This window comes from Enterobacter sp. BRE11 (assembly GCF_031844285.1).
Taxonomy (GTDB): Bacteria; Pseudomonadota; Gammaproteobacteria; order Enterobacterales; family Enterobacteriaceae; genus Pantoea.
The window spans coordinates 1-56,133 of the sequence record NZ_JAUZUX010000010.1 but is presented as its reverse complement, the minus strand read 5'-3'; the positions used below and the strand labels follow the sequence as shown (position 1 = coordinate 56,133).

Below are 56,133 nucleotides of genomic sequence, written 5' to 3'. Positions count from 1 at the left end.
CGCGCCAGCGAACAGATCCAGCTGCTGAGCCAGCTGCTGGAAGAGCAGAAAAAACAGAACGCCCTGCTGCGTCGCCTGGTGGAGAGCCAGAGCGTGGAGCAGGCAAAGCCAGAGGCGGAAGAAGCGCGCGATTTTATCCGCATGATCCCGGAACGCTAAGGTTCCTGAGCCCGGCAAGGAGACGACATGCCCCGGCAAAACCCCTGGTACGACGCCAGCAAAACGCACCATACCCCTGAAGGTTTCCGTAATCCCGAGCCGGATCTGCGTCAGCCCGGCGATCTCCAGCGCTGGCGCAAAGCGCGCAAGGCGGCGGGGCTGCCCTTACCGCCGCAGGCGGGCTATGAGCCGTTCAAAGCGCGCTGGTGGCAGCCCGCCGATCTCGCTGGCGCGGACGATCGCATCTGGTGGTTGGGTCATGCGGCGGTGCTGCTGCGCCTTAATCAGCGCTATCTGCTGATCGATCCTGCGCTCTCAACGCGCGCCTCGCCGCTGCCCTTTGTCGGACCGAAACGCAAAACCCCGCCGCCGCTGCGCATCCAGGATCTGCCGCGCCTCGACTATGTGCTGATTTCTCACAATCACTACGACCATCTCGACGCCGCCACCGTCAAACGCATTCTCCGCCGCTTCCCCGAGGTTACCTTTCTGGTGCCGCTGGGGCTGGAAGGCTGGTTCAAACGGCGCGGCGCGCGCCATGTGCGCCAGCTTGACTGGTGGCAGAGCCAGCAGGAGGCGGATCTCACCCTGACCGCCGTGCCGGCGCGTCACTGGAGCATGCGCTCGCCCTGGGATCGCAACCGCTCGCTGTGGTGCGGCTGGGTCGTACGCAGCAAGAGGCTGAATTTCTGGTTTTCCGGCGACAGCGGTTTTTCTGACAATCTGGCGGAGATCCCGCGCGAGCTCGGCCCTTTTAATCTGGCCGCGTTGCCTGTCGGCGCCTATGCACCGAAATGGTTCATGCAGAGCAGCCATATGGATCCGGATCAGGCGGTTTCATTATGGCGGCTAGCGGGCGAGCCGCTCACCCTGCCGATCCACTGGGGCGTATTTGAACTCGCTGACGAATCGCTGGATGAGCCTCCAGCGGAATTAATGCGCGCTATTCAGCGCAGCGGAGAGGATAATGGCCGTTTCGCGCCGTGGAGAATAGGGGAGGGGCGCAGCCTGGAAAATAGTAACCAGGAAAATTCCTAAATATTGACGCTTATCCTCAGGCGGGTATTGGGTTTCAACAGAACAATTATTCAGGATCAAAGAATAAAAATTAATGATTGATGAGTGATGCTCTGCTTTTAATTGGGGCAACGCACTTTTTATTTTCATGATTTTGGTGCAAAGGTATTTATTATCTGCGCCAGTAAAAATGAGAGCCCGCTAGCGATTAAACGTTAACAACGGCGGCGCATTTTACTTTTGCGGTTTCGCTTAAGAAAAACGAATGCCATAATACTGCAATAATTTAGCTGTAAATTAACTTGTTACGGTGAACAAGGTTGGACGATGACGCGGTCATCCGCTAAAGTTATTTGCCTCTTCGCCAGATTGATGGATAGCGCTTTTTCGACTACTGCTGGATAAGTTATGTACCGAAATGAACAAAGGGCGCTGCTGCTTTGCAAAATTTGTGCGGCGCGTCCATGGTCGATTAAAAATGCCTTGCCATTAATTTGCGGATATGTGATAACAATTCGTGGGTCAAACGAGGTACAGTTCTGTTTATGTATGGCATCTTCAGTAAAGAAGTTACGAGTAAAAACGTTGACGTTGAATACCGCTTCCTTGCCGAACCTTATTAGTGCCTCATTCAGTAACGTCTCTGGTTTCTCTGTAGGTCTGCTTTCGGGCAAAATAAACACTCTAAGGAATTTGCAAAATGGCAAAGATTAAAGGTCAGGTTAAGTGGTTCAACGAGTCTAAAGGTTTTGGTTTTATTACTCCTGCTGACGGTAGCAAAGATGTGTTCGTACACTTCTCCGCTATCCAGGGCAACGGTTTCAAAACCTTGGCTGAAGGCCAAAGCGTTGAGTTCGAAATTCAGGACGGCCAGAAAGGCCCGGCTGCAGTCAACGTAACCGCTATCTGATTTCGTGCCAGCTCGGTGCCATGCACCACTGAAAACGAATCCTGTAAAGCCCTGGTCATCTGACCGGGGCTTTTTCTTTGCGCTTTCGATACGGTGGTGAACGGAGTACACTGCGGCGCTCATGTTAATGGAGTTCGTATGTTACTGATTTGCCCCCTCTGTCATCTCCCTTTACAGCCTGAAAATCGCAGCTGGCGCTGTGGAAACCGTCATCAGTTCGACCAGGCGAAAGAGGGCTACCTCAATTTGCTGCCCGTTCAGCATAAAGGCTCGCGCGAGCCTGGCGACAGCCCGGAGATGATGCAGGCGCGGCGCGAGTTTTTACAGGCGGGCTACTATCAGCCGCTGCGCGAGGGGGTAGTGGCGCTGCTGCGTGAAAAGCTGCAAGACCCGGACGCATTGCTCGATATCGGCTGCGGCGAAGGCTATTACACCTCGGCGCTCGGCGCGCTGGGCGGCGAAGTCTACGGGCTGGATATCGCTAAAAACGCCATTCGCCTGGCGGCGAAGCGCTATCCTGACGTACAGTTTTGCGTCGCTTCCAGCCAGCGACTGCCCTTTGCCGACGCTTCTCTGGATGGCGTTGTGCGTATCTACGCCCCCTGCAACGAAGCGGAGCTGACGCGCGTTATCAGGCCTGGCGGCGTGCTGCTGACCGTCACGCCCGGGGCGCACCATCTGCAACAGTTCAAGGCGCTGATCTATCGCGAGGTGCAGCTTCATGCGCCAGAAGAGAAGTGTTACAGCGGCTTTAGCGAAGAGAGCCAGCAGTCGCTGCGCTACACGATGCACCTGAGCGGCGACGCGGCGGCCACGCTGCTGCAGATGACCCCTTTCGCCTGGCGCGCGAAGCCGTCGGTGTGGGGTGAACTGCAGGCGTCGAAAACCTTCGAATGCGACGCCGACTTCCGTCTGACGCTCTGGCGGCGCGATTAGCGCGCCTCCATCAGCGTATGGTAGATGCGTTCAAGATCGTCGAGCTGCTGCACGGCGATCAGCAGGCGTCGCTGCTCCAGCTGCATCACCAGAATGCCGTCTTCAGAGAGATTGAGGCTCTGAATGCGCGCATAGTCTATCCAGACGCCGCCATAAAACAGCCCGTCGCGCTTCATCAGCAGAACTGGGCGGCGCAGCCAGAAGAGCCAGAAGGCGAGAAAGAGCAGCACCATCAGCAGGGTAGTGGTGAGCTGCGGCCCCTGATGCGTCACATTATTCCAGAGTAAAATCGCCAGCAGCCCGATAAATATCAGGCTGTCGATCTTGTGCCTGCGCCGCAGCGCCACGCTTAAACGCGTCGGGCCTTTGCGGCGCGGCAGAATAACGTCGTGGTAGAGAGAAAAAAGCAGCAGCGCGGCGATGCAGAGCGCGATGAGGCCGTCCGTTAGTGTCATCACATTCTCCTGAGGCGATACGGCGGAAAAGCGGGGAAGAGGCCGGGCGCGGCGCGCCCGGCGAAAGGACTACAGGCCAAGCAGGCCGATCCAGTAGCCGAAAATCCCGATAACGAAGAAGCCGACGATAATCCACAGCGCGTTGACCTTGCGGCGCAGCAGCCACATACAGGCGAAGGTCAGCAGCAGCGGCACAATGCCTGGCATCAGCTGATCGAGGATGGTCTGAACCGTGGTAACGGTGGTCTTCCCGGTCTGATCGGTAATGCGCGACACCACCAGTGGAATATTAACGTGCGTCCACTTGTTCACCAGCGCGCCCATGACAAACAGGCCGAGAATCGACGCCCCCTCCGTCAGCTTCTGCAGGAAACCGCCGCCCATGTCGCTGACGATATCGATCCCTTTGCGGTAGCCGTACGCCACGCCGTAATAGCGGGTCAGCAGGCGCGCCAGGTTGAACAGCACAAAAAAGAGCAGCGGGCCCAGCAGGCTGCCGCTCATGGCGATGCCTGCGCCAAGCGCGGCGAAGACCGGACGCACGGTGCCCCAGAAAATCGGGTCACCGACGCCCGCCAGCGGGCCCATCAGGCCGACCTTGATGCCGTTGATGGCGGCGTCGTCGATCTCGGCGCCGTTTGCGCGCTGCTCTTCCATCGCCATGGTCACGCCTAATACCGGTGCGGCGACGTAGGGATGGGTGTTGAAAAACTCGAGATGGCGTTTAATCGCCTGACGGCGCGCCTCGTTATTTTCCGGATAGAGGCGGCGGATCACCGGCACCATTGAGAAGCAGAAGCCCAGCGCCTGCATACGCTCGAAGTTCCACGACCCCTGGAACAGGTTCGACCGCAAAAACACGCCGCGGATATCGCCTGGGGTGAGTTTCTTTTGCGTTGTAGTGGTATCTACCATGTTGTCACCTGTTCCTTAGTCAAGTTCGTTATCGAGATCGTTATTTGCTGGACCCGCTGCAGGCGCGCCCGCCACGCGGTTATATTTCGGCGCCAGCTGGATATAGAGCACTGCCATGACCACGCCGATGACGCCCAGCGCCACCAGGTTGAAGCTGGTGAAGGCCGCAGTGACGAAGCCGAGGTAGAAGAAAGGCATCAGATAGCCTGCGCGCATCATATTGATGACCATGGCGTAACCGACCACCACGATCATGCCGCCGGCGATGTTCAGGCCGTTGGTGACCACTTCAGGAATAGAGCTGAGCAGGGAGTGAACCGCGCTGGTGCCGACGGAAATCGCCACGATCAGCGCTGGAATGGCGATTCGCATCGCCTGCAGCACCAGCGCCGAAACGTGGATCCACGAAATCGCCGTCAGGTTGCCTTTCTCCGCCGCTTTATCAGCTGCATGCTGGAAGGCCACGGTGATGGTGCGCACGATAATCGTCAGCACCTGGCCTGCCGCCGCCAGCGGAATCGCCAGCGCAATGCCCGCGCCGACGCTCTGACCGCCAGCGATAACCAGAATGGTAGAGATAATGGAGGCGAGAGCCGCATCGGGTGCCACGGCAGCGCCGATGTTCATCCAGCCCAGCGCGATCATCTCCAGCGTGCCGCCGATGATGATGCCGGTTTTCATATCGCCGAGCACCGCCCCAATCAGGGTACAGGCCACCAGCGGACGGTGAAACTGAAACTCATCCAGAATCGAGCCCATACCCGCAATACAGGCCACGATAAATATCAGGATGATTTGTAGCGAGGTTATTTCCATCATATCCCTTCTCCTCAGCAGGATAGCGTTAACTGGCCCGCAGGCGCAGCTGGCGGCGTTTTACGCATTGACCTTCGCAATCAGGTCCATCATTTTTAGTTTTTGATCGCTGGAGACTTTACGAACTTCCAGCTCGATATGGCGTTCGTTGAGCTTGCGGAACGCGGCGATATCTTTGTCATCGACCGAGACGGCGTTATTGACCTGGGTTTTGCCCTGACGAAACGCCATGCCGCCGATATTGACCGACTTAATCTCCACGCCTTGCTCGACCACGCGCAGCACGTCGGTGGGATTGGTAAACAGCAGCATCACGCGATCGCGGCCATATTTCGGGTTATTCCAGACGCGCACCATCTTGTCGACGTCTACCACGTGCGCGGTCACGCCGGGCGGCGCCACCTGCGTCAGCAAGGTTTTGCGCACGTGATCTTTGGCGACTTCGTCGCTCACCACGATGATGCGCGAGACGTTGGTCTCTTTGGTCCAGCGCGTCGCCACCTGACCGTGGATCAGGCGGTCGTCGATGCGCGCCAGCCCAATCTTCATATGTTCGCCCGGCGCCAGCGGCTGCGCAGGGGCAGGCGGCGCTTTGGCGGCAGGGGCGGCGGCTGGGGCAGGCGGCGCGGCAAGCGCGGTTTTCTGCGCCTTAACGCCTTCGCGACCTGTTTCCACCGCGATGCCAACCAGTTCGGTAAAGCTGGGATCGTCGTCGCGCGCCATCAGCGTTTCTACCAGCATCGGAATATTGACCCCGGCGATCACATCGTAATTTTCTTTATCCAGCACCACGCGGCTGGCGGCGTTGAACGGACTTCCGCCCCAGGTATCGACTAAAAACAGCGCCCCTTTCGAGGTATCCAGCTTTGCCAGCTGCGCCTGATATTTTTCAATAAGCGTTTCTGCATTTTCGCCGGGCACAAAGTCGATCCATCCGACGTTCTCCTGCTCGCCCAACAGCATCTCTGCGGTTTTCAGCAGTTGCTCGGCTGCCCAGCCGTGTGTACCAATCACTATCGCAATGGTCACTTGCTACCTCCGTTCGCTAAAGAAATTCGTCTGGAGTCGACGAATCGTTATGAGTTATCGCTACGGTTATCTGGCGACAAACGTAGTCAAAACATCTGAATTAAAGAATCATTCTCCGGGCGTCTTGAATGATCGATAAATCGCGATTTATTTTAGTGCGCGAAAAAATAATTTATGTGACGGTTGTCAGTAATCAGACGGCCGAACCTGCCTTAAACAGGGTTTATTAGCGAATCGGCGCTGAATCATTTGTAAATGAAAGAAAATTTTTTGACGTACATTACTGGCCTGTTACATTAACGATCTGTTTATTACTCAGGAGTAACGGGTTTCAGCCCACCTTTATGGATCGTCACCGACGTCGCTTAACCACTTTGATGCGCGCATCCGCGCTTTCCCTCACGCCTGACGGCGTACCTGCAGTTTATCCGATTGTCTTTCTGTCACGTCACCACAGGACGCTGGCACGATATCGTTCAGTCTGTCTCTCGTTCAGGAGTCAATGATGGAATTTCTCTTCGACCCCTCAATCTGGGCCGGTTTGCTCACGCTTGTCGTACTGGAAATCGTGCTTGGCATCGACAACCTGGTGTTTATCGCCATCCTGGCTGACAAGCTGCCGCCGAAGCAGCGCGATAAGGCGCGTTTGATCGGCCTGTCGCTGGCGCTGGTGATGCGTCTGGGCCTGCTGTCGCTCATCTCCTGGATGGTCACGCTGACGCGCCCGTTATTTAGCGTTGGCGAGTTTAGCTTTGCAGGACGTGATTTGATTCTGCTGGTGGGCGGGGTGTTCCTCTTGTTCAAGGCGACGATGGAGCTGCATGAGCGGCTGGAGAACCGTCAGCTCGAGCATCAGGGAAACCGCAGCTATGCCAGCTTCTGGGCGGTGGTGACGCAGATTGTGGTGCTGGACGCGGTCTTCTCGCTGGATGCGGTGATCACGGCGGTCGGCATGGTAAACCATCTGCCGATTATGATGACGGCGGTCGTGATCGCCATGGGCGTTATGCTGCTGGCCTCGAAGCCGCTGACCAACTTCGTCAACGCGCATCCTACCGTGGTGGTGCTCTGCCTGAGCTTCCTGCTGATGATCGGCCTGTCGCTGGTGGCGGAAGGTTTCGGCTTCCATATCCCGAAAGGCTATCTCTACGCGGCGATCGGCTTCTCTATTCTGATCGAACTGTTTAACCAGATTGCGCGCCGCAATTTTATGCGCCATCAGGCGCATCGCCCCATGCGCGAGCGCACTGCCGAGGCGATTTTGCGCCTGATGGGCGGTCGTCAGCGTCCGGCCCAGCCTGCGGTAAACGAGGAGTCCCCTCTGACGCAGGCGATGCCGCAGGAGGCCTTTAAGGATGAAGAGCGCTATATGATCAACGGCGTGCTGACGCTGGCGTCGCGCTCAATCCGCAGCATTATGACGCCGCGCGGCGAAATCTCCTGGGTTGACGCCCAGCGTCCAATGGATGAGATCCGTATTCAGCTGCTCGACACGCCGCACAGCCTCTTCCCGGTGTGCCGCGGCGAGCTGGATGAAATTATCGGCGTGGTGCGCGCTAAAGAACTGCTGGTGGCGATCGAACACGGAATGGATGTGGCAACCTTTGCCGCCGCGTCACCCGCTATCGTGGTGCCGGAAACGCTGGATCCGATTAACCTGCTGGGCGTGCTGCGCCGCGCCAAAGGCAGTTTCGTTATCGTCACCAACGAGTTTGGCGTGGTGCAGGGGCTGATTACGCCGCTGGACGTGCTGGAAGCGATCGCTGGCGAGTTCCCGGACGAGGATGAAACGCCGGATATTGTCGCCGACGGCGACGGCTGGATTGTTAAGGGCGGCACCGACCTCCATTCACTCCAGCAGCTGTTCGACGTCAACGACCTGGTCAACCCGGATGAAGATCACGCCTCCCTGGCGGGCCTGCTGATTGGTCAAAAAGGCCAGCTGCCGCTGCCGGGCGAGGTAATCGACTTGCCGCCGCTGCACTTCACTATCCTGCAGGCGACCGACTATCGTGTCGACCTGGTGCGCGTTACCAAAGATAAGCCGCACGAGGATGAGGAAGAGGAGCAGTAATCAGTCTAAATCTGTAGCGGGTTTATCGAACAGACGATGATGCTGTTCAACGCGTGGGTGAGAGGGGCCGAAGAGCAAAGCGTCCCGCAACAGGGACAAAAACGCCGGGAGCGTTTTTGAACAACGCGGTGCGTTGGCCCGGTTACGGGCGCACCTCAGGGAAGAGGTGCGTATCTGCGGGCCGAGCGAGCAAGGATGCGTAAAGCGACTTTGCGGTCGGGCCCTCTCATCCACGCAGGCATCCGCTCTTACAGGCAAGCTAAACGGCGCATATGCGCCGTTTTTTACGGGGTCAGCTGCGCCTGATGCTGCGTCAGCCAGGCGGGAAAATCCTCAATCGGCATCGGCCGCGCGTAGAAATAGCCCTGCAGCAGATCGACGCCGCGCTCGCGCAAATAGGCGGCCTGCTCGGCGGTTTCGACCCCTTCGGCCACCAGGCTAATGTTTAAACGCTGCGCCAGCGAAATCACCATATCGGTCACCGTCGCGTTGATGGCGTCGGTGCCAATCGCCGCGGTGAAAATCTTGTCAATCTTCAGCACGTCAGGCTGTAAATCCTTCAGATAGGAGAGCGAACTGTGCCCGGTGCCGAAGTCATCGATGGCCAGCCGCACGCCGATGCTGTGCAGCTGCGAAATCACCTTTTGGTCCACTACCGGCAGGGCGTCGCGCTCCGTCAGCTCCACTACCAGCTTCGGCAGCGGATTCGCCGGCCACCACAGCTGTTGCAGATCCTCGACGATGGCGCGATCGCGGAAGTGGCTGGCGGCCACGTTAATGGCGATATGAAATGAGGGGCAGCGCGGCAGGTTCGGCAGCTGCGCCACCGCTTTGTTAAGCACGAAGCGCGTCAGCGGCGCGATAAGATTCTGCCGCTCGGCCAGCGGAATAAACACGTCCGGCGGGATCCAGCCCTGGCGCGCGTTATGCCAGCGCAGCAGCAGCTCGATGCCGTCGCACTCGCCGCTCTGGGCGTTAATCAGCGGCTGGCAGTAGACCATAAATTCATTGGCGGTAATGCCGTAGCTGATCTGCCAGCTCAGGCTCATGCGGTTCGCCGTCGCCAGCCAGACGATATAGCCGATCAGCAGGCTCAGCAGCAGCGCCAGCGGCAGCTGCGACGGCAGCGACGCCATCGCCAGGCGTGCCGGCGAGGGGCCATAGAGCGTAATGGAAAAGGGATAGCGCAGCGAACCCTGATCGTAGCTGACCTCATCTTCTGACGGCATCGTGGGCTCAATCAGCGGATTGCCATACTCCAGACTTTCGCCGCCGACGCTGAAAATAGCGCGCTCTACCCAGGGATGCTGTGGCTCCAGCAGATAGGTGCTCATCAGCTCAATATTAATCGCCTGTAAAATGCCTGAGCGGTTATCGAGTGTCTTAGGCGTCCACAGCAGCAGGATCGGCGAACCCTTCAGCAGGTAATTGTCGGTTGTCAGCATCATGCGCTGATTATTAATGGCCAGCTCGGGATAGGTCTGACTAAAAGGAATGGCGCGCGGTCCGTAAATGCTGGAGCAGTAGATGGTGTCGTTTTCCACCAGAAGCATGGCGCGCACGGTTTGCAGCGCAGAAATTTTCTCAACAAGCGGGAAGCGCACATCCTGACAGGGCACGCCGACCAGCCCCAGCGTATTGTTTGCCGAAACGTCGAGCGGCGAAAACATGCGGTCAAAGCGCTGAATAGCGTTATTAGCGAAATTAAGCGACTGCTGTTCAATACGCGACTTCTCTTCAAAAAAGCGCAAAGCCAGCGTCAATATTAAAACCACAGCGGCGAGCACCAACGCGATAAAGAGTCGCTTACGGCGAAACTGTCCAACATATTGCTGGGCCAAAAGCATCAGTAACCACCTTCCACACACTAAATTAAAGCAGGATAACGGAGAGATTATCGGCAAGGCGGAAATAAGGTTTAGCCATGCTTGATAAAAAAAGCGGTACTGAAATAACCGCGCGACCTGAAAGGGTCGCGCGAATCATTACTTTATCGTTAATCAGGGCGATGAGGTAGAGCGAGGCGCGCGATTCATGACGACCGCGCGAAAAACAACCGATGCCGGAACATTAGTCGCACTGAACTTTTATCGCCAGTCCGCCGCGCGAGGTCTCGCGATATTTGGCGTTCATATCTTTGCCGGTTTCATACATGGTTTCGATAACCTTATCGAGCGAAACGCGCGGCTCGCTGGTGCGGCGCAGCGCCATGCGGGCGGCGTTGATCGCCTTTACCGAGGCGATAGCGTTGCGCTCAATGCAGGGCACCTGCACCTGACCCGCCACGGGGTCGCAGGTCAGGCCGAGGTTATGCTCCATGCCGATCTCGGCCGCAACGCAGACCTGTTCCGGGCTGCCGCCCAGCAGTTCGGTCAGTCCGGCGGCCGCCATGGAACAGGCTACGCCGACTTCGCCCTGACAGCCCACTTCCGCACCGGAAATCGAGGCGTTCATTTTATACAGGATACCGATGGCGCCCGACGCCAGGAAATAGCGGGTGAAAATATCGGGCGTCACGGTTTCGATAAAGCGATCGTAATAGGCGAGCACCGCCGGAACGATGCCGCAGGCGCCGTTGGTGGGCGCGGTAACGACGCGGCCGCCAGCGGCGTTCTCTTCGTTGACCGCCAGCGCGAACATATTAATCCAGTCGATGACGTTCATCGGATCGTTGGAGTGTTTGGACGATGAGGTCAGCAGGCGACGCAGCGAGGCGGCACGGCGCGGCACGCGCAGCGGGCCCGGCAGCACACCTTCGGTATTGAGCCCGCGATCGATACAGGCCTGCATCGTCTGCCAGACGTCGGTAAAGTAGTCGCGGATCTCGTCGCGGGAGTGCAGCGCCAGTTCGTTCTTCATCACCAGGCCCGAGAGTGACAGACCGGTTTCGCGGCAGTGCGCCAGCAGCGCTTTCGCCGAGTGAAAAGGCCATGGCACGCTCACTTCATCCAGCGTCGACTGGCCGAAATGCTCTTCGTCGACGATAAATCCGCCACCCACCGAATAGTAGGTTTTGCTTAAGATCAGCAGGTCGCCCGCAAAGGCGAGCAGGCGCATGCCGTTTTCATGCAGCGACAGATTCTCGCTGCGGAACACCATGCCGCCTTCGCGCGGAAAGTCTACTTCGTGCGCGCCGTTGGCCAGCAGCAGTCGTTCGCGCTGCTCGACGTCTTTAATAAAGGCAGGAATGCTGTCGATATCCACCGTGGCCGGGGAAGCGCCCGCCAGCCCCATAATAATGGCGATATCGGTATGGTGGCCCTTGCCGGTTAGCGAGAGGGAGCCGTAGACGTCTACAGCGATGCGTGTCACCTCCTGAAGTTTTCCCTGTTCAACCAGCAGGTCGACAAACTCCTTGCCTGCTTTCATCGGCCCCACGGTATGGGAACTCGACGGGCCAATGCCCACTTTGAACATGTCAAAAACGCTAATCACAGGCGACACTCCTCACAAAAAATTTTTTATCTCTGCCGGGGCAGTTTGTGGCGCTAATAGTAATCGTCGGCCCAGGTAAACGAACGCCTTTTCGCATGAAATAAACTAATCGCTCAGGCGAGAAATAGTTATGCTGCACAGCTGAGTGCAACCGATTGTTTATAAAGGTTAAAAGAGAGCGAGGCGGGGGGTCAGAACGCAATCTGCTGGCTCAGAGAGCGGATGATGCCAGCCGTCATGCCCCATACCAGATACTCCTCATAGACCGAGAGCCAGACCGGATGACGCAGGCCGGCATGCTGCACCTCCAGCGACGCGTAACGGTTGAGCCGCAGCGCCTCTTCCAGCGGCATCTCAAAAGCGCTTTCCACCTCGTCGGGATTGATGTGCAGCGCAATCTGCGGCGAAATGATGCCAACCACCGGCGTCACGCGAAAGCCAGTGCTGCTGGTCACGGGAGCGAGCTGGCCGATCACCTTCACCTCATCAGGAGCGATGCCGACCTCTTCCTGCGCCTCGCGCAGGGCGGTCGCCACTAGGGAGATGTCGTCATCGTCCTGCATGCCGCCGGGAAAGGCGACCTGACCGGCATGCTTGCGCAGCTCCCGCGAACGGCGCGTCAGCAGCAGGCCCGGCGCGGCGCGCGCAACAATGGGCACCAGCACTGCCGCCTGGCGACCGGCGGGGCGCTGTTGCGGCTTCTCAGGCTGATGCAGCATAAAGCGGGTAATAAAGGCGTCGAGCGTAAGCGGCTTCATTCGTTGTCTCCGGACAGCGCAGGCAAAATGCGGCTGACTTTGTGTAGCGTTTCCTGATATTCGGCGTCCAGTTCGCTGTCGGCAACCACGCCGCCGCCCGCCGCGCAGAACAGCTGCTGGCGCTCGGCGATCAGCGTGCGAATAGTGATGCTGGTATCCATACGCCCGCAGAGGCTGAGATAGCCGATGCTGCCGCACCAGGCGTTGCGGCGATGCGGCTCCAGCTCGTCGATAATCTCCATCGCGCGGATTTTCGGCGCGCCGGTAATGGAGCCGCCGGGAAAACAGGCGCGCAGCAGATCGCTGGCGTGCAGCGAGGCAGGCAGGCGCGCACGTATGGTGCTGACCAGATGATGCACCGCCGGGAAAGGCTCGACCTCGAACAGCGCCGGCACGCTGACGGAGCCCGGCGCAGCGACGCGGCCGATATCGTTGCGCAGCAGATCGACAATCATCAGATTCTCGGCGCGATCCTTTTCCGACTGCGCCAGCGCCAGCGCTTCACGACGATCAAGCTCGGCATCGGCCGCACGCGGCCGCGTGCCCTTAATCGGCCGGGTTTCAATCTCATCGCCCTTCAGCGATAAAAAGCGCTCCGGCGACAGGCTGAGAATGGCGCTGTCGGGCAGGCGTAGAAAAGCACTGAATGGCGCACGGTTAGCGGCGTTGAGGCGGCAAAACGCCAGCCACTCATCGCCCTGATAGTGCGCCTGAAAGCGCTGCGCCAGATTGACCTGATAACAGTCGCCCGCCTGGATATAGGCCTGCACCGCGTGAAAACGCGCGGCGTAGTCGCGGTAGCGCAGGTTGGAGTGCCAGTCGCTGGTGAGCGAGAAGGGCGCGGCGTCGCGCGTCGGCCACTGCAGCAGCCAGCGCAGCCGCGCCTGCGCATCTCCCAGCGACACCAGCGTCAGGCGCTGCAGATGGTGGTCGGCGATCAGCGCCCAGTCGTAAATACCGATCGCCATATCAGGCGTCGTGAGATCGTCCACAGCCTGCTGCGGCAGGCGTTCGAAGCGGCGCCCGAGATCGTAGCCGAACAGGCCAAGCGCACCGCCCTGAAACGGCAGGTCGTCGCGAGCGTCGGGAGGCACATCCAGCGCCTCGCACTGGCGCTGCACCAGCCATAGCGGATCCTCAGCCGAGTGGCTCACGGCGTCGCGGGCGTCAATTGTCGTCAGGTCGCCGTGGGTCACCAGGGTGGCGCGCGGATCGGCGGTCAGTATATCGAAGCGGTTGTCCGCATGATCGGCATGGCCGGAGGTGAGCAGCATCGCCCAGGGAAGATGCGAAAGCCTGGCGAAATGCGCGCTGAGCGCATCCTGCGTATAGTGTAGACTGAGCGTTGAGACCATTATTCGGCAAAAATCAGACAGTAACGAGGGCGTTAGCCTGACATATTTTTTACCGGCTGGCATCTGTTTGTTCCCCTGGGAACCCTGCTGCCCGCCTTGCAACCAGGAGTGAAGAATGTTTAAAGGTTTACCGGCACTCTCCCACGAGCAGCAGCAGCAGGCGGTGGAGCGTATTCAGGAGCTAATGGCGGGCGGCATGTCCAGCGGAGAGGCGATTACGCAGGTCGCGCAGGAGATCCGTCAGACCCATACGGGCGAGCAGATCCGGGCGCGCTTCGAAGATGACGAGGATGAAGAGTAACGCCCGGCGCGGCCCTGTTGCCTATAGCGCCGCGATGATTTTAATCTCAACTTTATATTTGGGGTTCATCAGCCCGGCCTGAACGGTGCAGCGCACCGGCGCATTGCCGGGCGATACCCACGCGTTCCAGGCGCGGTTCATCGCCGCAAAATCCTCTTTTTCCACCAAAAAAATCGTGGCGTCGAGGATCTTGCTTTTATCCGAACCGACGCGCGTCAGCAGCGCGTCAATCACCGCCAGCGCGTTGGCGGTCTGCGCCTCAGCGTCGGCGTCGAGGTTTTCCGGCACGCTGGTGTAATAAACCGTTTGATCGTGGATAACGGCTTCAGACATACGATGTTCGGGATCGATACGGGTAATGGTCATTGTTTCTCCTTATTTTTCCAGCTGATAGCCTGGCATAGTCCAGGGGGCGCTGTCATCAGTTGTGGAGCCGCTGGTGGAATACTGACATAATTACAGTGTTTTTGCCGAAACGGGTGAGGAAGTGTGGCGGACGATTTTGCAGTAGATGGCGCGCTGGCGCAGGCGATTGCCGGCTTTAAGCCGCGCGAGGCGCAGCGTGAAATGGCGCAGGCAGTAGAAGAGGCGGTGAAGGCTGGCGGTGAACTGGTCGTCGAAGCGGGAACGGGCACGGGAAAAACCTACGCCTATCTGGCGCCCGCGCTGCGCGCCGGAAAAAAAGTGATTGTCTCAACCGGCTCGAAGGCGCTGCAGGATCAGCTCTACGGCCGCGATCTGCCGACCATCGCAAAGGCGTTAAATTTCACCGGTAAAACTGCCTTGCTGAAAGGGCGCTCCAACTACCTCTGTCTGGAGCGGCTGGAGCAGCAGTCGATGGCGGGTGGCGATCTTAACGCCCAGGCGCTGGGCGATCTGGTGACGCTGCGCGGCTGGTCGTCGCAAACCGTTGACGGCGATATCAGCAGCTGCGGCGGCGTCACCGAAGACAGTCCCATCTGGCCGCTGGTAACCAGCACCAACGACAACTGTCTCGGCAGCGACTGCCCGCTCTATAAAGATTGCTTCGTGGTCAAAGCGCGCAAGCGCGCGATGGATGCCGACGTGGTGGTGGTTAACCATCATCTGTTTCTTGCCGATCTGGTGGTCAAGGAGAGCGGCTTCGCAGAGCTGATCCCGGAAGCGGACGTGATGATCTTCGATGAGGCGCACCAAATCCCCGATATCGCCAGTCAGTACTTCGGCCAGCAGCTCTCCAGCCGCCAGCTGCTCGACCTGGCGAAAGATATCACTATTGCCTACCGCACCGAAGTGCGCGACGTGCAGCAGCTGCAGAAATCAGCAGACCGCCTCGCGCAGTGCGCGCAGGATTTCCGCCTGACGCTGGGCGATCCGGGCTATCGCGGCAATCTGCGCGAACTCTTTGCAGACAACAATGTGCAGCGCATGTTTACGCTGCTCGACGATGCGCTCGAGCTTTGCTACGACGTGATAAAAATGTCGCTGGGGCGCTCGGCGCTGCTGGACGCAGCCTTTGAGCGCGCCGCGCTCTACCGTGGACGCCTCAAACGCCTGCGCGCGATTAATGAACCCGGCTACAGCTACTGGTACGAATGCACCTCGCGCCACTTTACCCTCGCCTTGACGCCGCTCTCGGTCGCGGAGCGCTTCCGGGAGGTGATGGATGCGCGCAAGGCGGCGTGGATTTTTACCTCCGCGACGCTGGCGGTCAATGAAGAGATGCACCACTTCGCAGACCGCCTGGGCGTCAGCAGCGCAAAGACCCTGATCCTCAACAGCCCGTTTGATTTCAGCCGCCAGGCGCTGCTCTGTGTGCCGCGCAATCTGCCGGAGCCGAACCGGCCCGGCGGCGCGCGGCAGCTGGCGCGCATGATGAAGCCGCTGATCGACGCCAATAAAGGCCGCTGCTTCTTTCTCTGTACCTCGCACCTGATGATGCGCGAACTGGCGGCGGAGTTCCGCGCCAGCATGACGCTGCCGGTGCTGGTGCAGGGTGAAACCAGCAAAGGCCAGCTGCTGCGACAGTTTATCGAGGCGGGCAACGCGCTGCTGGTGGCCACCAGCAGCTTCTGGGAGGGGGTCGACGTGCGTGGCGATGCGCTGTCGCTGGTGATTATTGACAAGCTGCCCTTTACCTCGCCGGAAGACCCGCTGCTGAAGGCGCGTATGGAAGATTGTCGCCTGCGCGGCGGCGATCCTTTTAGCGACGTACAGCTGCCGGACGCGGTGATTACCCTGAAGCAGGGGGTAGGACGTCTGATCCGTGACACGGACGATCGCGGCGTGCTGGTGATTTGCGATCAGCGGCTGGTGTCCCGTCCCTACGGCGCGCTGTTTCTCAACAGTCTGCCGCCGACGCCGCGCACCCGCGATCTGGCGCGCGCCATCGCCTTCACGCAGCAGGCAAAACAGTAATTTTCCTTCGGCTGTGCTAACATGCGCGCCGTTTTAAATGACCCGAGGTTGTTATGTCTTCCCGAATCCTGGCGCTGGACACTGCGACAGAAGCCTGTTCAGCCGCGCTGCTTAATCAGCAGCAGATCGATGCCCGTTTTGAAATCGCGCCGCGCGACCATACGCAGCGTATTCTGCCGCTAATCGAAGAGCTGCTGCAGGCGCAGCAGCTGGCGCTGACGGCGCTTGACGCGCTGGCGTTCGGCCGCGGTCCCGGCAGCTTTACCGGCGTGCGTATCGGCATCGGCATCGCGCAGGGCCTCGCGCTCGGCGCCATGCTGCCGATGATCGGCATCTCCACGCTGGCGACGCTGGCGCAGGGCGCGTATCGCCAGCAGGGCGCGACGCGCGTGCTGGCGGCGATTGACGCACGCATGGGCGAGGTTTACTGGGCCGAATATCAGCGCGACGAACACGGCGTCTGGCAGGGTGAGGCGAGTGAATGCGTGCTGTCGCCGGAGGCGGCGCTGGCGCGCATGCAGGCGCTGGAGGGCGAGTGGTTTATCGCTGGCACCGGCTGGCAGGCCTGGCCGCAGCTGCAGCAGGGCCACGCCTTGATCCTCAGAGAGAGCGGCGTGGAACTGCCCGCTGCGGAAGATATGCTGCCGCTGGCGCAGCAGGCGTGGCAGCGTGGTGCGACCGTTCAGCCCGAGCATGCGGAACCGACCTATTTGCGTAACGAGGTGGCGTGGAAAAAATTGCCTGGCCGCTGAGAACCTGAGGCGCAACTTATTGCCACCGCGCCAGTCTAACAAACATCTTTTAGGAGAATGCCTATGTCACTATGTCATAAAGGAATGTCCGGGGTTTTGTTAGCCTACACGCTGCTGCTCAGCGGGTGCGTCACGGTGCCGGATGCAATCAAGGGAAGTTCCGAGCTTCCCCAGCAGGATTTGGTGCGCGTGATGAACGATCCGTCGCTCTATGTCGGTCAGGAGTCGCGCTTCGGCGGCAAAGTGGTTAAGGTCACCAACCTTAACGGCAAAACCCGGCTGGAGATCGCCACGCAGCCGCTGGACGACAGCGCGCGGCCGCGTTTAGGCGCCGCTTCCGTCGGGCGTATATACGCCGACATTAATAACTTCGTCGATCCCACCGATGTGAACAACCAGTACGTTACCGTGCTGGGCAACATCAAGGGAACGGAGAAGGGCACCATCGGCGCGGCCAGCTACAATTTTGTTGTGGTGGACGTGCGCGGCTATCAGCGCTGGCATCTGACGCAGCAGATCAATACGCCGCCGCAGCCGATCGATCCCTGGATCTGGTATGGCCCGACGCGTCGCCATCCCGGCTACTGGGGACCTAACCCTTACTGGGGCATGAATAGTGGCCCGGCGCAGGTGGAAACGATTCTGACGGAATAGGTGTAACAGACAATATTTCAGGCCCGGCCGCGCCTGTCGCGACCGGGTTTTTTATTGCCGCTGAAAAGCGGGGTGAAAATTAGTGATGCGCTTCGCAACCTCAGCAGGCCGAATCCGGCAAACTGGTACAATGAGTTAAAATATTGTTAATTGGCTGGGTGTTGAGGGTGCAATGGAACAACAACATATTAATCGAGGTGAACCCTTGAATAAGGTCTGGCTGAAACGCTATCCGGCAGATGTGCCCGCCGAAATTAACGCGGATCGTTATACCTCTTTGGTCGATTTAGTTGAACAGGCGACGCAGCGTTACGCCGATCAAACCGCTTTTATCTATATGGGGCAGCCGCTGAGCTATCGGCAGCTGGAGCAAAAGAGCCGCGCCTTCGCCGCTTACCTGCAGTCCGGACTGGGGCTAAAAAAAGGCGATCGCGTTGCGCTGATGATGCCGAATCTGCTGCAATACCCGGTGGCGCTGTTCGGCGTGCTGCGCGCGGGCATGGTCGTGGTCAACGTTAATCCGCTTTATACACCGCGTGAACTCAAGCACCAGCTCAATGATAGCGGAGCCAGCGCCATTCTTATCGTCTCGAACTTCGCGCATACGCTAGAGAAAGTAGTGGCGGAGACGGCGGTGAAGCACGTAATCCTGACGCGCCTTGGCGATCAGCTCAGGCCGGTAAAGGCCACGCTGGTGAACTTCGTGGTGAAATATATTAAAAAGATGGTGCCGAAATACCATCTGCCCGGCGCGGTGAGCTTTCGTCATGCGCTCCAGCAGGGCGAAACGCTGGCCTACCAGCGCCCCAGCGTGACTAACGACGACCTGGCGTTTTTGCAGTATACCGGCGGCACCACCGGCATCGCAAAAGGGGCGATGCTGACCCACCGCAACATGCAGGCCAACCTCGAACAGACCAGGGCGACCTACGGCAAACTGCTGCGCGACGGTAAAGAGAGCGTCGTGACCGCGCTGCCGCTCTACCATATTTTCGCGCTAACGGTGAACTGCCTGCTGTTTCTTGAGCTGGGTGGGCAGAACCTGTTGATCACCAACCCCCGCGATATACCCGGCTTCGTAAAGTCGCTGTCGAAGTTTCCCTTTACGGCGATCACCGGCGTCAACACGCTGTTTAACGCGCTGCTGAACGACGCGCAGTTTAATAAACTCGACTTTTCCACGCTGCGCCTGTCGGCGGGCGGCGGCATGGCGGTGCAGAAAGCGGTGGCGGAGCGCTGGGAAAAGCTCACCGGCCACTACCTGCTGGAAGGGTATGGCCTGACAGAGTGTTCGCCGCTGGTGTCGGTTAATCCCTACGACATCATCGAGCATACCGGCAGCATCGGCCTGCCGGTGCCTTCTACCGACGTGCGCGTGGTGAACGAGCAGGGCAACGATGTTGAACCTGGGGTGCCGGGCGAGCTCTGGATCCGCGGCCCGCAGGTGATGGCGGGCTACTGGCAGCGGCCGGACGCCACCGAAGAGGTGCTGAAAAATGGCTGGCTCCTCAGCGGCGATATTGTTACCGTTGACCCGCAAGGCTTTATTCGCATTGTGGACCGCAAAAAAGATATGATCCTCGTCTCAGGTTTTAACGTCTATCCCAACGAGATTGAAGATGTCTTGATGCAGCATCCCAAAGTGCGGGAAGCAGCGGCGATTGGCGTGCCGAGCGATCTCTCGGGCGAAGCGGTTAAAGTCTGCATCGTGAAGAAAGAGGCGTCGCTGACCAAAGAAGAGCTGCTCGACCACTGTCGGCGTCAGCTGACGGGCTATAAAGTCCCGAAAATTATTGAGTTCCGCGACGAGTTGCCGAAAAGCAACGTCGGGAAAATCCTGCGGCGCGAACTGCGTGATGAGGCCCGATCCGGCACACGCTGACGCTGATGTCAGGCAAGATTTCTGGTTGAACGCCGGCGAAGCCCGGCGTTTTTATTGATGATGAGATGGAGCGCCGCGCGCAGTCTGTCGCGGTGAAAATGAGATTTGAATTATTCCCTGATCGACCAAAATGAGCAGCTGGCCGTTGTCTGCCAGAAGGCCCGCCAGCATGCGGCCGTCGCGCTCGACACCGAGTTCGTCCGCACCCGCACCTATTACCCACAGCTGGGGCTGATTCAGCTATTTGATGGCGAACAGCTGGTGCTGATCGATCCGCTGACCATCAGTGACTGGTCGCCGTTTATCGCGCTGCTGAGCGACACGCAGGTGACAAAGTTTCTTCACGCGGGCGGCGAAGATCTCGAGGTTTTTCTGCACCGTTTTGGCGTGCTGCCGCAGCCGATGATCGATACGCAGATTCTGGCGGCCTTCAGCGGCCAGCCGCTCTCCTGGGGCTTTGCCGCGATGGTGGCGCATTTCACCCAGGTCACGCTGGACAAGAGCGAATCGCGCACCGACTGGCTGGCGCGCCCGCTGACGCAGCGTCAGTGCGACTATGCTGCGGCGGACGTGCACTATCTGCTGCCAATCGCGCAGCAGCTGATGACCCTGACCGAGGCGGCGGGCAATATGGCCGCGGCACTCAGCGAATGCGACCAGCTCTGCCAGCGACGTCTTGATATTCTGCAGCCGCAGGATGCCTGGCGCGACATCACCAACGCCTGGCAGCTGCGTCCGCGCCAGCTGGCGGCGCTGCGGCTGCTGGCCGCGTGGCGTCTGAACCTGGCGCGCGAAAAAGATATGGCGGTCAATTTTGTGGTGCGCGAAGAGAACCTGTGGAAGGTGGCGCGCTTTATGCCGGGCTCCATGGGCGAGCTGGATCATCTTGGCCTGTCAGGCCATGAAATTCGCTTCCACGGCAAAACCCTGGTGGCGCTGGTGGCTGAAGCGCAGGCACTGCCGGAAGAGGCGCTGCCGCCGCCGCTGGGCAATCTGGTGGATCATCCGCATTATAAAAACGTATTCAAGGCGATTAAGGCGCTGGTGCAGGAAGTCAGTGAGGAGAGCGGCTTCAGCCAGGAGCTGCTGGCGTCGCGCCGTCAGATCAATCAGGTATTGAGCCAGTACTGGGGACTCAAGCCGCAAACGCGCGTGCCGGAGCTGCTGGCAGGCTGGCGCGGCGATCTGTTTAAAACCCGCATTGAGGCGATTCTGGCGCAGTACTGATTGAAAACATTCCCCTGCTCAACAGCAGGGGAATATCAGGAAACCGACACCGTCATTTGGCCGCTTCTTCCGTTTCAGGTAGCGTCACGTTCAGTTCCAGAATGGAGATATCATCGCCTTTCTGATCAAGCTGAACGGTGACCATATCTGGATCGATCTTCACATATTTACAAATCACTTCCAGAATGTCGCGCTTAAGCTGTGGAAGATAGTGGGGCTCACTGTCGCCCCTTCTGCGTTCTGCCACGATAATCTGCAGCCTTTCCTTGGCTATGTTGGCAGTGTTCTTCTTCCGGGATAAAAAGAAATCGAGTAATGCCATGGTTTATCCCCCGAACAGGCGTTTCAGGAAACCCTTCTTCTCTTCTTCAATAAAGCGGAAGGGACGTTCTTCGCCGAGTAACCGATCTACGGTATCAGCATAGGCTTTGCCGGCATCGGAATTCGTGTCGAGGATCACTGGTTCGCCCTGGTTAGAGGCGCGCAGCACCGACTGGTCTTCCGGGATGACGCCCACCAGCGGAATGCGCAGGATCTCAAGCACATCTTCCATGCTCAGCATGTCGCCACGATTAACGCGGCCAGGGTTATAACGGGTCAGCAGCAGGTGCTCTTTAACCGGCTCCTGACTGTTTTCGGCGCGGCGAGATTTAGAGGCGATAATTCCGAGAATACGGTCAGAGTCACGCACCGACGATACTTCCGGGTTGGTGGTGATAATCGCTTCATCGGCAAAGTAGAGCGCCATCAGCGCGCCGGTCTCAATGCCTGCCGGGGAGTCGCAGACGATAAAGTCGAAATCCATCGCCGCCAGATCGTTGAGGACTTTTTCCACGCCTTCGCGGGTCAGCGCGTCTTTATCGCGCGTCTGGGAGGCGGGCAGGATATGCAGCATCTCGGTGCGCTTGTCTTTGATCAGCGCCTGATTCAGCGTGGCATCGCCCTGGATAACGTTAACGAAGTCGTAAACCACGCGGCGTTCGCAGCCCATGATCAGGTCCAGGTTACGCAGGCCAATATCGAAATCGATGACGACCGTTTTTTTGCCTTTTTGCGCTAAACCGGTGGCGATGGCCGCGCTTGACGTGGTCTTGCCAACGCCCCCTTTACCGGATGTAACTACAATAATGCGTGCCATAAATATTGATTTCCTTAACAGAAGAAAAGGGGCCTAATTAAGTGTCTGGATAGTCAGCGCGCCCTCTTCGAGGCTAAGGCGCGCGGCTTTACCAAAAAATTCCGCCGGGATTTGATCCATGATCCAGTACTCACCGGCGATGGAGACCAACTCTGCTGCCAGGTTGGTACAGAAAATCTGGCTGTTGCGATCGCCACCGGCACCCGCCAGCGCGCGTCCTCGCATCATGCCGTAAATATGAATGTTGCCGTCGGCAACCAGTTCGGCGCCGGCACTCACGCTGTTGGTGACAATCAGATCGGCGTTACGCGCGTAGATCTGCTGCCCGGAACGCACCGGCGTGGTGACAATGCGCGTTTTGCTCGCTACCGGTTCAGCGGGCGCGGCAGGCTGCGCCGCTGGCGCTGGGGTTTCATTGCGCCGCACGCTCTCTTTACCTTCCGCCAGCACCGGCAGGCCGGCGCGGGCGATCATGCGTTTCAGCGCCTCGTCTTTACAGCCGCTGACCCCAACGATGCGCAATCCGGTCGCGGCGATCGCCTGCTGCAGCTGTTTCCAGTTGACGTTGCCGTTAAGCGTCGCCACGTTAAGGACGACCGGCGCGTTTTTTAAGAAATCCGGCGCCTGATCGATTTTGTCCTGAAGCGCCTTGCGAATCACTTCAGGTTCGGGATGGTGCAGATGAACAACAGACAGGGTAAAACTGCTACCTTTGAATTCGATTGGCGTTTGTGACATCTGTCCCACTCAGTCCTGTTTTCTCGCCCGGCGAACAAACGTCGATAAAATCATCATTTCAGTCCATCCGGTGAATATTCGAAGTTCTGCAAGCATGTTATAGTTACTGTTATTTCCAGGCAAGCCACCATCCAGGTTTATTCGAGTAAAAAATATGTTTTGTGTGATCTATCGAAGCCCCACCCGTGACCAGACTTATCTTTATGTTGAAAAAAAGGACGATTTTTCCCGTGTGCCTGAGGAGCTGCTGCGCGGCTTCGGCAAGCCGCAGCTGGCGATGGTGCTGAAGCTGGACGGACGCGATCGTCTGGCCAACGCCGACATCGATAAAGTTAAACAGGCGCTTATCGATCAGGGCTATTATTTACAAATCCCGCCGCCGGTTGAAAGTTTGCTGAAAGTTCATCTTGCGGCGGCAAAAAAAGATTAATTCAGATTCATCTGTAAATATAATCAGTGCTTCCTGCTTCTTCAGCATAATTATATATAACGATTTCCAGCAAAATAATGGCGCGATGACCGCGCCTTTTACTGTTCATTATTCTTTATTGCCCGCTTGCTGGCGATAAATTCACCGCCTCGGCAGCATATATTCACGCTTTTTTGACAATTTACGCACACTAATCTTTGCTAAAGCGTCTTATTATGGCCGTCACGGCGGGCTAAAGATCCGCTGAACCGCAAACATCAACGTGCCGGCGTCGCTGGCAACACATAAACCAGAGCAGGGGATTAGCATGTATCAGCATCGTAACTGGCAGGGCGCCTTGTTGGATTTTCCGGTTAACAAAGTGGTCTGCGTCGGCAGCAACTATGCGAAACACATTAAGGAGATGGGCAGCGCCACGCCAGCTGAGCCGGTGGTGTTTATCAAACCGGAAACCGCCATCTGCGATCTGCGTCAGCCGCTCTCCCTTCCCTCTGTCTTTGGTGAAGTGCATCACGAGGTGGAGCTGGCCGTGTTGATCGGTGCCACGCTTAAGCAGGCGAGCGAAGATCACGTGGCGAAAGCGATTGCCGGTTACGGCGTGGCGCTGGATCTGACGCTGCGCGATTTGCAGGCTGGGTTCAAAAAGGCGGGCCAGCCGTGGGAAAAATCAAAGGGCTTCGATAATGCCTGCCCGCTCTCCGGCTTTATTCCCTCAGCGGAGTTTCCAGGCGATCCGCAGGATGCCGAGCTGAAGCTGGTGGTAAACGGCGAGGTACGTCAGCTCGGCAGAACGTCCGATATGATCCATAAAATTCTGCCGCTTATCGCCCATATGAGCCAGTATTTCACCCTGCGCGCGGGCGATGTGGTGCTAACCGGCACGCCGGAAGGGGTGGGTCCGCTGCGCTCGGGCGACAGGTTGGACGTGTCGCTGGCAGGCCACGGCATCAGCACGCGCGTGCTGTAAAGCTTGCAACACCGCGCCTGACCCGATATAAGGTGCGGTTTTGTGATTAATCCGGACGCAATCATCATGAGTGAACTTCCTTTCTGGCAGACGAAACGCCTCGATCAAATGAACGACGACGAGTGGGAATCCTTGTGCGATGGTTGCGGCCAGTGCTGCCTGAATAAGCTGCAGGACGCCGATACCGATGAGATTTATTTCACCAACGTCGCCTGTAACCAGCTTAATATTAAAACCTGCCAGTGCCGCAATTATGCGCGCCGCTTCGAATATGAAGAGGACTGCATCAAGTTGACGCGTGAGAACCTGACGCAGTTTAACTGGCTGCCGCGTACCTGCGCCTATCGCCTGCTGGGCGAGGGAAAAGGATTACCGGCGTGGCACCCGCTGGTGAGCGGATCAAAGTCGGCGATGCACGCGCAGCGTATTTCGGTGCGCTATATCGCCGTGCGGGAAAGCGAAGTGCGCGACTGGGAAGACCATATTATCGATCGTCCCGACCGCAACGGATAAGCGATAAAAAGGCTGCCAGGGCAGCCTTTTTTTTAGCGGGAGAAAATCTCGCGGCGTTTTGGCTTAAACAGCTGCGCAATCACTACTGCGACGGCCACGATCAGGTAGGCGGCAAACACCACAATCATCCATTGCGGCATGCTCAGCGTCAGGAAGGTCCAGCTGCGTTCGGCGCAATCCCCGCTGGCGACAAACACCGACGGCAGCCACTTGTCCAGCGGCAGCCAGGTCGGGAAACGCGCGGCAAAATCGCAGGTGGTAAAGGGATTAGGATGAAGCTGGATCATCGTATGTTCATACGAGAGGCGCAGCCCTTCCCAGGCGCTGTAGATCCAGATAGCCAGGCCAGCCCAGCGCAGCGGCGATTTAGGCGCGATGGCGCCGACGATGCCCGCGCCCATGACGCCAAACAGCGCGCAGCGTTCATAGATGCACATGACGCACGGCTTCAGGCCCACCACATGCTGGAACCACAACGCCGTCAGCTCCAGCGCCAGCGCCGTTAACGCCAGCAGCAGCCAGGCGGCGCGACCGCGCGAACATTGATTCAGATATCGCAACATCTTGCTTTCCCTGTAAACGGTAGTGCCACGCAGTGTAAACCAAAAGCGCGGCAGTGCCAGCCATGCACTGGCGAAAATCCTGGTCAATTTGGGCTTTACCTGATCCCGTTCAGGTATTTACATCGGCGGCGTCGCTATCCATCCCCACTGCTGCAGAATGGTCGTGACCGGCTCCAGCAGCCAGTGAAGTGAGGCAAAGCCGACCAGCGACATCACGATAGTGAAGGGCAGCGCCATCCACACCATACGCCCATATGAGAGACGGATCAGCGGCGCCAGCGCGGAGGTCAGCAGGAACAGAAACGCCGCCTGACCGTTAGGCGTCGCCACCGACGGCAGATTGGTGCCGGTATTGGTCGCCACCGCCAGCAGTTCATATTGCTGCAGATCGATAGCGCCGTGCGCAAACGCCTGTTTCGCCTCGTTGATAAACACCGATCCCACAAAAACGTTGTCAGATATCGATGAGAGCAGGCCGTTAAAGATGTAATACCAGCTGAGCTGGGCCTGCGGCTCAGCCTGCAGCACGAAGGCGATCAGCGGGCTGAACAGCTGCTGCTCGACAATCACCGCCACCACGGCGAAAAACACCGTCAGCAGCGCGGTGAAGGGCAGCGCTTCGGTGAAAGCCTGGCCGATGGTGTGCTCGTCTGTGACGCCGCACAGCGCGGTGGCGAGCACGATTACCGACAGGCCAATCAGGCCAACCTCCGCCAGATGCAGCGCCAGCGCAATGATAAGCCACAGGCCAATCGCCGCCTGGATCCACAGCTTCAGCCGATCCTGGCGCGTGCGCTGCGCTTTCTCCTCGCGATCGCTCTGCAGCAGAATGACGCGTACCGCTTCCGGCAGCGTGGCGCCGTAGCCGAACAGGCGAAAGCGCTCGACCAGCAGGCTGGTGAGAATGCCGCACAGCAGCACCGGCACCGTAACCGGCGCCATGCGCAGGAAGAAGCTGGCGAAATCCCAGCTGGCCGCATGGGCGATGATCAGGTTCTGCGGCTCGCCCACCATGGTCATCACGCCGCCCAGCGCGGTACCGACGCCCGCCTGCATCATCAGGCTGCGCAGAAAGGCGCGAAACTGCTCCAGCGTAGCGCGCTGATCGGGATCCGTTGCGGCGTAGCCGGGGTCAGAAGAGACGCGATGGTAGATCTGATAGAAGCCGACAGCGACGCTGATGACGACGGCGACCACGGTCAGCGCATCAAGAAAGGCGGAGAGAAACGCGGCCGCCAGGCAGAAGGTGAGGCTGAGCAGCACCTTTGACCGCAGCGACAGTAGCAGCCGCGTAAAGACGAACAGCAGCAGCTGTTTCATAAAAAAAATGCCGGCGACCATAAAGATCAGCAGCAGCAGCACTTCAAGGTTATCCGCCAGCTGCTGCTTAACCTGTTCGGCGCTGGCCATGCCGATGGCGATCGCTTCCAGCGTCAGCAGGCCGCCGGGCAGCAGCGGGTGGCATTTTAGCGCCATGCCGAGCGTAAAGATAAATTCGGCAATCAGCAGCCAGCCGGCAAGAAACGGGCTGACGAAAAAGAACAGCAGCGGATTGATGACCAGAAACGCCAACAGCAGCTTTTTGTACCAGTCAGGCGACTGTCCGAGAAAGTTGCGATGCAGCGCCTGACCCCAGGTGATTTCCATGGCGTAATGTCCTGTGTGAAAAAAGATGGGAAAAGGGTAATCAGCGAACCAGCGTGGCGCAATCTTCCCTTGCCGGATTGCGTGCGGCTGCCGATTTTTGCGGCAGCCCGCGCTTTTAATCCCTGCTCTGTCTATACACGCCCAGGACGTCTGGTATGATGAGTGCTATTTTGACAAAGAAAGCAACGAGAACATATCGCTATGGTCATTAAGGCGCAGAGCCCTGCGGGATTTGCTGAAGAGTATATTATTGAAAGCATCTGGAACAGCCGTTTTCCTCCTGGGTCGATCCTTCCCGCTGAACGTGAGCTTTCTGAACTTATCGGCGTAACCCGCACCACGCTACGAGAAGTGTTGCAGCGTCTGGCGCGCGACGGCTGGCTGACGATTCAGCACGGTAAACCGACCCGCGTAAATGACTTCTGGGAAACCTCCGGTCTGAACATTCTGGAGACGCTGGCGCGTCTGGATCACGATAGCGTGCCGGTGCTGATCGATAACCTGCTGTCGGTGCGCACCAATATCGCCTCAATCTTTATCAGCCGTGCGCTGCGTCACCATCCCGACAAGGCGCGCGCGGTGCTGGAGAGCGTCGCCGGCATTGAGGATCAGGCCGATGCCTATACCGAACTCGACTACCGCGTGTTTCGCGGTCTGGCGTTCGCGTCCGGCAATCCTATTTACGGTTTGATTCTCAACGGCCTGAAAGGGCTTTATACCCGCGTAGGGCGCTACTACTTTTCTAACCCCGAAGCGCGCGAGCTGGCGCGCAATTTCTATTCGCGGCTCGAAGCGCTGTGCGTTAAAGAGCCGTCGCAGGATCAGATTGTCGATGCGGTGCGCGAGTATGGCCGTCGCAGCGGCGAGATCTGGCACAGCATGCAGAAAAGCATGCCGGAAGATTTAGGCAGCAAGCGCTAACAGCGGAAAACCGTACAGCGTCCGGTTTTTTTATGCCTGTGAGTCAGGCGCGGTCGCGGGTAGCATGAACAGATCGCAAAGTCGCTCAAGGCGTTCCTGCGCGCTCGGCCCGCGGCATCCCTGCCGCGGGACGCTTTGCTCTTCTGTTCATGCTACCCACTTGCTGACAGAGGTGCGGCCTGAAAAAAACCGGACGCTGTCCGGTTTTTTCATTGTTTTTCCTTACAGCGCACTGCCGCGCGTCGGACAGCGGTCCAGCAGCTCGACGCTGCCGTCTTCATTCTGCTGTTCGAGGATCACATCAAACCCCCACAGGCGATGCACATGCTTCATTACCTCGCGGCGGCTCTTGTCGAGCGGCGTGCGGCTTTGCGGCACGTAGCGCAGCGTCAGCGAGCGGTCGCCGCGCAGGTCGACGTTGTAGACCTGAATATTCGGTTCCAGATTGCTCAGGTTGTACTGCGCCGAGAGCTGCTGGCGAATGGCGCGGTAGCCCGCCTCGTCATGGATAGCGGCGATCTCAAGATAGTTGTTGCGGTCGTCGTCCAGCACGGTAAACAGACGGAAATCGCGCATCACCTTGGGCGACAGGAACTGGCTGATAAAGCTCTCATCCTTAAATTCGCGCATGGCGAAGTGCAGGGTCTCCAGCCAGTCGGAACCAGCAATATCGGGGAACCAGTAGCGATCCTCTTCTGTCGGCGACTGACAGATGCGCTTAATATCCTGGAACATCGCGAAGCCAAGCGCATAAGGATTGATGCCGTTATACCAGGGGCTGTTATAGGCCGGCTGGAACACCACGTTGGTATGGCTGTGAAGAAACTCGATCATAAAGCGCTCAGAAACTTTGCCCTCATCATAAAGATGATTGAGGATGGTGTAGTGCCAGAAGGTCGCCCAGCCTTCATTCATCACCTGCGTCTGCTTCTGCGGATAGAAATACTGGCTCACCTTGCGCACGATGCGCAGGATCTCACGCTGCCACGGCTCCAGCAGCGGCGCGTTTTTCTCCATAAAGTAGAGCAGGTTTTCCTGCGGCTCCGACGGATAGCGCGCCGCCTCAATCTGCACCGCCTCTTTCTCGCGGCGCGGCAGGGTGCGCCACAGCGTGTTTACCTGGCTTTGCAGATACTCTTCGCGACTCTTTTGTCGCGCTTTCTCCTCCTGTAAAGAGATCTTCTGCGGACGCTTATAGCGATCGACGCCGTAGTTCATCAGCGCATGGCAGGAGTCAAGCAGCCGTTCGACCTCTTCGACGCCGTAACGCTCTTCACAGTCGGAGATATATTTCTTCGCAAACAGCAGATAGTCGACGATAGAGCTGGCGTCGGTCCAGCTACGGAACAGATAGTTATTTTTAAAAAATGAGTTGTGGCCGTAGCAGGCGTGCGCCATCACCAGCGCCTGCATGGTCATGGTGTTCTCTTCCATCAGATAGGCAATACAGGGATTGGAGTTGATCACAATCTCATACGCCAGCCCTTGCTGCCCGTGCTTATAGCGCTGCTCGGTTTCGATAAACTTTTTGCCGAACGACCAGTGAGCGTAGTTGATCGGCATGCCGACGCTGGAGTAGGCGTCCATCATCTGCTCAGAAGTAATGACTTCTATCTGATGGGGGTAGGTGTCAAGTCGGTAGAGTTTGGCTACGCGGTCAATTTCCGCAAGGTAGACATCGAGCAAATCGAATGTCCAGTCCGGTCCATCGCTGAGTCGTTTGCTGTCCTTAATCGGATCGTCAAAGATTATCGTCATAGCGCACCTCTGTTTTGCAAACAGGCCTGCCCGCTGCGAGCAGCCGGTTTCGGTAATTTCAAGGCTCATCCCTAAGAAAGAGAACCCCAAACACGGAGCGAACACTTCAATGATAGTCCACTGTCACCTATCTGATCGCGGAACTCAACTGAATTATTCGGCACAAAATCATCTGAAAAAGAGCGCAAAAGCATTTGATGAACGCGCGGCGGCGTAAATGGCGAAAAGTCGGGATAAAATGCTGTTTATAAGTGGATTGTATGGCGTCGGCTTATTCTCCTGAAATAAGTGAATATTGCCTCATGCGCTATTATTAACTGCTGAGAAGCGGTAAAAAGGCGCATAAGTTACTGATTTTGTCTCTGACCAACGATTTTAGTGTCTGAAAAAGTGAAAAACATGTGAAATAAGTTAATGAGGTAAGGGCTGTTACCGGCAGGTGTGAATGCGCTGGTATTGCCCTGTAGTCTAGTGAATTATGCTTTTGATTTTGCCGGTGGGGGCGATATGCACGTAGTGATTCTCGGTAGTGGTGTAGTGGGGGTGGCGAGCGCCTGGTATCTGGCGCGTGCGGGCCATCAGGTGACGGTGCTGGATCGCCAGCCCGACGCTGCGCTGGAGACCAGCGCAGGCAACGCGGGGCAGATCTCGCCCGGTTATGCGGCGCCCTGGGCCGCCCCTGGCGTGCCGCTCAAGGCGGTTAAGTGGATGTTCCAGCGTCATGCGCCGCTGGCTATCCGCCTGGACGGCAGCAGCTTCCAGCTGGAATGGATGTGGAACATGCTGCGCAACTGCGACATGCAGCACTATCAACAGAACAAAAGCCGCATGGTGCGCATCGCTGAATACAGCCGCGACTGCCTGAAGGCGCTGCGCGAAGAGAGCGGTATCGCCTATGAAGGTCGGCAGGGCGGCACGCTGCAGCTGTTCCGCACTCAGCAGCAGTTTGACAGCGCCAGTAAAGATATCGAGGTGCTACGCGAGGCGGGTGTGCCTTACGAACTCCTGCACGCCCATGAGCTGGCGCGCGTCGAGCCGGCACTGGCCACCACACAGCACAAGCTGACCGGCGGCCTGCGCTTGCCCAACGATGAAACCGGCGACTGCCAGCTCTTTACGCAAAAACTGGCGAAAATGGCGCAGGAGGCGGGCGTGGTGTTTCGCTTCAATACGCCGGTCGACCAGCTGCTGCGCGAAGGCAACCGCATTTACGGCGTGAAGTGCGGCGACGAAGTGATCAAAGGCGACAGCTACGTGGTGGCCTTTGGCTCCTACTCTACCGCGCTGCTGAAGCATATCCTCGATATCCCGGTCTATCCGCTGAAGGGCTACTCCCTGACCATTCCGGTGAAAAATTCCGAGGCTGCGCCGGTCTCTACCATTCTCGACGAAACCTATAAGGTGGCGGTTACCCGCTTCGACAACCGCATTCGCGTTGGCGGCATGGCGGAAATCGTCGGTTTTAACAACAAACTCTTACCTGCGCGGCGGGAAACGCTGGAGATGGTGGTGCGGGATCTTTATCCTGAAGGCGGTCATATCGAACAGGCCAGCTTCTGGAGCGGCCTGCGCCCTATGACGCCAGATGGAACGCCGATTGTCGGACCGACGCCGCTCAGCAATCTCTACCTGAATACCGGACACGGCACGCTCGGCTGGACCATGGCCTGCGGCTCCGGTCAGCTGCTGGCCGACCTTATCAGCGGCAAAACCCCGGCGATCGCCGCCGACGATCTGTCGGTGTTCCGCTACCTGCCGGGTTTTGCCCCGTCATCGTCACCATTACGCAACGCGAACGCCACGCGTTAACAGTCAGGGAGAGAGGTATGTCACGTCCAGTTTTCGCCACCATCGATCAGCAGGCGCTGCGGCATAACTTGGCGATAGTGCGCCAGGCGGCGCCCGATGCGCGCGTCTGGTCGGTGGTCAAAGCCAATGCCTACGGCCACGGGCTGGCCCGCGTCTGGGAGAGCCTGGCCCAGACCGACGGCTTCGCGCTGCTGAATATGGAAGAGGCGATCCTGCTGCGCGACAGCGGCTGGCGTAAACCGATTCTGTTGCTGGAGGGCTTTTTCCACGCCGACGATCTGCCGCTGATCGATCGCTACCGCCTGACCACCAGCGTGCACAGCAACTGGCAAATCAAAGCGCTGGCGGAAGCGCGGCTCTCCGCGCCGGTGGATATCTACCTGAAGGTCAACAGCGGCATGAACCGCCTCGGCTTCCGGCCTGAGCAGGCGCACGGCGCGTATCAAAAGCTGCGTGCGCTGGAAAACGTCGGCGACATTACGTTGATGGCGCACTTTGCCGATGCGGAAAACCCGGAAGGGCTGATCGCGCCGCTGCAGCGCATTGAACGCGCCGCAGAAGGGCTTGCGATTCCCCGTTCGCTCTCCAATTCCGCCTGCACGCTCTGGCATCCTGAAGCGCACTACGACTGGGTGCGTCCCGGCATCATTCTTTACGGCGCGTCGCCCAGCGGCGACTGGCAGGATATCGCCAGCACCGGCCTGAAGCCGGTGATGACGCTTAACAGCGAAATCATCGGCGTCCAGCAGCTGAGCCGCGGCGACGGCGTAGGCTACGGCTATCGCTATCGTGCGCAGCAGGAGCAGCGTATCGGCGTGGTGGCGTGTGGTTATGCCGATGGCTATCCCCGCCACGCACCCACCGGCACGCCGGTGTGCGTCGACGGCGTCATGACCCAGGTGGTTGGTGCGGTTTCGATGGATATGATCACCGTCGACCTGACGCCATGCCCGCAGGCGGGCATCGGTTCCGCGGTTGAGCTATGGGGCGAGCAGGTGAAAATCGATCAGGTGGCGAAAGCAGCCGGCACGGTCGGCTATGAGCTCATGTGCGCGCTGGCGCCGCGCGTGCCGGTCAGGGTTATTTAAGCGCGGTCAGCGAACCGCGCATCTTCTTACTGCAGCGCCAGGCGATGAGCGCCAGCGCTGCGCCCGCCAGCATCATCAGCGCCAGCGCGCTCTTTTCCGCCACGGGCAGCATAACAATCAGCAGGCTGCCCGCCGCGCCGCCCGCCATCTGAATAAACCCCTGCAGTGCCGCCGCGACGCCAGCCTGCTGCTGGTAGGGCTCCAGCGCATAGCTGGTGGCAGGGCCGACGGTAAAGGCCAGGCCCGCGACCGAAACGGCGACCGGCAGCATATAGAGCGCCCAGTGGCTCTGCGCGCCCTGCGGCAGCAGATACATGCCGGCAAACAGCAGCAGCGCGCCCGCCAGCATGGTGACGAAGCCCATCGCAAGACAGAACGGCCGTCCCGCCTTGCGGATCGCTTTATTGACGAAGGCGCTGACCAGCATGATCCAGAAGCCGTTAGCGCCAAAGGCGAACGAAAACTGTAGCGGCGTCAGGCCGCCTTCCGTCATCAGCACGTGCGGCGCCAGTGAAACATAGGTCAGCACCATACCGAGCGCCCCCGCGTTGGCGAAAGCGAAGGCGAGAAAGCGCGGCTGACGCAGGATAGCGCCATACTGCGCCAGCGGCAGTCCCTTTACCCGCAGCGTATTGGCGGGGCGCGTCTCCGGTAGTCCGACGAGCACGATAACCGCGATAAGCAGGCCGTAGGCGCACAGGAACCAGAAGGGCGCGCGCCAGTCGAAGGCGCTGGCGAGCAGGCCGCCCAGCAAAGGCGCCAGCGCAGGCACGATATTCAGCGCGCCGTTTAGAAAACCGTAGGCGCGCGCCGCATCGTCGCCGCTCAGGCGATCGCGCACCCCGCTAAAGGCGACAACGGCGCTACAGCAGACTGCGCAGCCCTGAATCAGACGCGCCGACAGAAACAGCGGCCAGCTGGTGGCGGTCGCCGCCACTGCGCTGCCCGCCACGTAAAGCGCCAGCCCCAGCAGCGCAATCGGCTTGCGGCCGTAGTTGTCGACCAGTGGGCCGGTCACCAGCTGTCCTAAGCCCATTACCAGCAAGAAGACGGGAATGGTGGTCTGGATCAGGCTGACCGGCGTATTCAGGCCGACGGCGATGTCAGGCAGGGTTGGCAGATAGAGATCGATGCCCAGCGGCGCCAGCAGCACCAGGCTTAACAGCATCAGGGTAAATTTTTGCATAAAAACCAGAGGTGAACGTCTTGTTAAAACAAGCGGGAAGGGTAATGAGTTGAGGACGAAAAGAAAAGCGGAAAATAGGATGCCCGCCATAAAGCGGGCATCCTGAACGCGTTTAGTAGGCGCCGTCGCGACGCAGCACTACGCCGGCGGTTTTGAACAGAATGGCGATATCGGTCCACAACGCCCAGTTTTTCACATACCAGGAGTCGAAGTAGACGCGGGTATCGTAGTCGATATCGTTACGGCCGCTGACCTGCCACAGGCCGGTCATGCCCGGTTTCGCCATCAGATAGTAGTCAACGTCACCCGCATAGCGCTCCAGCTCCGCTTCGATTACCGGACGCGGGCCCACCAGGCTCATTTCGCCGCGGATAACGTTCCACAGCTGCGGCAGCTCATCAAGACTGGTTTTACGCAGGAAGCCGCCAATGCTGGTGATGCGCGGATCCTTTTTCAGCTTAAAGTCTTTGTCCCACTCGGCGCGTGCCTCAGCGCTGGTGGCCAGCAGCTGTTCCAGCACCTCTTTCGAGTTGGTCACCATTGAGCGGAACTTCAGGCATTTAAACTTCTCGCCGTTCTGACCGATACGTTCATGACCGTAGATGGCGTTGCCACCGTCGCGTTTTACCATATAGCAGAGCAGGCCAAAAACCGGCGCCAGGAACAGCAGCAGCAGCGAAGCGACTACGATATCGAAGCCGCGCTTCAGAAAGCGGGAAGAGCGCTTGGCGAGGCTGTTACTGACGCGCAGGATCATGACTTCATGGCTGAAGATAAATGACATATCGGTGCCGTAAAGCGGCACGCCGCGCAGCGTCGGGATCACGGAGATTGAGCGGCAGTTCATTTTCGACAGGAATTTCAGCCAGGTGTCGCGTATGACCTGCTGTTCAAATTCGGTAGCGACGATAAATTGCACGTTGTCGCGGTCAATGGTCTGCCAGTTAATGTCCTGCTGTTTAATAACGGGCACGCCGTTAACAGACGGCGGATGATTTTCGTCGTCGGTGCTGATAAACGCCTGCACGTTATAGCCGAGGATCTCTTCGCTCTGCAGCGCAGCATAGGCTTCCATGGCGTTTTTGCCCGACCCGATAATAATGGTCTCTTTTTGCCACTGACCGGCGCGGTTAATGGCGCGTTTGACGGCGGCGCGCATCAGCGGCAGCAGCAGCAGCGCGTAGCTCCAGCTAAACAGCCAGACCATGCGCGAAAAGTCCCACTTGGAAAAGGCGATCAGCGCCAGATCCAGCAGCGAAAACACAAACAGGGTTTTCACCACTTCTTTCAGTTCAAACCAAAAGGGTTTGCGGTAGGTGTAGTGACGCATGCGCATCCAGAAATAAGCGGTGCACAAAACGGAAAGCGCAAACTGCGCAATAAAACGGTATTCAATTTGATGAGGCGGAATAAATCCATCCAGGTCGCCCCAGATCCCCTGAATAGTGGCGGCGGATAAAAACAGCGCCAGATTAAGGGCAACCAGATCGGAAAAGCTTAACGCCAGCTTTGCGATGATATTTTTGCGCGTTCCGCTCCATGAGCGGCTCGCATCATTCATTACCAGTGTACTTGCCATAACACCTGCTCTCTTTTTTCTTAAGTAAAAGATGGCCTGACCAGAATCAAGTACGCGCTCAGGAGTGGACAACTGAAAAACCAGAACAATTATCTTCAGTTCATTACAGTCGTTAGAGCCATACAGGCTGCAGTGAAGAGATAAAACAATTGCGTGATTTTTGTCACGAAAATCTGCAGCAGCGATTAAGAGTATGCAGGAGATATTTGACAGAGTTAATACGGAACAAATCCTAAAAACGCTTTTTTGCCTAAAGTTTTTTAAATTTAAGGTATTGATTTGATTATTTAAAGTGAGAAAAGGGCGGGAGATAAGCCACTTTTTCAGGCAGATTTTTCAGAATTACCGCCAGGCGTAATCGCTGGCGGCGAAATGTGCGGTCAGGCAGGTTTTTTTAACACCCACTGGTCTTGCTGTTTATCATAATGTCCAATCTGCAAATCCACCGGCTCGCCATCAATCCATGCCGGCACGCTGGTCTCATGGTCCCAGCCGTCGAGCTGATAACTCAGGCCGGGATTAGTTTGACAGGGAATACTGACGGTCTGCAGATTATCGCTGTCGAGTTCGGCATCAATAATCTCATAACGACCAATTTTAACGACGTGTCCCATAACTCTCTCCCGTTTGCTGGACCAAATAATGAGCATAGCCGTTTCCGCTAAAATATCGAGCCGCAGCGCCTCAGATTATTCTCGCTCTTCTGCGACGCGCACCCCAATTTTAACGATGCGGTTATCTTCTTTTTCCGCCACCGTCCAGGTAATGTGATTCCACTCGACCTGATCGCCGACTACCGGCGTACCGCCAAGCATGCTCATGACCAGCTGGCCAAGGGACTGCAGGTCGTTGGTCTCTTCGCCCAGCTCCAGCCCGTAAATCTGCGCCACGTCGCGCAGGCGCGCCTCGGCGTCGAGGATGAAGTCGCCGAAAAAGCGCTGATCCAGCGAGACGGGCGGCGACTGGCTAAACATTTTGCCCAATGCCGGCAGATCGCGTTCGCGGCCGATAACGCAGATCACGTCGCCTTCCTTGAGCCGAGTATTCGCGTTCGGATGCATCAGAACGTTGTCGCGGAACAGCGCGGCGATGCGGGTTTCGCGCGGCATCTGCAGATCGCGCAGCGCCGCCCCAACGCACCATTTGTCGGCGCTGAGCTGATAGACGAACTGCTCCCAGGGATTTTCCGGGTGGATATCCAGACCGACGCGGCTGACAGGCGACGCCGTAGGCGGCACCACAACGCGTGCTTTCTTTGCCGCAAAGCCGAGTGACGTGCCCTGCAGCATCAGCGATACCAGCACCACGAAGAAGGCGATATTAAAGTAGAGCGACGCATTCTCCAGCCCCGCCATCATTGGAAAGACGGCAAGAATAATCGGCACCGCGCCGCGCAGGCCGACCCAGCTGATAAAGATGCGCTCGCGGCCGGTAAAGCCGCGGAACGGCAGCAGCCCCACCAGAATTGACAGCGGACGCGCCACCAGAATCAGCCACAGCGACAGGAGCATCGCCGGTACCGCGATATGCCACAGGTCGGACGGCGTCACCAGCAGGCCAAGCACGATAAACATGCCGATCTGGCTGAGCCAGGCCATGCCGTCAAAGGTCTGCAGAATGCCATGACGGTTACGAATCGGCCGGTTGCCGAGCAGAAAGCCGCAGAGATAAACCGCGAGAATGCCGCTGCCTTCCAGCATGGTAGTGAGGGCAAATACCAGAATGCCGCCGCTCAGCGCCAGCAGCGGGTAGAGGCCGGTGGCCAGGCTGATGCGGTTGATCAGCTGCTGCAGCGCCCAGCCGCCGCCCAGCCCCAGCACGATGCCCAGACCGAACTGCTGCACCAGATGCACCAGGAACATCCAGTCGAGGCCGGTTTCGCCTTTCTGAATCATCTCAATCAGGGTGATAGTTAAAAACACCGCCATAGGATCGTTGCTGCCCGACTCAATCTCCAGCGTCGAGCTGACGCGCTCGTTCAGGCCTTTGTCACCCAGCAGTGAGAAGACCGCCGCAGCGTCGGTGGAGCCGATAATGGCGCCGATAAGAAAACCCTGCATCAAATCGAGCCGGAATAGCCAGGCGGCCGCCAGACCGGTCAGCCCGGCGGTGATCATCACCCCGACCGTCGCCAGCGAGAGCGCAGGCCCCAGCGCCACCTTAAAAGAGCTGGCTTTGGTGCGCATCCCGCCGTCGAGCAGGATCACCGCCAGCGCCAGGTTGGAGATCAGATAGGCGGCGGGGTAATTGTCAAAGGCGATGCCGCCGATGCCGTCGACGCCGGTCAGCATGCCTAAAGCCAGAAAGATCACCAGGATAGGGATGCCGAGCCGCGAAGAGAAAGAACTGAGTAAGATGCTTGACGCAACCAGCACAGAACCGATGATAAAAAGGCTGTAGACAATATTGTGGTTCAACGTGCTCTCCTGCAGTTACGACAATGATAAGAAGTCTGGTGCGGGGAATGGCCGTGCATCGGAAAAAGAAGATGCGTAATCAGTAAGTTGTCAGCGTACAATCTCTAATTATGCGAATTGATTTTTCTGTCTGAACTCACTATTAATGTGCAAAAAAAAGGGCTTGTTCGTCAAGAGGATTAATGGCGGGTATTTTAGCAGGTATTCGCGGGATTAAATAAAAAAAGCCGGTCAGCGACCGGCTCAGAGCATCAGGCTTCCGCTGCCTGTTTGTGAAACAGCTCGCGAAATACAGGATAAATATCTTCCGGCTCGCGGATATGCTGGATGGCAAAATTATCAAACATCGCCTGCAGATGTTCATATTCGCGCCACAGCGTCTGGTGCGCACGTCGGGTAATCTCAATGTAGCTATAGTAGCGCACTACCGGCAGAATATTCTTCGCCAGAATTTCATGGCAGAGCGGCGAATCGTCAGCCCAGTTGTCGCCGTCTGACGCCTGGGCGGCATAGATATTCCACTGCGACGGATCGTAGCGCTCCCTGACCACCTCATCCATCAGCTTCAGGGCGCTGGAGACGATGGTGCCGCCGGTTTCCTGCGAGTAGAAGAACTCCTGCTCATCCACCTCTTTTGCCTGCGTATGGTGGCGGATATAGACCACGTCCACGTTTTTATAGGTCCGGCTCAGGAAGAGGTAGAGCAGAATATAGAAACGCTTCGCCATATCCTTCGTCGCCTGGTCCATTGAGCCGGAGACATCCATCAGGCAGAACATCACCGCCTGGCTGGAGGGCTCAGGGCGTTTTTCGAAGTTCTTATAGCGCAGGTCAAAAGTGTCGATAAAGGGCACGCGCTCGATGCGCGCGCGCAGTTCAGCGATCTCTTTACGCAGGCGCTCCTCTTCCAGCAGCTGCGCCGGCTCCGCTTTCTCAATCGCCGTCAGCGCCTCTTCCAGCTCATGCATCATACGGCGCTTGCCTGCGGTCATCGCGGTGCGTCTTGCCAGCGAATTTTGCAGCGACCGTACCACGCTGATATTGGCGGGCACGCCGTTAGAGGTAAAACCGGCGCGATGCGTTTTATATTCATTCAGCTGACGATGCTGATTTTTCCGCAGATTCGGCAGCGCCAGATCTTCGAACAGCAGGTCGAGATACTCATCTTTGGAGATCTGGAAAACGAACTCATCCTGACCCTCGCCATCCTGACTGGCGTTGCCCTGACCGCCGCCACCGCCACCGCCGCCGCCCTGAGGCCGTTCGACACGGTCGTTCTGCACAAAGTGGTCGTTGCCGGGGTGGACGCGATGGCGGCTGCCGCCTCGGCCCTGATGAAAAATCGGTTCATTAATATCGTCGACGGGAATGGAAACGGACTCGCCACTTTCAACGTCGGTTACCGAACGCTTATTGATGGCCTCCGAGATAGACTGTTTGATTTGCGATTTATAACGGCGCAAAAAGCGCTGTCTGTTGACTGCGCTTTTATTCTTGCCATTAAGTCGCCGATCGATGAAGTAGGCCATAAAACTCCCCCAAACGTTGTAAGCAGGTCGGGCAGTGGCCCGACCTTATGGGTATTAATGCCAGCGCATCAACGTGCTTACGCGTTGTGATTAGGACGATTTACGCACGCGCAGATACCATTCGCACAGCAGACGCACCTGCTTGCGGGTATAGCCTTTCTCCATCATGCGCTCGACGAAATCGTCATGTTTCTTCTGTTCATCCGTGGAGGTTTTGGTATTGAACGAGATAACCGGCAGCAGCTCCTCGGTGTTCGAGAACATTTTCTTCTCGATAACGGTGCGCAGCTTCTCGTAGCTGGTCCAGTTAGGATTGCGGCCATTATTCTGCGCGCGGGCGCGCAGCACGAAGTTCACAATCTCGTTGCGGAAATCCTTCGGATTGCTGATCCCAGCCGGTTTCTCAATCTTTTCCAGCTCCGCATTCAGCGACTCACGGTCGAACAACTGTCCGGTATCAGGATCGCGATACTCCTGATCCTGAATCCAGAAATCGGCGTAGGTCACATAGCGGTCAAAAATGTTTTGGCCATATTCAGAGTAGGACTCCAGATAGGCGGTCTGGATTTCTTTGCCAATAAACTCGGCGTATTTCGGGATCAAGTAACCTTTCAGGTGCTCCAGATATTTCTCTGACTGATCCTGCGGGAACTGCTCGCGCTCGATCTGCTGCTCCAGCACATAGAACAGGTGCACCGGGTTCGCTGCCACTTCGTTGTGATCGAAGTTAAACACGCGCGACAGGATTTTAAACGCGAAGCGGGTAGAGAGGCCGTTCATGCCCTCGTCAACGCCGGAATAGTCGTGGTACTCCTGCCAGGATTTCGCTTTCGGATCGGTATCCTTCAGGCTCTCGCCGTCGTAAACGCGCATTTTTGAATAGATGCTGGAGTTTTCCGGCTCTTTCAGGCGCGACAGGATAGAGAACCGGGCCAGGGTTTCCAGCGTGCCGGGCGCGCAGGGCGCGGTAGCCAGTTCGCTGTGGTTGAGCAGTTTCTCGTAGATTTTGATCTCTTCGGAAACGCGCAGGCAGTAAGGCACCTTGACGATGTAGACGCGGTCAAGAAACGCCTCGTTGTTTTTGTTGTTGCGGAAGGTCACCCATTCCGATTCGTTAGAGTGCGCCAGGATAATACCGTTAAACGGCAGCGCAGAGATCCCCTCTGTACCGTTGTAGTTTCCTTCCTGCGTCGCGGTCAGCAGGGGGTGCAGCACCTTGATCGGCGCTTTAAACATCTCGACAAATTCCATAATCCCCTGGTTTGCGCGGCACAGCGCACCGGAATAACCGTAGGCGTCGGGATCGTTTTGCGCGTGGTTCTCCAGCTTGCGGATATCGACTTTACCCACCAGCGCGGAGATGTCCTGGTTGTTCTCGTCGCCAGGCTCGGTTTTGGCGATCGCCAGCTGCTCAAGAATCGACGGCCAGACTTTGACCACTTTGAAGCGAGTAATATCGCCCCCAAATTCATGCAGGCGTTTCGCCGCCCAGGGCGACATGATGGTGCCGAGGTAGCGACGCGGCACGTTGTACTCTTTTTCAAGAATGTTGGCGTCTTCCTGCGGATTGAACAGGCAGAGCGGATGATCGTTGACCGGGCTGCGTTCGCCATCGGCGCTTAACACATAGATAGGCACGCGCTGCATTAGCGCTTTCAGACGCTCCGCCAGCGAGGATTTACCGCCACCGACCGGCCCCAGCAGGTACAGGATCTGTTTTCTCTCCTCCAGACCCTGCGCGGCATGCTTCAGATAGGAAACGATCTGTTCTATAGCTTCTTCCATGCCATAGAACTCTTCGAAGGCTGGATAGCGGCCAATCACACGGTTGGAGAATATTCTGGAAAGGCGTGGCTCCTGGGCAGTGTCGACCATTACTGGCTCACCTATAGCCATTAATAGTCGCTCTGCGGCGTTGGCGTATGCACTGCGATCCTGCTTACAGATTGCAAGAAATTCCTGCAGTGTGAACTCTTCGTCCTTGGCAGCTTCATAACGCTGACGATAGTGATCGAATATATTCATAGCGATGCCCGTCCTTTCGTTTTTAGCACAGGTAAAGGAGCGTAATTAAAGGCTCATGCAGCTCCCGGAAGATATTCTCATTGAGTACAGCAACCCTTATGCCAACCTGATGTATTGTTATCGGGGTACACACTTCTTATGGTCACTCTGCTCGTACTAAGACTCACGGCTTACTTTTAACTGTAGAAGGCATTTAGGAAATTTCCTCCGCTTAATTTTACTATTTGGCGATATATCAATAACAAAGTCAGATTGTTGCAAAGCCAGCTTTGCGTCAACCAAAGGGAAAAGAGAGAAGAATCCGGCAGATGTGCCGCTTTCAGCCGCTCTGTTAAAGAGCACCTCAGATAATGGTTAAACCGGCGAGCAAAAATCGTTAAACTTCCTGGTGATTTTTATATTTATGGAAGAAATAAATTGTGAACCAATTCAAACTTAACGCGCCCGGCGCGATTATTTGTGCTCTTTTTTTTGCTCATACCGCTGCGGCCGAGTCCCTGTCGGCTGGCGCATCAGTGATTTACGCGCAGTCTCCCTATCGTGGCGGACAGGATCGTTATTTGCCGGTTCCCGTCATTAATTACGAAGGCGATAACTTCTGGTTCCATACCCTGCAGGGTGGGTATTACCTGTGGAAAGATCCGCAAAATCAGCTCTCTCTGACCCTGCTCGGGTCGCCGCAGCAGTACGATCCGGGCGACAACGACCTTGGCGACATGAAAGGCCTCGATAAGCGCCGTATGACGCTCATGGGCGGCGCCACCTACAATCACATGGCGCAATGGGGCATCCTGCGCACGCACGGCGCTGCTGGGTGATGTGCTCAACAACAGTAACGGCATTATCTGGGACCTGACCTACCTTTATCGTTTCAACTTTGGCAGCTTCAGCCTGACGCCGGGTGTCGGCGCGATGTGGACCAGCGCCAATCAGAACCGCTATTACTATGGCGTTTCCAGTCACGAGTCTGCCCGCACCGGCATTAGCCGCTATCAGCCAGACGACAGCTGGTCTCCCTACGTCGAGCTGAGCGCCAGCTATCAGATCACGCCGCAGTGGAACGCCAGCCTGGTTGGGCGCTACACCCGTTTCGATAGCGAGATCAAAGACAGCCCGATGATCGATAAGAGCGGTCAGACCACGCTCTGGAGCGGCATTAGCTACAGCTTCTGATCGGCACCGTCGCGGGGCAAATTGTTAACCAGGCACCAAAAGGGTGCCCTGATTTGATGCAGGAGCAAACGGATGGACAAAGCGATCGCTTTTGATGACCACACGCAACTACCCGCGATAGGTCAGGGCACCTGGTACATGGGCGAAGAGGCCGCGCGTCGCAGTGAAGAGGTCGCCGCGCTACAGGCAGGACTCGATGTGGGCCTGACGCTGATTGACACCGCCGAGATGTATGCGGAAGGCGGCGCGGAAATAGTGGTCGGCGAGGCGCTGCGCGGGCGACGCGACAGCGCGTTTCTCGTCTCCAAGGTCTATCCGTGGAACGCGGGAGAAGCGGATATGGTCGACGCCTGCGAGCGCAGCCTGCGGCGGCTCGGCACCGACCGACTGGATCTCTATCTGCTGCACTGGCGCGGCAACGTCCCGCTTGAAGAGACCATTCGCGCAATGGAAACTCTTCAGCAGCAGGGCAAAATCCTGCGCTGGGGCGTTTCTAATTTTGACGTCGACGATCTGCAGGAGTTGCTGGCAGAACCAGGCGGTACAGGCTGCGCCACCAATCAGGTGCTGTATCATCTCGCGTCGCGCGGCATCGAGTTCGATCTACTGCCTGCCTGCCAGCAGCATCAGATGCCGGTCATGGCCTATTGCCCGCTGGCGCAGGCCGGAAGGCTGCGACAGGCGCTCTTTTCCGACGCCACGCTGGTGGAGATTGCACAACAGAAGGGCATTAGCGTCGCGCAGCTGCTGCTGGCGTGGGTGATCCGTAAAGAGGGCGTAATGGCAATCCCCAAGGCGAGTTCGCAGGCGCACGTGAAAGAGAACGCCGCGGCGCTGCACATTCGCCTGAGCGACGATGAGCTGGCGCGTATTAATAAAGCGTTTCCGCCGCCCCGGCACAAGATGGCACTGGATATCGTTTAAAAGGTAAGCTACGCCAGCAGTCGTTCTGCTGGCGCAGCGCGGTGGTGAGCGACGCGGAGCGATAACCAGACGCTCATGCTTCCAGCGCGGGACGTTTTGCCCTGCGATCCGTGTCGCCCAGCTCATACATCAGGCCGCCGCCTGACCTCTTTTAGGCTTTCTGCCGCAGACGGAAGGTGGTCGCCAGCCGCGCCGGTTTTTCGCCTGCGCTGTGCATCGGTTTGGAAATGCGCGCCGTCTCCACGCACACCATGGTTTTATAGCCGTCGTTGGCCATATCCGCCATGCTGCATGACAGCTCAACGCCAGGGTTCCAGGTCACCACGTCGCTGTGATGATGGTGATAGACCTCAATGACGCGCTGTCCCTGTTTATCCTGAATCAGCGCGCAATCTTCCGGCTGGGTAAAGACGCGGTCAATACGGCCCGGATAGGTCTGTTTGCCGCTTGAGGTCTGCTCGCTGTTGTTGTCGACCTTGTCGATAAAGTGCGAACCCAGCCCGCTGACCTCGACGCCAGCAATATCAGCCACCTGAAAGTAGCTGTGCAGCGCGCCGGTCGCGGTAAAGTCGCCGTGCGCTTCCAGCTCGATTTCACAGTGCTTGCCGAGGCGAAAACGGGCGAACAGGGTAAAGTCATGCGGCCATAATTTTTTCGTCTGCGCCGTACTCTCCAGCACGAAGGTCAGCATGACGCTCTCTTCGTTCTCATCGTGCGCCGACAGCGTCCAGGGTTGATTACGGGCAAAACCGTGCGCCGGTTCGCCTTCCGGTCCAAACCACGGCCAGCAGATGGGCACGCCACCGCGTATGGCTTTGCCAGAGGCGAAAAGCGACTTTTCGCTCAGCCAGATAACCGGCTTTTCTCCGCTCGGCTGCCAGGCGATAAGATGCGCGCCCTGAAGGGTAATCGCAGCACGTACCTGAGGATGGCTCACCACAATCACCGGCAGATCGCCCAGCTGACGCTGCGAGAGGTAAGGGGAGATCTGCTTCACCACGGGCAGCGAGAAAATTTTATCTTGCATAACCGAATCCTTCCTGTTGCTACGAAAAAAAAGGGCGACCGAAGTCGCCCTTGTTGTCTGTCGTGACCGGTCTGCTTATTTAGCAACCAGCGCGATCAGGTCGAGAACTTTGTTTGAGTAGCCGGTTTCGTTGTCGTACCAGGAAACCAGTTTCACAAAGTTGTCGTTCAGCGCGATACCCGCTTTGGCGTCGAATACAGACGTCAGCACTTCGCCGTTGAAGTCGGTAGAAACCACGTCATCTTCAACGTAGCCCAGCACGTCTTTCATTTCGCCTTCTGCAGCAGCTTTGATCGCTTCACAGATTTCTTTGTAAGAGGCCGCTTTTTCCAGACGGACGGTCAGGTCAACCACTGACACGTTCGGGGTTGGTACGCGGAACGCCATACCAGTCAGTTTACCGTTCAGCTCTGGCAGGACTTTGCCCACGGCTTTCGCTGCGCCAGTAGAAGACGGGATGATGTTCTGAGAAGCGCCGCGGCCGCCGCGCCAGTCTTTGTGAGACGGGCCGTCAACGGTTTTCTGGGTAGCGGTGGTGGCGTGAACAGTGGTCATCAGACCTTCGACGATGCCGAATTTGTCATTGATGACTTTTGCCAGCGGTGCCAGGCAGTTGGTGGTGCAGGAAGCGTTAGAAACGATGTCCTGGCCAGCATATTTGTCAAAGTTAGCGCCGCGAACGAACATCGGGGTGTCGTCTTTAGACGGACCGGTCAGCACGACTTTTTTCGCGCCGGCAGTGATGTGTTTACGGGCGGTTTCGTCGGTCAGGAAGATGCCGGTCGCTTCAGCAACAACGTCAACGCCTGCTTCGTCCCACTTCAGGTTAGCCGGGTCTCTCTCAGAGGTAACGCGGATTTTTTTGCCGTTAACAATCAGCGCACCGTCCTGTACTTCAACGGTACCGTCGAAGCGGCCGTGCGTTGAGTCGTACTTCAGCATGTATGCCATGTAGTCCGCGTCTAACAGGTCGTTGATCGCAACGATTTCGATGTCAGAACGCTGCTGAGCAGCACGGAAAACGATACGGCCGATACGACCAAAACCGTTGATACCTACTTTGATAGTCATATATTCCACCAGCTATTTGTTAGTGAATAAAAGGTTGGCTGTAAAATTACAAAAACCTTACCAGGCGTCAAGCGGAATCGTGTCAATAGTTGCGACAGGTCAATCCGTTCAACAGGAATAATTTGTTGCGCAACCGCTTGCGCAACAAGCTTGCTGAGGTGATGCCGAAACCCGATTGCTGAATATAAAGGGATAGCGTTTGCAAAAGGTGATCGAGGTCACAAATCTAAGCTGTGAAAGGGAAGTCGGGTCGCTAAGCACGAAAAAAGCCCCGGCAATGTTATTCGTTTGTTAGAATAGTAGACGATTTTTTCAGAATGACACTCTCCGGAATCACTCAAATGGCTAAAGAAACCGCACCTGAAGCAAAAATTGCGCAATTATCTGAAATGCAGCGCTATGTGACCCAGCAGCGCGGCACAGAGCCGCCATTTAGCGGCGCGCTTCTGCACAATAAACAGGAAGGCATCTATCACTGCCTGGTCTGCAACGCGCCGCTGTTTCTCTCGGAAACGAAGTATGACTCTGGCTGCGGCTGGCCGAGTTTTTATCAGCCGGTAGGCGACGACGCGATTCGCTATCTGGAGGATGACTCGCACGGCATGCATCGGATCGAAATTCGCTGCAATAACTGCGACGCCCATCTGGGACACGTTTTCCCGGACGGCCCACAGCCAACCGGCGAGCGCTACTGCGTTAACTCGGCGTCGCTGAGCTTTACCGACGAGCAGGGCGACGAACAGCAGGGGTGATGAATGAAACAACAGCTTGAGGCGATGGTCGACGCCATGACGCCTGAGGTCTACGAGCGGCTGGCAACGGCGGTGGAAACTGGTAAATGGCCGGACGGCGTGGCGCTGTCGCAGGAGCAGCGCGACAACTGCCTTCAGCTGGTGATGCTCTATCAGGCGCGCCATAACGCGGCGCCACAGCATATGACCATCGGCAAGGGCGGCGAAATGGTGACGAAATCGAAGCGGGAGCTGAAAGAAGAGTTCGGCATCGACGCGGAGATTACGCGCATCAACCTGCACTGAATATCAGGCCGACATTGCGTCGGCCTTAAGCTATTCCGCTAAACCAGCACCGCGCCCTGCGCCTTCATCTGGGCGAACGCGATATCGCTGTCTTCCGGGCTGAGATTGACGCCACGACAGCCTTCTTTTACCACCGTCACCTGATAGCCCAGCTCCAGCGCGTCCAGCACGCTGTACTTCACGCAGTAATCCGTGGCGATCCCCAGCATCACCAGATGGGTAATGGCGCGCGCCTGCAGCCAGCTGTCCAGCTCGGTTTTGCGCCGATGGCCGTTGTCGAAAAAGGCGCTGTAGCTGTCAACGTCGACATCCTGTCCCTTATGGAATACCGCGTCGATCAGGCTGCGATCGAGGTCGGGATGAAGTTCGGCACCGGCGGAACCCTGAATGCCGTGATCCGGCCACCAGATCTGCGCCAGCCCGTTGAGTTCGCCCAGCGTGTAGACCGGCTCACCGGATACCGAAGCGAAGCTGCCGTGGTTGGCCGGGTGCCAGTCCTGCAGCGCCAGCACGCACTCGCCGCGTGCGCGGAATTCGCGCGCATAGCGGTTGGCGACCGGCACGGTCATGTCGCCTTCATGCACGGCCATCGGGCCGCCCGGACAAAAATCGTTTTGAATATCGATGATAATGAGGGCCTGCTTCATAACAGGTGGCTCCGTAATTAGTCTTCGGTCAGTTCACCGCGCAAATTTTGCTGCATCCTGGCGCGGATCTCATCGCAGGAGAGCGACTGACTCAGTAAAAAGTGGAGCTTGGTTAGCGCGGCTTCCACCGTTAAATCAAATCCGCTTATCACACCGGCATGCTCAAGGGCATTGCCGGTGGCGTAGCCGCCCATGTTCACCTTGCCGGAAATACACTGGGTCAGGTTAACCACCACAATGCCGCGCTCGCTCGCCTGCTGCAGCTCGGCAAGAAACTCGGCGTTCTGCGGCGCGTTGCCGACGCCATAAGAGCGCAGGATCAGCGCTTTTACCGGCTGGCGTAAAAAGTTGCGCACCACATCCGCCGAGATGCCTGGGTAGATGGTGACGACGCCGATAGGCTGCGGCGTAATGGTATGCACCTTCAGCGGACCCTGGCCCTGCGGCGCGGGCGGCGTATTCAGCCGACGGATATGGATGCCGGCTTCCAGCAGGGCGGAAAGGTTCGGCGAGGCAAACGCGTTAAAGCCGTCCGCATGCGCTTTTGTAGTGCGATTGCCGCGATAGAGCTGGTTGTTGAAAAACAGCGAGACTTCATTCACGGGGTAGTTCGCCGCCACATAGAGCGCGTTCAGCAGGTTTTGCTGGCCGTCGGAGCGCAGCTCCGCCAGTGGGATCTGCGAGCCGGTCACGATCACGGGCTTCGCCAGGTTCTCCAGCATAAACGAGAGCGCCGAAGCGGTGAACGCCATGGTATCGGTTCCATGTAGGATAACAAATCCATCGTAGCGATCATAATTTTGTCGAATATCCTCCGCGATCGCCTGCCAGTCTTCGGGCGTCATATCGGAGGAGTCGATCAGCGGATCGTATTCATGGATGGTGAAATCCGGCATCTCAGGGCGGTGGAACTCCGGCATATTCGCCAGCTGTTGCTGCAGGTGACCTGAAACCGGGATGTAGCCCTGCGCGGAGCGCTGCATGCCGATGGTGCCGCCGGTATAGGCGACATAGATGTTTTTCTTTTGCATCAGAAACTCAGACTTGCCGTAAAACGCGCAGTATAAGGGGAAAGCGGGGGAAAAGCAGCCCGGTCAAGGACCGGGCTGCGAGCTTCATCGCACTTCGCCGCAGTTCAGGCAGAACGCATAGCGATTTTGCGGATCGTTGAGGTTATTCAGCAGGCCGGGCTGCTGTTTCATCGCGCTCATTACGTCGAGCATCGGCGCGGGCAGGAAGGCTTTCAGCGTGGTCGGCAGCACCGCCTGCGCTGAGGCATTGACCTGGTTGAGCAGCATATCAAACATGCCCGGCTGATCCTGATACCAGGCGAGCTGCGGCTTCGCCACCTTCGCCAGTTCGCCCGCTTTCTTCACCGCATCGTCAAAGTCACCCAGCGCATCGACCAGGCCGTTGGCTTTGGCATCGCTGCCGGTCCAGACGTGACCCTGCGCAATCGCATCGATTTGCTCCGGCGTTTTATGGCGCGAAGCGGCGACCAGACCGACAAAGTTGCGGTAGCCGTTTTCAATCGTCAGCTGCATTAGCTGCTGCACTTCGTTCGGCAGCGCTTTGGTGGAGGCGACGTCCGCCAGCGGCGAGGTGGCGACGCCGTCCGTATGCACGCCGATGCTATCCAGACTGTTCTCCAGCGTATTGATGACGCCGAAAATGCCGATAGAGCCGGTCAGAGTGCTCGGGCTGGCGACAATGTAGTCCGCCGGCGTTGAGATCCAGTAGCCGCCTGAGGCCGCCATGCCGCCCATAGACACCACGACGGGCTTACCGGCCGCATGCGCCGCCGCCAGCTCTTCACGGATCGCTTCGGACGCCGTAACGCTGCCGCCAGGGCTGTTGACGCGCAGGATAATCGCCTTGATTTTAGGATCGAGGCGCGCATCACGGATTTGCGCGGCAGTGGTGTCGCCGCCGACATTGCCGGGGGTCTCCTCGCCGTCCATAATCGCGCCGCTCGCCATCACCACCGCAATATTGCCATCCTGCTGGGTTGGCTGTTTCACGTTGTAGTCATAGATGCTGACGCTGTGATAGTCGTTGCTGGCTTTATCCCAGCCGAAGGTTTTCACCAGCTCCTGGTCGGCCGCCGCACGGCTGTCCAGCACATCCACCAGCTTGTTGTTGAGCGCATATTTGGCGGTATCGCCGTTGACCGCCTCAAGACCGGCGATCACCGCCGCCGCGCCGGGGAACAGCTGATCCGGCGTAATCTGTCGGTTGCCCGCTACGGTATTCAGGTAGTTCTGCCACAGCTGACCGATCCAGCGGCTGTCGGCGTCACGCGCCGCCTGCGACATATCGTCGCGCAGGAAAGGTTCGACCGCGGACTTGTAAGTGCCGACGCGGAAGACGTGGGAGTTAACCTTCAGCTTATCCAGCAGCGTCTTATAGTAGAGGCCGTTGGTGGCGAAGCCGTGCAGATCGACCGTGCCCTGTGGCGAGAGATAGATTTTGCTGGCGTAGCTGGCGAGGTAGTACTGCGCCTGGCTATAGCTGTCGCCCAGCGCAAAAATGGGCTTGCCGCTGTCGCGGAATTCGCGCAGCGCTTTGCCAACGTATTGCAGAGAAGGCTGATCGCCGCCGGCGAAATCGCGCAGATCAAGCACCATGCCGGTGATGTTTTTGTCGCTTTTGGCCTGACGGATGGCGTCCACTACGTCAAACAGCGAGTTCTCCTGCAGGCGATCGCTGCTTGCGCCCAGCAGCTGACGACCCAGTTTGCTCAGCCTGTTGCTGACCGAGGGTTTATCCACCAGCACGCCGGTGAGGTCGACTTTCAACGCACCTTGCTGCACCGGCGTCGAGCCGCTACCGGAACCGCTGACCTGCAGCCAGATACCGACGCCGACCAGGATTAAAAAGATCAGGAACAGATTGAGAATAAACTCCCTGATAAAATTCAGCACTCGCCATGTCCATCGGAACAGACCGGCAATAATTCGCCACAATGTGCGCATCAGACTCTCCATTTTCGCTAGCGGAAAGCGGTCGCCGCGCGGCTCCGCCTTCCATGACGTCCTCATCCTAAAGAGCAGCGTGGAAAATGTCAGCAGGAAATCGCGGCGGACTGTTACAAAAGATCAGGCTGTGCCAGGATTAGCCAACGCGTTATCTCATCAGGAGAAAATCATGGATGCACTTGAATTACTGATTAATCGTCGATCGGCCTCGCGGCTGACTGAGCCCGCGCCTGCTGGTGAAAGCCTGCAGAACATTATCCGCGCCGGAATGCGCGCGCCGGATCATAAGTCGCTGCAGCCGTGGCGCTTCGTTATCGTTGAGAATGACGGGCGCGATCGGCTGAGCGCGCTGCTGGAAGAGGCGGCGCGCGAGGCGCAGCTGGAGGAGAAGGCGATCGACAAAGCAGCGCGCTCGCCGTTCCGCGCGCCGATGATCATTACGGCGATAGCCCACTGCGAAGATCATCCCAAAGTGCCGCGCTGGGAGCAGGTGGTATCGGCGGGCTGCGCGGTGATGGCGATGCAGATGGCGGCGGTCGCGCAAGGCTTCAACGGCATCTGGCGCAGCGGCCCCTGGACCGATAACGCACGCGTGCGCAGCGCCTTTAACTGCCGTGAACAGGATGCCATCGTCGGTTTTCTCTATCTCGGCACGCCGCAGCTAAAATCAAGCACCACCGTGGTTCATCCCGATACCGCGCCTTTCGTCAGCTATTTCTAGCCGACGCCGTTTCTTTTTCCGTGCAGCGTAGCGGGTTGCGCGGATCCTGCGCGACCGATCCAGAAGTGACCCGCCAGCGCTTACCTCCTTATCAGGAAACGTCTAAGATAGCGCTGCGCCTCTGTCGCGTTAGCCAAATGGCCCTCATACCCTGAAGTAAAGGATCTTGCTGACTCATGCGTTTGTTTATTGCGGAAAAACCGAGCCTGGGCCGCGCCATTGCCGATGTGTTGCCCCAGCCTCATCGTCGCGGAGAAGGCTTTATCGCCTGCGGCGACGATCAGGTTGTCACCTGGTGCGTCGGCCACCTGCTGGAGCAGGCGCAGCCGGACAGTTATGACAGCCGCTACGCGCGCTGGTCGCTGGCCGACCTGCCGATCATCCCGCAAAAATGGCAGCTGCAGCCGCGTCCCTCGGTGGCGAAGCAGCTTAAAGTCATTGAAAAGCTGCTGAAGCAGGCCAGCGAAGTGGTGCATGCGGGTGACCCGGATCGCGAAGGTCAGCTGCTGGTGGATGAAGTGCTCGACTATCTACAGCTGCCGGCGGAAAAACGCAGCCGCGTTCAGCGCTGCCTGATCAACGACCTGAACCCGCAGGCGGTGCAGCGGGCAGTCAGCCGCCTGCGTGAAAACCGCGAATTTATTCCGCTCTGCGTCTCGGCGCTGGCGCGCGCGCGCGCCGACTGGCTCTACGGCATTAATATGACGCGTGCCTGGACGCTGCTGGGGCGCAACGCGGGCTACGACGGCGTGCTGTCGGTGGGGCGGGTGCAGACGCCGGTACTGGGTCTGGTGGTGCGCCGCGACGAAGAGATCGAAAACTTTGTTCCCAAAGATTATTTTGAAGTCAAAGCCCATATTGTTACGCCGGACCAGCAGCGCTTCGTCGCTAACTGGGTGCCCAGCGATGCCTGCGAACCCTGGCAGGATGAAGAGGGGCGGCTGCTGCATCGTGCACTGGCGGATCACGTCGTCGCCCGCATTGCGGGTCAGCCTGCGTTGGTCACCAGCTACAACGATAAGCGCGAAGGCGAGGGCGCGCCGCTGCCTTTCTCGCTCTCCAGCCTGCAAATCGAGGCGGCGAAACGCTACGGACTGAGCGCGCAAACGGTGCTGGACACCTGTCAGAAGCTCTACGAAACCCATAAGCTGATTACCTATCCACGTTCCGACTGCCGCTATCTGCCGGAAGAGCATTTCGCCGGCCGCCATGCGGTGCTGAAGGCGATTCAGACGCACGCGGGCGCCATGACGCCTCCGGATGACTTCAGCGCCGATCGCCGTAACCGCTGCTGGGATGATAAAAAAGTGGACGCGCACCACGCCATTATTCCTACCGCACGCGCCAGCACGGTACGGCTGACGGAGAACGAGCAGAACGTTTACGCGCTGATTGCCCGTCAGTATCTGATGCAGTTCTGTCCCGACGCCATCTTCCGCAAATGCGTTATCGAGCTGGATATCGCGGGCGGCAAGTTCGTCGCCAAAGCGCGTTTTCTTGCCGAAGCGGGCTGGCGCGCGCTGCTGGGCAGCAAAGAGCGCGACGAGGAAAACGACGGTACGCCGCTGCCGGTGGTCGCGAAGGATGACGAACTGCTGTGCGAGCGGGGCGAGGTGCTGGCGAAACAGACGCAGCCGCCGCGCCCCTTCACCGATGCGACGCTGCTCTCCGCCATGACCGGCATTGCCCGTTTTGTGCAGGATAAAGAATTAAAGAAAGTGCTGCGCGCGACCGATGGTTTAGGGACGGAGGCCACGCGCGCCGGGATTATCGAGCTGCTGTTCCGACGATCTTTTCTGGTGAAAAACGGACGTTATATCAACGCGACGCCTGCGGGACGGGCATTGATCCACTCGCTGCCGGAACTGGCGGCACGGCCCGATATGACGGCGCAATGGGAGTCGACCCTGACGCGCATCAGCGAAAAGGCGTGCCGCTATGAGGAATTTATGCAGCCGCTGGTCGGCACGCTGACGGAGCTGATCCATCAGGCGCGCCAGCAGCCCAGCGCGATGGCCTTTCGCGGACTGCCCGCTTCAGGGCAGAAGAAACGTCCCAAACGGACGGCGAAACGAAAAGTGAAGGAGAGCGAATAATGCGTTATGGCGCAGGTTTATGCTTTATCGCGGCGCTGGTAAGCGGCGCTGCCGCCGCCAGCCCCTCGCACGGGTATCAGCAGGAGTACAGCGCGGGCGGCAATGCGGATGTGGTGGTCGATATGCCGCCTGAAGTCTGGACGCAAAATCAGAGCAGCGCGCCCAGCTGTCAGCAGTGCTGTATTTTCGAGAACCGCAGCTACAGCGAGGGCGCGGTGGTGAAATCGGAAGGGGTGCTGCTGCAGTGCGCCCGAGACGAAAAGGTGCTTGGCACCAATCCGCTGATCTGGAAAATCGTAAAGTAAATAGCGTGGCGTCTGGCCACGCCGTCGCATCAGAACGCGAAAGTCGACCAGACCGGCGCGTGGTCAGACGGTTTTTCCATGCTGCGGATGTCGTAATCGATTCCCGTCTCCACGCAGCGGGCGGCCAGCGGCTGGCTGGCCAGCAGCAGATCGATGCGCAGCCCGCGATTGTCGTCGAACCCCTTTGAGCGGTAGTCGAACCATGAGAAACGATCGCTTACCTCAGGATTTTTTTCGCGGAAGGTATCCACCAGTCCCCATTTCAGCAGACGCGCCATCCATTCGCGCTCTTCCGGCAGGAAAGAGCATTTGCCGGTGCGTAGCCAGCGTTTGCGGCTCTCTTCGCCGATGCCGATATCGAGATCGGTGCAGCTGATATTCATGTCGCCCATAATCAGCACGGGCTTATCCGCCAGCAGGCTCTGCTCAAGATAGCTTTGCAGATCGCGATAGAACTTCTCTTTCGCCGGGAATTTGACCGGATGGTCGCGGCTCTCACCCTGCGGGAAATAGCCGTTGATCACCGTGATATCGCCTATCGGGCTCGGGATCTCCGCCATAATCAGACGGCGCTGCGCTTCCTCATCGTCGCCGGGAAAGCCGCGACGTACCGAAACGGGCTGCGCTTTGGTCATCAAGGCGACGCCATAGTGGCCTTTCTGCCCGTGATAAAAGACGTTGTAGCCGAGCTTCGCCACCTCTTCGAGCGGAAACATATCGTCATGGACTTTGGTTTCCTGCAGGCCGATAACGTCAGGCTGATGCTGCTCGACAAGCGCTTCGAGCTGATGGGGGCGGGCGCGCAACCCGTTGATGTTGAATGAAACAAATTTCATGGCGTAGACCAGTGTGCTGAGAATGTTGCGCCGGATGGTAGCGATTTTTTAGCAAAAAGTCATGGGGAGGGGCGCGTTGTCTCGCTACGCTCGACCCGAACCTTCGGTCGAAGCTTCTCATCCTTCTCCCCGAGGTGTCGGGAGAATCAGGAGAGTGCGTTTAATACGGGAGATGATGCAAGGATGGTGGTGGGAGAAGGATTCGAACCTTCGAAGTCTGTGACGGCAGATTTACAGTCTGCTCCCTTTGGCCGCTCGGGAATCCCACCTGGGAAATGCTGATAATGACCGGTAAGGCAGAGAAACGATTCAGATGGTGGTGGAAGAAGGATTCGAACCTTCGAAGTCTGTGACGGCAGATTTACAGTCTGCTCCCTTTGGCCGCTCGGGAATCCCACCACTGGCCTGAATCATTGTGCCTTAAAGCGGGGCGCATCATATCAAATGCGGTCAGCCTGTAAAGCACCCAGCTAAAAAATGTGAACCGTTTGCCCACTTTTTGCCCGTGGCGCTGAATTCACAAACAATTCAGCGCCCGGTGCGCTTAAAGAATAATCGTACGGTTGCCGTAAACAAATACGCGCTGCCCCAGCACTTTATAGAGCGCGCGGCTTAACACGTTCTTCTCTACGTCGCGTCCAGCACGCATCATCTCTTCGGCCGTATAGCTGTGATCGACGTTGATCACGTCCTGCATGATGATCGGACCTTCGTCCAGATTATCGTTCACGTAGTGCGCCGTTGCGCCGATGATCTTTACGCCGCGCTCGTAGGCCTGATGATAAGGACGCGCGCCGATAAACGCCGGCAGGAACGAGTGGTGGATATTGATGATTTGGTTCGGATAGCGCTGCACAAAGGCTGGCGTCAGCACGCGCATATATTTCGCCAACACCACGTAATCAGGCTGGTAGCGGTCGATTTCGTCCGCCATCAGGTTGTCGTGCTCTTCACGCGAAAGCCCTTCATGGCTGACCAGCACGAAAGGAATATCAAAACGCTCAACCAGCGAACGCAGCGTGTCATGGTTGCCGATAACCGCGGCAATTTCCATATCCAGCCCGCCGAACGCGCTCTTCATCAGCAGATCGCCCAGGCAGTGCGCCTCTTTGGTGACCAGCACCACCACGCGACGGCGGCCAGCGCTGTTCAGCTCGCGCGTCGATCCAGCGGGAAGCGCGCTGTCTAAATCTGCCAGCAGCGTATTATCGTTGAAAATGCCTTCGAGTTCGGTGCGCATGAAAAAGCGACCGGTACGATGATCAACGAATTCATTGTTTTGCACGATATTCAGCTCGTGCTTGTAGCAAATATTGGTGATTTTAGCGATCAGACCTTTCGCGTCAGGGCAAATGGTACGTAAAACTTTTCGTTGCAGTGTTTGCGCTTGCATCTCGATCAGAGTCCTGTCAAAGCGATTGGGTAAAACCGTTGGGCCGTATGCTGTTCAGCCGCAACATTTCTTGTATTTTTTATCGGCGCCACAAGGACAGCGATCGTTGCGCCCTACGGCGGGCGCTGTTCCATCGACATAGTACCAGCGGTGGTCCTCGCGAAGAAAGCGAGAACGCTCATGGATTGCGCTTATCTGCGAATTTTCGCGGTATCGCGCAAAAAAGGTGACGAAAGCTTCATTATCATGGCTTCCATGATTACAACAGGTTACATTCAGGCTTAGCCACTCGGTACCGGCGAAACTTTCGGATAATCGCTGCGCCATATCGGGCAGACGCTGGTCGGGATGCCAGCTGGCGACCAGCCAGTCGCTGTTTTGCATGGCATAGGCGGTATAGCGCGAGCGCATTAACTGTTCAGCCGACTCAGGCAGTTGTTCGCCAGACAGAAAGGGCGCGCAACATAAGCTATACTGCTTCCCGCTGCAGCAAGGACAGGGTTCGGACACAATAACTCCTGTGAGCGATAAAGTAAGTTGACGCC

General features: G+C 57.7%; 52 protein-coding genes, 2 tRNA genes and 2 pseudogenes (1 of these 56 only partly in view). 25 read left to right on the top strand and 31 right to left on the bottom strand.

The window, feature by feature from the left end; genetic code table 11:
• The 5 genes and pseudogenes from Q9R34_RS12010 to rlmA all read left to right on the top strand — a co-directional run.
• Positions 1 to 159: the 3' portion of a YebO family protein gene (locus Q9R34_RS12010; protein ID WP_434123172.1), read on the top strand. The gene continues 108 nt to the left of window position 1, outside the view; the window shows 159 of its 267 coding nt (coding positions 109-267); its start codon lies off the left edge, out of view; the stop codon is at positions 157 to 159.
• 27 nt (positions 160 to 186) lie between these two features.
• Positions 187 to 1,197 carry an MBL fold metallo-hydrolase gene (locus Q9R34_RS12005; protein WP_485893938.1) on the top strand — a complete coding sequence of 337 codons (1,011 nt, stop codon included), beginning with the start codon at positions 187 to 189 and terminating at the stop codon, positions 1,195 to 1,197.
• 524 nt (positions 1,198 to 1,721) lie between these two features.
• A pseudogene (locus Q9R34_RS12000) lies at positions 1,722 to 1,890 on the top strand (DUF2627 domain-containing protein).
• Positions 1,877 to 2,086: a transcription antiterminator/RNA stability regulator CspE gene (cspE, locus tag Q9R34_RS11995; protein ID WP_003852684.1), complete on the top strand. Its 210-nt coding sequence runs from the start codon at positions 1,877 to 1,879 to the stop codon at positions 2,084 to 2,086. The pseudogene Q9R34_RS12000 and the gene cspE overlap by 14 nt, the downstream one beginning before the upstream one ends.
• Positions 2,087 to 2,224: 138 nt before the next feature.
• Entirely contained in the window at positions 2,225 to 3,022 is a 798-nt protein-coding gene (gene rlmA, locus Q9R34_RS11990) for a 23S rRNA (guanine(745)-N(1))-methyltransferase (RefSeq protein WP_485893935.1), read from the top strand.
• On the opposite strand, the gene Q9R34_RS11985 is transcribed toward rlmA, so the two are convergent.
• The 4 genes from Q9R34_RS11985 to manX all read right to left on the bottom strand — a co-directional run bounded on the left by Q9R34_RS11985 (position 3,019) and on the right by manX (position 6,237).
• Complete coding sequence (locus Q9R34_RS11985; RefSeq protein ID WP_485893933.1) at positions 3,019 to 3,477, bottom strand: DUF986 family protein; 459 nt, start codon at positions 3,475 to 3,477, stop codon at positions 3,019 to 3,021. The genes rlmA and Q9R34_RS11985 overlap by 4 nt on opposite strands.
• A 69-nt stretch (positions 3,478 to 3,546) precedes the next feature.
• Positions 3,547 to 4,392 carry a PTS mannose transporter subunit IID gene (locus Q9R34_RS11980; RefSeq protein ID WP_434123177.1) on the bottom strand — a complete coding sequence of 282 codons (846 nt, stop codon included), beginning with the start codon at positions 4,390 to 4,392 and terminating at the stop codon, positions 3,547 to 3,549.
• Positions 4,393 to 4,407: 15 nt separating this feature from the next.
• On the bottom strand, positions 4,408 to 5,208 hold the full coding sequence (locus Q9R34_RS11975) for a PTS mannose/fructose/sorbose transporter subunit IIC (protein ID WP_033747932.1): 801 nt from the start codon (positions 5,206 to 5,208) through the stop codon (positions 4,408 to 4,410).
• 60 nt (positions 5,209 to 5,268) lie between these two features.
• A complete protein-coding gene (gene manX, locus Q9R34_RS11970; protein ID WP_485893931.1) occupies positions 5,269 to 6,237 on the bottom strand; it encodes a PTS mannose transporter subunit IIAB in 969 nt (322 codons plus the stop codon).
• 505 nt (positions 6,238 to 6,742) lie between these two features.
• On the opposite strand from manX, the gene Q9R34_RS11965 reads away from it, so the two are divergent.
• Positions 6,743 to 8,311 (top strand): TerC family protein, encoded by a 1,569-nt coding sequence (locus Q9R34_RS11965; RefSeq protein ID WP_485893929.1) that lies wholly within the window; start codon positions 6,743 to 6,745, stop codon positions 8,309 to 8,311.
• A 284-nt stretch (positions 8,312 to 8,595) separates the two neighbouring features.
• Here Q9R34_RS11965 and Q9R34_RS11960 read toward each other — a convergent pair whose 3' ends face one another.
• From Q9R34_RS11960 to pabB, 4 genes are all read right to left on the bottom strand, one after another.
• Positions 8,596 to 10,158 carry an EAL domain-containing protein gene (locus Q9R34_RS11960; protein WP_485893927.1) on the bottom strand — a complete coding sequence of 521 codons (1,563 nt, stop codon included), beginning with the start codon at positions 10,156 to 10,158 and terminating at the stop codon, positions 8,596 to 8,598.
• 223 nt (positions 10,159 to 10,381) lie between these two features.
• The gene (locus Q9R34_RS11955) at positions 10,382 to 11,746 is read right to left on the bottom strand and encodes an L-serine ammonia-lyase (RefSeq protein ID WP_485893925.1); all 1,365 of its coding nucleotides are present in this window, start codon (positions 11,744 to 11,746) and stop codon (positions 10,382 to 10,384) included.
• Positions 11,747 to 11,937: 191 nt separating this feature from the next.
• Positions 11,938 to 12,504, bottom strand: coding sequence for a CoA pyrophosphatase (locus Q9R34_RS11950; protein ID WP_434123184.1), 567 nt, complete (start codon positions 12,502 to 12,504; stop codon positions 11,938 to 11,940).
• Positions 12,501 to 13,862, bottom strand: a complete 1,362-nt coding sequence (gene pabB, locus Q9R34_RS11945; protein WP_485894191.1) for an aminodeoxychorismate synthase component 1 — start codon at positions 13,860 to 13,862, stop codon at positions 12,501 to 12,503. The genes Q9R34_RS11950 and pabB overlap by 4 nt, the downstream gene beginning before the upstream one ends.
• A 112-nt stretch (positions 13,863 to 13,974) precedes the next feature.
• Between pabB and Q9R34_RS11940 the strand changes: the two genes are divergently transcribed.
• Complete coding sequence (locus Q9R34_RS11940) at positions 13,975 to 14,160, top strand: YoaH family protein (RefSeq protein WP_485893923.1); 186 nt, start codon at positions 13,975 to 13,977, stop codon at positions 14,158 to 14,160.
• Positions 14,161 to 14,181: 21 nt separating this feature from the next.
• On the opposite strand, the gene Q9R34_RS11935 is transcribed toward Q9R34_RS11940, so the two are convergent.
• Positions 14,182 to 14,526 (bottom strand): RidA family protein, encoded by a 345-nt coding sequence (locus tag Q9R34_RS11935; protein WP_485893921.1) that lies wholly within the window; start codon positions 14,524 to 14,526, stop codon positions 14,182 to 14,184.
• A gap of 123 nt (positions 14,527 to 14,649) precedes the next feature.
• On the opposite strand from Q9R34_RS11935, the gene yoaA reads away from it, so the two are divergent.
• From yoaA to rnd, 5 genes are all read left to right on the top strand, one after another.
• Positions 14,650 to 16,557: a DNA repair helicase YoaA gene (gene yoaA / locus Q9R34_RS11930; protein WP_485893919.1), complete on the top strand. Its 1,908-nt coding sequence runs from the start codon at positions 14,650 to 14,652 to the stop codon at positions 16,555 to 16,557.
• Positions 16,558 to 16,610: 53 nt separating this feature from the next.
• Complete coding sequence (gene tsaB / locus Q9R34_RS11925; protein WP_434123188.1) at positions 16,611 to 17,309, top strand: tRNA (adenosine(37)-N6)-threonylcarbamoyltransferase complex dimerization subunit type 1 TsaB; 699 nt, start codon at positions 16,611 to 16,613, stop codon at positions 17,307 to 17,309.
• 63 nt (positions 17,310 to 17,372) lie between these two features.
• On the top strand, positions 17,373 to 17,963 hold the full coding sequence (locus Q9R34_RS11920) for a Slp family lipoprotein (RefSeq protein WP_485893917.1): 591 nt from the start codon (positions 17,373 to 17,375) through the stop codon (positions 17,961 to 17,963).
• Between the two features lie 205 nt (positions 17,964 to 18,168).
• Positions 18,169 to 19,845 carry a long-chain-fatty-acid--CoA ligase FadD gene (fadD, locus tag Q9R34_RS11915; protein WP_485893915.1) on the top strand — a complete coding sequence of 559 codons (1,677 nt, stop codon included), beginning with the start codon at positions 18,169 to 18,171 and terminating at the stop codon, positions 19,843 to 19,845.
• Positions 19,846 to 19,950: 105 nt separating this feature from the next.
• Positions 19,951 to 21,072, top strand: coding sequence for a ribonuclease D (rnd, locus tag Q9R34_RS11910; RefSeq protein WP_485893913.1), 1,122 nt, complete (start codon positions 19,951 to 19,953; stop codon positions 21,070 to 21,072).
• A 52-nt stretch (positions 21,073 to 21,124) separates the two neighbouring features.
• On the opposite strand, the gene minE is transcribed toward rnd, so the two are convergent.
• The 3 genes from minE to minC are packed head-to-tail and all read right to left on the bottom strand — an operon-like array spanning position 21,125 to position 22,948.
• Complete coding sequence (gene minE / locus Q9R34_RS11905; protein WP_033746630.1) at positions 21,125 to 21,394, bottom strand: cell division topological specificity factor MinE; 270 nt, start codon at positions 21,392 to 21,394, stop codon at positions 21,125 to 21,127.
• 3 nt (positions 21,395 to 21,397) lie between these two features.
• Entirely contained in the window at positions 21,398 to 22,210 is an 813-nt protein-coding gene (gene minD / locus Q9R34_RS11900) for a septum site-determining protein MinD (RefSeq protein WP_033746633.1), read from the bottom strand.
• Between the two features lie 33 nt (positions 22,211 to 22,243).
• Positions 22,244 to 22,948 (bottom strand): septum site-determining protein MinC, encoded by a 705-nt coding sequence (gene minC, locus Q9R34_RS11895; RefSeq protein ID WP_434123194.1) that lies wholly within the window; start codon positions 22,946 to 22,948, stop codon positions 22,244 to 22,246.
• Between the two features lie 154 nt (positions 22,949 to 23,102).
• On the opposite strand from minC, the gene Q9R34_RS11890 reads away from it, so the two are divergent.
• From Q9R34_RS11890 to Q9R34_RS11880, 3 genes are all read left to right on the top strand, one after another.
• Positions 23,103 to 23,378 (top strand): YcgL domain-containing protein, encoded by a 276-nt coding sequence (locus tag Q9R34_RS11890; RefSeq protein WP_485893911.1) that lies wholly within the window; start codon positions 23,103 to 23,105, stop codon positions 23,376 to 23,378.
• Positions 23,379 to 23,685: 307 nt separating this feature from the next.
• Positions 23,686 to 24,345, top strand: coding sequence for a fumarylacetoacetate hydrolase family protein (locus tag Q9R34_RS11885; RefSeq protein ID WP_485893909.1), 660 nt, complete (start codon positions 23,686 to 23,688; stop codon positions 24,343 to 24,345).
• Between the two features lie 66 nt (positions 24,346 to 24,411).
• Positions 24,412 to 24,858 carry a YcgN family cysteine cluster protein gene (locus tag Q9R34_RS11880; RefSeq protein ID WP_434123198.1) on the top strand — a complete coding sequence of 149 codons (447 nt, stop codon included), beginning with the start codon at positions 24,412 to 24,414 and terminating at the stop codon, positions 24,856 to 24,858.
• A gap of 32 nt (positions 24,859 to 24,890) precedes the next feature.
• Here Q9R34_RS11880 and dsbB read toward each other — a convergent pair whose 3' ends face one another.
• Positions 24,891 to 25,421: a disulfide bond formation protein DsbB gene (gene dsbB, locus Q9R34_RS11875; protein WP_485893907.1), complete on the bottom strand. Its 531-nt coding sequence runs from the start codon at positions 25,419 to 25,421 to the stop codon at positions 24,891 to 24,893.
• A 117-nt stretch (positions 25,422 to 25,538) separates the two neighbouring features.
• Positions 25,539 to 27,068: a sodium/proton antiporter NhaB gene (gene nhaB / locus Q9R34_RS11870; protein ID WP_485893905.1), complete on the bottom strand. Its 1,530-nt coding sequence runs from the start codon at positions 27,066 to 27,068 to the stop codon at positions 25,539 to 25,541.
• Positions 27,069 to 27,269: 201 nt separating this feature from the next.
• Here nhaB and fadR point away from each other — a divergent pair, with 201 nt between their 5' ends.
• A complete protein-coding gene (gene fadR, locus Q9R34_RS11865; protein WP_033746644.1) occupies positions 27,270 to 27,989 on the top strand; it encodes a fatty acid metabolism transcriptional regulator FadR in 720 nt (239 codons plus the stop codon).
• Positions 27,990 to 28,211: 222 nt separating this feature from the next.
• Here the strand turns inward: fadR and Q9R34_RS11860 are convergent, their stop codons facing one another.
• Positions 28,212 to 29,747, bottom strand: a complete 1,536-nt coding sequence (locus Q9R34_RS11860) for a SpoVR family protein (protein ID WP_485893902.1) — start codon at positions 29,745 to 29,747, stop codon at positions 28,212 to 28,214.
• Between the two features lie 507 nt (positions 29,748 to 30,254).
• Between Q9R34_RS11860 and Q9R34_RS11855 the strand changes: the two genes are divergently transcribed.
• Both Q9R34_RS11855 and dadX read left to right on the top strand, forming a co-directional pair.
• A complete protein-coding gene (locus tag Q9R34_RS11855) occupies positions 30,255 to 31,556 on the top strand; it encodes a D-amino acid dehydrogenase (protein WP_434123203.1) in 1,302 nt (433 codons plus the stop codon).
• A 17-nt stretch (positions 31,557 to 31,573) separates the two neighbouring features.
• Complete coding sequence (gene dadX / locus Q9R34_RS11850) at positions 31,574 to 32,644, top strand: catabolic alanine racemase DadX (protein WP_434123205.1); 1,071 nt, start codon at positions 31,574 to 31,576, stop codon at positions 32,642 to 32,644.
• Here dadX and Q9R34_RS11845 read toward each other — a convergent pair.
• From Q9R34_RS11845 to yeaG, 6 genes are all read right to left on the bottom strand, one after another.
• Positions 32,637 to 33,830, bottom strand: coding sequence for a multidrug effflux MFS transporter (locus tag Q9R34_RS11845; protein WP_434123206.1), 1,194 nt, complete (start codon positions 33,828 to 33,830; stop codon positions 32,637 to 32,639). The genes dadX and Q9R34_RS11845 overlap by 8 nt on opposite strands.
• A 112-nt stretch (positions 33,831 to 33,942) precedes the next feature.
• Positions 33,943 to 35,409 (bottom strand): undecaprenyl-phosphate galactose phosphotransferase WbaP, encoded by a 1,467-nt coding sequence (gene wbaP, locus Q9R34_RS11840; protein ID WP_434123208.1) that lies wholly within the window; start codon positions 35,407 to 35,409, stop codon positions 33,943 to 33,945.
• Positions 35,410 to 35,789: 380 nt separating this feature from the next.
• Positions 35,790 to 36,023 (bottom strand): DUF1480 family protein, encoded by a 234-nt coding sequence (locus Q9R34_RS11835; protein WP_434123209.1) that lies wholly within the window; start codon positions 36,021 to 36,023, stop codon positions 35,790 to 35,792.
• Positions 36,024 to 36,098: 75 nt separating this feature from the next.
• Entirely contained in the window at positions 36,099 to 37,826 is a 1,728-nt protein-coding gene (locus tag Q9R34_RS11830; protein ID WP_434123210.1) for a potassium/proton antiporter, read from the bottom strand.
• Between the two features lie 251 nt (positions 37,827 to 38,077).
• Positions 38,078 to 39,355, bottom strand: coding sequence for a YeaH/YhbH family protein (locus tag Q9R34_RS11825; protein ID WP_434123212.1), 1,278 nt, complete (start codon positions 39,353 to 39,355; stop codon positions 38,078 to 38,080).
• A 90-nt stretch (positions 39,356 to 39,445) separates the two neighbouring features.
• Complete coding sequence (yeaG, locus tag Q9R34_RS11820; protein WP_434123213.1) at positions 39,446 to 41,380, bottom strand: protein kinase YeaG; 1,935 nt, start codon at positions 41,378 to 41,380, stop codon at positions 39,446 to 39,448.
• 419 nt (positions 41,381 to 41,799) lie between these two features.
• Here yeaG and Q9R34_RS11815 point away from each other — a divergent pair.
• Both Q9R34_RS11815 and Q9R34_RS11810 read left to right on the top strand, forming a co-directional pair.
• Positions 41,800 to 42,553: pseudogene (locus Q9R34_RS11815) on the top strand (MipA/OmpV family protein).
• A gap of 72 nt (positions 42,554 to 42,625) precedes the next feature.
• Entirely contained in the window at positions 42,626 to 43,477 is an 852-nt protein-coding gene (locus Q9R34_RS11810) for an aldo/keto reductase (RefSeq protein WP_485893897.1), read from the top strand.
• Between the two features lie 151 nt (positions 43,478 to 43,628).
• Here Q9R34_RS11810 and Q9R34_RS11805 read toward each other — a convergent pair whose 3' ends face one another.
• A complete protein-coding gene (locus Q9R34_RS11805) occupies positions 43,629 to 44,504 on the bottom strand; it encodes a D-hexose-6-phosphate mutarotase (protein WP_434123217.1) in 876 nt (291 codons plus the stop codon).
• Between the two features lie 75 nt (positions 44,505 to 44,579).
• Positions 44,580 to 45,575 carry a glyceraldehyde-3-phosphate dehydrogenase gene (gene gapA, locus Q9R34_RS11800; RefSeq protein WP_434123218.1) on the bottom strand — a complete coding sequence of 332 codons (996 nt, stop codon included), beginning with the start codon at positions 45,573 to 45,575 and terminating at the stop codon, positions 44,580 to 44,582.
• Between the two features lie 341 nt (positions 45,576 to 45,916).
• Here gapA and msrB point away from each other — a divergent pair, with 341 nt between their 5' ends.
• Together msrB and Q9R34_RS11790 are read left to right on the top strand one after the other, a co-directional pair.
• Positions 45,917 to 46,327, top strand: a complete 411-nt coding sequence (msrB, locus tag Q9R34_RS11795) for a peptide-methionine (R)-S-oxide reductase MsrB (RefSeq protein WP_033746681.1) — start codon at positions 45,917 to 45,919, stop codon at positions 46,325 to 46,327.
• Positions 46,328 to 46,330: 3 nt separating this feature from the next.
• The gene (locus Q9R34_RS11790; RefSeq protein WP_485893894.1) at positions 46,331 to 46,612 is read left to right on the top strand and encodes a YeaC family protein; all 282 of its coding nucleotides are present in this window, start codon (positions 46,331 to 46,333) and stop codon (positions 46,610 to 46,612) included.
• Between the two features lie 38 nt (positions 46,613 to 46,650).
• Here Q9R34_RS11790 and pncA read toward each other — a convergent pair whose 3' ends face one another.
• From pncA to sppA, 3 genes are all read right to left on the bottom strand, one after another.
• Positions 46,651 to 47,259, bottom strand: a complete 609-nt coding sequence (gene pncA / locus Q9R34_RS11785; protein WP_485893892.1) for a bifunctional nicotinamidase/pyrazinamidase — start codon at positions 47,257 to 47,259, stop codon at positions 46,651 to 46,653.
• 17 nt (positions 47,260 to 47,276) lie between these two features.
• Complete coding sequence (gene ansA / locus Q9R34_RS11780; protein WP_033791185.1) at positions 47,277 to 48,290, bottom strand: asparaginase; 1,014 nt, start codon at positions 48,288 to 48,290, stop codon at positions 47,277 to 47,279.
• 84 nt (positions 48,291 to 48,374) lie between these two features.
• Positions 48,375 to 50,234 (bottom strand): signal peptide peptidase SppA, encoded by a 1,860-nt coding sequence (sppA, locus tag Q9R34_RS11775; protein WP_434123221.1) that lies wholly within the window; start codon positions 50,232 to 50,234, stop codon positions 48,375 to 48,377.
• A gap of 172 nt (positions 50,235 to 50,406) precedes the next feature.
• Here sppA and Q9R34_RS11770 point away from each other — a divergent pair, with 172 nt between their 5' ends.
• The 3 genes from Q9R34_RS11770 to Q9R34_RS11760 all read left to right on the top strand — a co-directional run bounded on the left by Q9R34_RS11770 (position 50,407) and on the right by Q9R34_RS11760 (position 53,359).
• Entirely contained in the window at positions 50,407 to 50,958 is a 552-nt protein-coding gene (locus Q9R34_RS11770) for an NAD(P)H nitroreductase (protein WP_434123222.1), read from the top strand.
• A gap of 176 nt (positions 50,959 to 51,134) precedes the next feature.
• Positions 51,135 to 53,054, top strand: a complete 1,920-nt coding sequence (locus Q9R34_RS11765; RefSeq protein WP_434123223.1) for a DNA topoisomerase III — start codon at positions 51,135 to 51,137, stop codon at positions 53,052 to 53,054.
• Positions 53,054 to 53,359: a YnjH family protein gene (locus Q9R34_RS11760; RefSeq protein ID WP_485893888.1), complete on the top strand. Its 306-nt coding sequence runs from the start codon at positions 53,054 to 53,056 to the stop codon at positions 53,357 to 53,359. The genes Q9R34_RS11765 and Q9R34_RS11760 overlap by 1 nt, the downstream gene beginning before the upstream one ends.
• A gap of 29 nt (positions 53,360 to 53,388) precedes the next feature.
• Here the strand turns inward: Q9R34_RS11760 and xthA are convergent, their stop codons facing one another.
• The 5 genes from xthA to Q9R34_RS11735 all read right to left on the bottom strand — a co-directional run bounded on the left by xthA (position 53,389) and on the right by Q9R34_RS11735 (position 56,098).
• A complete protein-coding gene (xthA, locus tag Q9R34_RS11755; protein ID WP_434123225.1) occupies positions 53,389 to 54,195 on the bottom strand; it encodes an exodeoxyribonuclease III in 807 nt (268 codons plus the stop codon).
• Between the two features lie 184 nt (positions 54,196 to 54,379).
• Positions 54,380 to 54,464: transfer RNA gene (locus tag Q9R34_RS11750), tRNA-Tyr, on the bottom strand.
• Between the two features lie 45 nt (positions 54,465 to 54,509).
• A tRNA-Tyr gene (locus Q9R34_RS11745) sits at positions 54,510 to 54,594 on the bottom strand.
• A 145-nt stretch (positions 54,595 to 54,739) separates the two neighbouring features.
• Positions 54,740 to 55,588, bottom strand: a complete 849-nt coding sequence (purU, locus tag Q9R34_RS11740; RefSeq protein ID WP_434123226.1) for a formyltetrahydrofolate deformylase — start codon at positions 55,586 to 55,588, stop codon at positions 54,740 to 54,742.
• Positions 55,589 to 55,642: 54 nt separating this feature from the next.
• Positions 55,643 to 56,098, bottom strand: a complete 456-nt coding sequence (locus Q9R34_RS11735) for a YchJ family protein (protein WP_434123227.1) — start codon at positions 56,096 to 56,098, stop codon at positions 55,643 to 55,645.
• Between the last annotated feature and the right edge of the window lie 35 nt (positions 56,099 to 56,133).

Bases quoted from the DNA above. Each gene is read 5' to 3' on its own strand.
- Q9R34_RS11835 (WP_434123209.1), bottom strand. From the start codon at position 36,023: ATGGGACACGTCGTTAAAATTGGTCGTTATGAGATTATTGATGCCGAA.
- cspE (WP_003852684.1), top strand. From the start codon at position 1,877: ATGGCAAAGATTAAAGGTCAGGTTAAGTGGTTCAACGAGTCTAAAGGT.
- Q9R34_RS11965 (WP_485893929.1), top strand. From the start codon at position 6,743: ATGGAATTTCTCTTCGACCCCTCAATCTGGGCCGGTTTGCTCACGCTT.
- yeaG (WP_434123213.1), bottom strand. From the start codon at position 41,380: ATGAATATATTCGATCACTATCGTCAGCGTTATGAAGCTGCCAAGGAC.
- Q9R34_RS11885 (WP_485893909.1), top strand. From the start codon at position 23,686: ATGTATCAGCATCGTAACTGGCAGGGCGCCTTGTTGGATTTTCCGGTT.
- dadX (WP_434123205.1), top strand. From the start codon at position 31,574: ATGTCACGTCCAGTTTTCGCCACCATCGATCAGCAGGCGCTGCGGCAT.
- Q9R34_RS11935 (WP_485893921.1), bottom strand. From the start codon at position 14,526: ATGACCATTACCCGTATCGATCCCGAACATCGTATGTCTGAAGCCGTT.
- tsaB (WP_434123188.1), top strand. From the start codon at position 16,611: ATGTCTTCCCGAATCCTGGCGCTGGACACTGCGACAGAAGCCTGTTCA.
- xthA (WP_434123225.1), bottom strand. From the start codon at position 54,195: ATGAAATTTGTTTCATTCAACATCAACGGGTTGCGCGCCCGCCCCCAT.
- minC (WP_434123194.1), bottom strand. From the start codon at position 22,948: ATGTCACAAACGCCAATCGAATTCAAAGGTAGCAGTTTTACCCTGTCT.
- pncA (WP_485893892.1), bottom strand. From the start codon at position 47,259: ATGAAGCAGGCCCTCATTATCATCGATATTCAAAACGATTTTTGTCCG.
- msrB (WP_033746681.1), top strand. From the start codon at position 45,917: ATGGCTAAAGAAACCGCACCTGAAGCAAAAATTGCGCAATTATCTGAA.
- Q9R34_RS11810 (WP_485893897.1), top strand. From the start codon at position 42,626: ATGGACAAAGCGATCGCTTTTGATGACCACACGCAACTACCCGCGATA.
- gapA (WP_434123218.1), bottom strand. From the start codon at position 45,575: ATGACTATCAAAGTAGGTATCAACGGTTTTGGTCGTATCGGCCGTATC.
- fadR (WP_033746644.1), top strand. From the start codon at position 27,270: ATGGTCATTAAGGCGCAGAGCCCTGCGGGATTTGCTGAAGAGTATATT.
- rlmA (WP_485893935.1), top strand. From the start codon at position 2,225: ATGTTACTGATTTGCCCCCTCTGTCATCTCCCTTTACAGCCTGAAAAT.
- Q9R34_RS11845 (WP_434123206.1), bottom strand. From the start codon at position 33,830: ATGCAAAAATTTACCCTGATGCTGTTAAGCCTGGTGCTGCTGGCGCCG.
- Q9R34_RS11805 (WP_434123217.1), bottom strand. From the start codon at position 44,504: ATGCAAGATAAAATTTTCTCGCTGCCCGTGGTGAAGCAGATCTCCCCT.
- Q9R34_RS11855 (WP_434123203.1), top strand. From the start codon at position 30,255: ATGCACGTAGTGATTCTCGGTAGTGGTGTAGTGGGGGTGGCGAGCGCC.
- Q9R34_RS11770 (WP_434123222.1), top strand. From the start codon at position 50,407: ATGGATGCACTTGAATTACTGATTAATCGTCGATCGGCCTCGCGGCTG.
- Q9R34_RS11890 (WP_485893911.1), top strand. From the start codon at position 23,103: ATGTTTTGTGTGATCTATCGAAGCCCCACCCGTGACCAGACTTATCTT.
- Q9R34_RS11975 (WP_033747932.1), bottom strand. From the start codon at position 5,208: ATGGAAATAACCTCGCTACAAATCATCCTGATATTTATCGTGGCCTGT.
- Q9R34_RS11860 (WP_485893902.1), bottom strand. From the start codon at position 29,747: ATGACGATAATCTTTGACGATCCGATTAAGGACAGCAAACGACTCAGC.
- Q9R34_RS12005 (WP_485893938.1), top strand. From the start codon at position 187: ATGCCCCGGCAAAACCCCTGGTACGACGCCAGCAAAACGCACCATACC.
- dsbB (WP_485893907.1), bottom strand. From the start codon at position 25,421: ATGTTGCGATATCTGAATCAATGTTCGCGCGGTCGCGCCGCCTGGCTG.
- Q9R34_RS11940 (WP_485893923.1), top strand. From the start codon at position 13,975: ATGTTTAAAGGTTTACCGGCACTCTCCCACGAGCAGCAGCAGCAGGCG.
- nhaB (WP_485893905.1), bottom strand. From the start codon at position 27,068: ATGGAAATCACCTGGGGTCAGGCGCTGCATCGCAACTTTCTCGGACAG.
- wbaP (WP_434123208.1), bottom strand. From the start codon at position 35,409: ATGGCAAGTACACTGGTAATGAATGATGCGAGCCGCTCATGGAGCGGA.
- purU (WP_434123226.1), bottom strand. From the start codon at position 55,588: ATGCAAGCGCAAACACTGCAACGAAAAGTTTTACGTACCATTTGCCCT.
- Q9R34_RS11950 (WP_434123184.1), bottom strand. From the start codon at position 12,504: ATGAAGCCGCTTACGCTCGACGCCTTTATTACCCGCTTTATGCTGCAT.
- ansA (WP_033791185.1), bottom strand. From the start codon at position 48,290: ATGCAAAAGAAAAACATCTATGTCGCCTATACCGGCGGCACCATCGGC.
- Q9R34_RS11825 (WP_434123212.1), bottom strand. From the start codon at position 39,355: ATGGCCTACTTCATCGATCGGCGACTTAATGGCAAGAATAAAAGCGCA.
- Q9R34_RS11790 (WP_485893894.1), top strand. From the start codon at position 46,331: ATGAAACAACAGCTTGAGGCGATGGTCGACGCCATGACGCCTGAGGTC.
- Q9R34_RS11985 (WP_485893933.1), bottom strand. From the start codon at position 3,477: ATGACACTAACGGACGGCCTCATCGCGCTCTGCATCGCCGCGCTGCTG.
- Q9R34_RS11980 (WP_434123177.1), bottom strand. From the start codon at position 4,392: ATGGTAGATACCACTACAACGCAAAAGAAACTCACCCCAGGCGATATC.
- Q9R34_RS11920 (WP_485893917.1), top strand. From the start codon at position 17,373: ATGTCACTATGTCATAAAGGAATGTCCGGGGTTTTGTTAGCCTACACG.
- Q9R34_RS11960 (WP_485893927.1), bottom strand. From the start codon at position 10,158: ATGCTTTTGGCCCAGCAATATGTTGGACAGTTTCGCCGTAAGCGACTC.
- sppA (WP_434123221.1), bottom strand. From the start codon at position 50,234: ATGCGCACATTGTGGCGAATTATTGCCGGTCTGTTCCGATGGACATGG.
- Q9R34_RS11880 (WP_434123198.1), top strand. From the start codon at position 24,412: ATGAGTGAACTTCCTTTCTGGCAGACGAAACGCCTCGATCAAATGAAC.
- Q9R34_RS11760 (WP_485893888.1), top strand. From the start codon at position 53,054: ATGCGTTATGGCGCAGGTTTATGCTTTATCGCGGCGCTGGTAAGCGGC.
- Q9R34_RS11765 (WP_434123223.1), top strand. From the start codon at position 51,135: ATGCGTTTGTTTATTGCGGAAAAACCGAGCCTGGGCCGCGCCATTGCC.
- minE (WP_033746630.1), bottom strand. From the start codon at position 21,394: ATGGCATTACTCGATTTCTTTTTATCCCGGAAGAAGAACACTGCCAAC.
- minD (WP_033746633.1), bottom strand. From the start codon at position 22,210: ATGGCACGCATTATTGTAGTTACATCCGGTAAAGGGGGCGTTGGCAAG.